47 protein-coding genes (1 of these 47 running past the window's edge) are annotated in these 45,754 nt (G+C 52.4%); 13 read left to right on the forward strand and 34 right to left on the reverse strand.

The window, feature by feature from the left end:
* The 7 genes from K4305_RS10685 to ffh form a co-directional block, all read right to left on the reverse strand.
* Positions 1-529, reverse strand: the 5' portion of a protein-coding gene (locus K4305_RS10685; protein WP_331562425.1) for a Fe-S cluster assembly protein HesB. 305 nt of this gene lie to the left of the window's left edge; 529 of the gene's 834 nt are visible here — the first part of the coding sequence; the start codon lies at positions 527-529; its stop codon lies beyond the left edge, outside the window.
* 14 nt (positions 530-543) lie between these two features.
* On the reverse strand, positions 544-1,383 hold the full coding sequence (locus K4305_RS10690; RefSeq protein ID WP_331562426.1) for an MBL fold metallo-hydrolase: 840 nt from the start codon (positions 1,381-1,383) through the stop codon (positions 544-546).
* 271 nt (positions 1,384-1,654) lie between these two features.
* The gene (gene rplS, locus K4305_RS10695) at positions 1,655-2,017 is read right to left on the reverse strand and encodes a 50S ribosomal protein L19 (RefSeq protein ID WP_331562427.1); all 363 of its coding nucleotides are present in this window, start codon (positions 2,015-2,017) and stop codon (positions 1,655-1,657) included.
* Positions 2,018-2,045: 28 nt separating this feature from the next.
* Positions 2,046-2,747: a tRNA (guanosine(37)-N1)-methyltransferase TrmD gene (gene trmD, locus K4305_RS10700; RefSeq protein WP_331562428.1), complete on the reverse strand. Its 702-nt coding sequence runs from the start codon at positions 2,745-2,747 to the stop codon at positions 2,046-2,048.
* A gap of 37 nt (positions 2,748-2,784) precedes the next feature.
* The gene (gene rimM / locus K4305_RS10705) at positions 2,785-3,291 is read right to left on the reverse strand and encodes a ribosome maturation factor RimM (RefSeq protein ID WP_331562429.1); all 507 of its coding nucleotides are present in this window, start codon (positions 3,289-3,291) and stop codon (positions 2,785-2,787) included.
* Positions 3,292-3,317: 26 nt separating this feature from the next.
* Positions 3,318-3,725: a 30S ribosomal protein S16 gene (gene rpsP / locus K4305_RS10710; RefSeq protein WP_331562430.1), complete on the reverse strand. Its 408-nt coding sequence runs from the start codon at positions 3,723-3,725 to the stop codon at positions 3,318-3,320.
* 39 nt (positions 3,726-3,764) lie between these two features.
* Positions 3,765-5,114, reverse strand: coding sequence for a signal recognition particle protein (ffh, locus tag K4305_RS10715; protein WP_331562431.1), 1,350 nt, complete (start codon positions 5,112-5,114; stop codon positions 3,765-3,767).
* A gap of 169 nt (positions 5,115-5,283) precedes the next feature.
* On the opposite strand from ffh, the gene rfaE1 reads away from it, so the two are divergent.
* Positions 5,284-6,267: a D-glycero-beta-D-manno-heptose-7-phosphate kinase gene (rfaE1, locus tag K4305_RS10720; protein WP_331562433.1), complete on the forward strand. Its 984-nt coding sequence runs from the start codon at positions 5,284-5,286 to the stop codon at positions 6,265-6,267.
* Here the strand turns inward: rfaE1 and K4305_RS10725 are convergent.
* The 4 genes from K4305_RS10725 to K4305_RS10740 all read right to left on the reverse strand — a co-directional run bounded on the left by K4305_RS10725 (position 6,260) and on the right by K4305_RS10740 (position 10,643).
* The gene (locus K4305_RS10725) at positions 6,260-6,877 is read right to left on the reverse strand and encodes an START domain-containing protein (RefSeq protein WP_331562434.1); all 618 of its coding nucleotides are present in this window, start codon (positions 6,875-6,877) and stop codon (positions 6,260-6,262) included. The two genes, rfaE1 and K4305_RS10725, sit on opposite strands and share 8 nt — an antisense overlap.
* Positions 6,878-6,942: 65 nt before the next feature.
* The gene (locus tag K4305_RS10730) at positions 6,943-7,602 is read right to left on the reverse strand and encodes an START domain-containing protein (protein ID WP_331562435.1); all 660 of its coding nucleotides are present in this window, start codon (positions 7,600-7,602) and stop codon (positions 6,943-6,945) included.
* 19 nt (positions 7,603-7,621) lie between these two features.
* Positions 7,622-9,289, reverse strand: a complete 1,668-nt coding sequence (locus K4305_RS10735; RefSeq protein ID WP_331562436.1) for a S41 family peptidase — start codon at positions 9,287-9,289, stop codon at positions 7,622-7,624.
* Positions 9,290-10,157: 868 nt separating this feature from the next.
* A complete protein-coding gene (locus tag K4305_RS10740; protein WP_331562437.1) occupies positions 10,158-10,643 on the reverse strand; it encodes a RidA family protein in 486 nt (161 codons plus the stop codon).
* 123 nt (positions 10,644-10,766) lie between these two features.
* Here K4305_RS10740 and K4305_RS10745 point away from each other — a divergent pair, with 123 nt between their 5' ends.
* Genes K4305_RS10745 through thiD form a run of 3 tightly spaced genes read left to right on the forward strand, consistent with a single transcriptional unit; the run spans position 10,767 to position 12,875 of the window.
* Complete coding sequence (locus K4305_RS10745) at positions 10,767-11,450, forward strand: thiamine phosphate synthase (RefSeq protein WP_331562438.1); 684 nt, start codon at positions 10,767-10,769, stop codon at positions 11,448-11,450.
* Positions 11,447-12,073, forward strand: coding sequence for a thiamine phosphate synthase (gene thiE, locus K4305_RS10750; protein ID WP_331562439.1), 627 nt, complete (start codon positions 11,447-11,449; stop codon positions 12,071-12,073). Before K4305_RS10745 ends, thiE begins: the two co-directional genes overlap by 4 nt.
* Complete coding sequence (gene thiD / locus K4305_RS10755; RefSeq protein WP_331562440.1) at positions 12,051-12,875, forward strand: bifunctional hydroxymethylpyrimidine kinase/phosphomethylpyrimidine kinase; 825 nt, start codon at positions 12,051-12,053, stop codon at positions 12,873-12,875. Before thiE ends, thiD begins: the two co-directional genes overlap by 23 nt.
* Position 12,876: 1 nt before the next feature.
* On the opposite strand, the gene K4305_RS10760 is transcribed toward thiD, so the two are convergent.
* The 6 genes from K4305_RS10760 to K4305_RS10785 form a co-directional block, all read right to left on the reverse strand.
* Positions 12,877-14,214 carry a UDP-glucose dehydrogenase family protein gene (locus K4305_RS10760; protein ID WP_331562441.1) on the reverse strand — a complete coding sequence of 446 codons (1,338 nt, stop codon included), beginning with the start codon at positions 14,212-14,214 and terminating at the stop codon, positions 12,877-12,879.
* Between the two features lie 60 nt (positions 14,215-14,274).
* Entirely contained in the window at positions 14,275-15,132 is an 858-nt protein-coding gene (locus K4305_RS10765) for a BLOC-1 subunit 2 family protein (RefSeq protein WP_442880472.1), read from the reverse strand.
* Positions 15,114-15,818: an esterase/lipase family protein gene (locus K4305_RS10770; protein WP_331562443.1), complete on the reverse strand. Its 705-nt coding sequence runs from the start codon at positions 15,816-15,818 to the stop codon at positions 15,114-15,116. Before K4305_RS10770 ends, K4305_RS10765 begins: the two co-directional genes overlap by 19 nt.
* Before the next feature lie 47 nt (positions 15,819-15,865).
* Positions 15,866-17,380, reverse strand: coding sequence for a leucyl aminopeptidase (locus K4305_RS10775; RefSeq protein ID WP_331562444.1), 1,515 nt, complete (start codon positions 17,378-17,380; stop codon positions 15,866-15,868).
* A gap of 37 nt (positions 17,381-17,417) precedes the next feature.
* Positions 17,418-18,476, reverse strand: a complete 1,059-nt coding sequence (locus K4305_RS10780; RefSeq protein ID WP_331562445.1) for a DHH family phosphoesterase — start codon at positions 18,474-18,476, stop codon at positions 17,418-17,420.
* A 92-nt stretch (positions 18,477-18,568) separates the two neighbouring features.
* Positions 18,569-18,907: a winged helix-turn-helix domain-containing protein gene (locus K4305_RS10785; protein WP_331562446.1), complete on the reverse strand. Its 339-nt coding sequence runs from the start codon at positions 18,905-18,907 to the stop codon at positions 18,569-18,571.
* 321 nt (positions 18,908-19,228) lie between these two features.
* Here K4305_RS10785 and rlmN point away from each other — a divergent pair, with 321 nt between their 5' ends.
* From rlmN to K4305_RS10810, 5 genes are all read left to right on the forward strand, one after another.
* Positions 19,229-20,308 (forward strand): 23S rRNA (adenine(2503)-C(2))-methyltransferase RlmN, encoded by a 1,080-nt coding sequence (gene rlmN / locus K4305_RS10790; RefSeq protein WP_331562447.1) that lies wholly within the window; start codon positions 19,229-19,231, stop codon positions 20,306-20,308.
* Positions 20,309-20,341: 33 nt separating this feature from the next.
* Positions 20,342-21,124 (forward strand): hypothetical protein, encoded by a 783-nt coding sequence (locus tag K4305_RS10795; protein ID WP_331562448.1) that lies wholly within the window; start codon positions 20,342-20,344, stop codon positions 21,122-21,124.
* Positions 21,125-21,134: 10 nt separating this feature from the next.
* Positions 21,135-21,794 carry an adenylate kinase gene (adk, locus tag K4305_RS10800; RefSeq protein WP_331562449.1) on the forward strand — a complete coding sequence of 220 codons (660 nt, stop codon included), beginning with the start codon at positions 21,135-21,137 and terminating at the stop codon, positions 21,792-21,794.
* 65 nt (positions 21,795-21,859) lie between these two features.
* On the forward strand, positions 21,860-24,298 hold the full coding sequence (gene priA / locus K4305_RS10805; protein ID WP_331562450.1) for a replication restart helicase PriA: 2,439 nt from the start codon (positions 21,860-21,862) through the stop codon (positions 24,296-24,298).
* A gap of 208 nt (positions 24,299-24,506) precedes the next feature.
* Positions 24,507-25,010: a DoxX family membrane protein gene (locus K4305_RS10810; protein WP_331562451.1), complete on the forward strand. Its 504-nt coding sequence runs from the start codon at positions 24,507-24,509 to the stop codon at positions 25,008-25,010.
* 5 nt (positions 25,011-25,015) lie between these two features.
* Here K4305_RS10810 and K4305_RS10815 read toward each other — a convergent pair whose 3' ends face one another.
* The 4 genes from K4305_RS10815 to K4305_RS10830 are packed head-to-tail and all read right to left on the reverse strand — an operon-like array spanning position 25,016 to position 29,704.
* The gene (locus K4305_RS10815; RefSeq protein WP_331562452.1) at positions 25,016-26,182 is read right to left on the reverse strand and encodes an efflux RND transporter periplasmic adaptor subunit; all 1,167 of its coding nucleotides are present in this window, start codon (positions 26,180-26,182) and stop codon (positions 25,016-25,018) included.
* 2 nt (positions 26,183-26,184) lie between these two features.
* A complete protein-coding gene (locus K4305_RS10820; protein WP_331562454.1) occupies positions 26,185-28,551 on the reverse strand; it encodes an ABC transporter permease in 2,367 nt (788 codons plus the stop codon).
* 7 nt (positions 28,552-28,558) lie between these two features.
* On the reverse strand, positions 28,559-29,281 hold the full coding sequence (locus K4305_RS10825) for an ABC transporter ATP-binding protein (RefSeq protein WP_331562455.1): 723 nt from the start codon (positions 29,279-29,281) through the stop codon (positions 28,559-28,561).
* Between the two features lie 18 nt (positions 29,282-29,299).
* A complete protein-coding gene (locus K4305_RS10830) occupies positions 29,300-29,704 on the reverse strand; it encodes a hypothetical protein (RefSeq protein ID WP_331562457.1) in 405 nt (134 codons plus the stop codon).
* A gap of 187 nt (positions 29,705-29,891) precedes the next feature.
* Here K4305_RS10830 and K4305_RS10835 point away from each other — a divergent pair, with 187 nt between their 5' ends.
* The gene (locus K4305_RS10835; RefSeq protein WP_331562459.1) at positions 29,892-30,347 is read left to right on the forward strand and encodes an SET domain-containing protein; all 456 of its coding nucleotides are present in this window, start codon (positions 29,892-29,894) and stop codon (positions 30,345-30,347) included.
* 82 nt (positions 30,348-30,429) lie between these two features.
* Positions 30,430-30,843 (forward strand): hypothetical protein, encoded by a 414-nt coding sequence (locus K4305_RS10840; protein ID WP_331562460.1) that lies wholly within the window; start codon positions 30,430-30,432, stop codon positions 30,841-30,843.
* Positions 30,844-30,855: 12 nt separating this feature from the next.
* Here the strand turns inward: K4305_RS10840 and K4305_RS10845 are convergent, their stop codons facing one another.
* The 11 genes from K4305_RS10845 to K4305_RS10895 form a co-directional block, all read right to left on the reverse strand.
* Positions 30,856-32,046 (reverse strand): iron-containing alcohol dehydrogenase, encoded by a 1,191-nt coding sequence (locus tag K4305_RS10845; RefSeq protein WP_331562461.1) that lies wholly within the window; start codon positions 32,044-32,046, stop codon positions 30,856-30,858.
* Positions 32,036-32,497: a DUF134 domain-containing protein gene (locus K4305_RS10850; RefSeq protein WP_331562462.1), complete on the reverse strand. Its 462-nt coding sequence runs from the start codon at positions 32,495-32,497 to the stop codon at positions 32,036-32,038. The genes K4305_RS10845 and K4305_RS10850 overlap by 11 nt, the downstream gene beginning before the upstream one ends.
* A 26-nt stretch (positions 32,498-32,523) precedes the next feature.
* Positions 32,524-33,507 carry an SLAC1 anion channel family protein gene (locus K4305_RS10855; protein WP_331562463.1) on the reverse strand — a complete coding sequence of 328 codons (984 nt, stop codon included), beginning with the start codon at positions 33,505-33,507 and terminating at the stop codon, positions 32,524-32,526.
* 50 nt (positions 33,508-33,557) lie between these two features.
* Positions 33,558-33,965: an OsmC family protein gene (locus tag K4305_RS10860; protein WP_331562464.1), complete on the reverse strand. Its 408-nt coding sequence runs from the start codon at positions 33,963-33,965 to the stop codon at positions 33,558-33,560.
* A 210-nt stretch (positions 33,966-34,175) separates the two neighbouring features.
* Positions 34,176-35,504, reverse strand: a complete 1,329-nt coding sequence (locus tag K4305_RS10865; protein ID WP_331562466.1) for an aminoacetone oxidase family FAD-binding enzyme — start codon at positions 35,502-35,504, stop codon at positions 34,176-34,178.
* Between the two features lie 19 nt (positions 35,505-35,523).
* Positions 35,524-36,939, reverse strand: a complete 1,416-nt coding sequence (locus K4305_RS10870; protein ID WP_331562467.1) for an efflux transporter outer membrane subunit — start codon at positions 36,937-36,939, stop codon at positions 35,524-35,526.
* A gap of 50 nt (positions 36,940-36,989) precedes the next feature.
* The gene (locus tag K4305_RS10875) at positions 36,990-40,178 is read right to left on the reverse strand and encodes an efflux RND transporter permease subunit (RefSeq protein ID WP_331562468.1); all 3,189 of its coding nucleotides are present in this window, start codon (positions 40,176-40,178) and stop codon (positions 36,990-36,992) included.
* Between the two features lie 42 nt (positions 40,179-40,220).
* On the reverse strand, positions 40,221-41,345 hold the full coding sequence (locus K4305_RS10880) for an efflux RND transporter periplasmic adaptor subunit (RefSeq protein ID WP_331562469.1): 1,125 nt from the start codon (positions 41,343-41,345) through the stop codon (positions 40,221-40,223).
* 50 nt (positions 41,346-41,395) lie between these two features.
* Positions 41,396-42,259 (reverse strand): helix-turn-helix domain-containing protein, encoded by an 864-nt coding sequence (locus K4305_RS10885; RefSeq protein WP_331562470.1) that lies wholly within the window; start codon positions 42,257-42,259, stop codon positions 41,396-41,398.
* Positions 42,260-42,645: 386 nt separating this feature from the next.
* Entirely contained in the window at positions 42,646-43,146 is a 501-nt protein-coding gene (locus K4305_RS10890; protein WP_331562471.1) for a methylated-DNA--[protein]-cysteine S-methyltransferase, read from the reverse strand.
* A 3-nt stretch (positions 43,147-43,149) separates the two neighbouring features.
* Positions 43,150-43,452, reverse strand: coding sequence for a cation:proton antiporter domain-containing protein (locus K4305_RS10895; RefSeq protein ID WP_331562473.1), 303 nt, complete (start codon positions 43,450-43,452; stop codon positions 43,150-43,152).
* 140 nt (positions 43,453-43,592) lie between these two features.
* On the opposite strand from K4305_RS10895, the gene K4305_RS10900 reads away from it, so the two are divergent.
* Complete coding sequence (locus K4305_RS10900; RefSeq protein ID WP_331562474.1) at positions 43,593-43,715, forward strand: hypothetical protein; 123 nt, start codon at positions 43,593-43,595, stop codon at positions 43,713-43,715.
* A 198-nt stretch (positions 43,716-43,913) separates the two neighbouring features.
* Here the strand turns inward: K4305_RS10900 and K4305_RS10905 are convergent, their stop codons facing one another.
* The gene (locus K4305_RS10905) at positions 43,914-44,594 is read right to left on the reverse strand and encodes a DUF1847 domain-containing protein (RefSeq protein ID WP_331562475.1); all 681 of its coding nucleotides are present in this window, start codon (positions 44,592-44,594) and stop codon (positions 43,914-43,916) included.
* Positions 44,595-44,861: 267 nt separating this feature from the next.
* On the opposite strand from K4305_RS10905, the gene K4305_RS10910 reads away from it, so the two are divergent.
* Positions 44,862-45,065 carry a DUF2934 domain-containing protein gene (locus K4305_RS10910; protein WP_331562476.1) on the forward strand — a complete coding sequence of 68 codons (204 nt, stop codon included), beginning with the start codon at positions 44,862-44,864 and terminating at the stop codon, positions 45,063-45,065.
* 4 nt (positions 45,066-45,069) lie between these two features.
* Here K4305_RS10910 and K4305_RS10915 read toward each other — a convergent pair whose 3' ends face one another.
* Complete coding sequence (locus tag K4305_RS10915; RefSeq protein ID WP_331562477.1) at positions 45,070-45,585, reverse strand: YbaY family lipoprotein; 516 nt, start codon at positions 45,583-45,585, stop codon at positions 45,070-45,072.
* Between the last annotated feature and the right edge of the window lie 169 nt (positions 45,586-45,754).

Genomic DNA, 45,754 nt, shown 5'->3' on the forward strand with positions numbered 1-45,754 from the left:
CCTTCGGTACAACCTCCTCTGCAACAGCCTGTATCAGATGTTTCGATGCATCTTCAGGCAGTGCCAATTCATGAACGATGATGCGGCGGATGTTGGTATCGACTGCAGCCGCATCGAGATTATCGGCAAAAACAGGAATGGATCTACAGGTGTAGTCACCGATACCTGGCAGGGTTTTCAGTTCTGAAGGTGTTGCGGGAACAATCCCGTCAAAGCGCTCGACGATCGAGCGTGCGCATAGCTGCAGACGCTGGCCACGCGAATTGTAACCGAGACCGCTCCAGAGCGATAGCACATCCCTGAGCGGAGCATATGAAAGTGTGGCGATATCCGGAAAACGATCCAGCCATGCCATATATTTCGGAATGACCCTCTCGGCCTGCGTCTGCTGGAGCATGATCTCGCTCACCATGACCGCATAACGGTCAGTGGTCTCGCGCCAGGGAAATGAACGTCGATTCTCTCTGAAGAAAGCGAATACTTTTTCCCGGAAAGGGCCAATCACTTCGGGTGGCACTATCGAAGACATCTTCGTGCGTAAAATTACAGGGTAATGAAGGAATCGACCGTGATGCCTTTTTCGCCCCGCTTGAGAACAGCCGCTTCGTTGAAGGGGTCATGCCCGAAATAAAGAATCCCGTCAGCCTCGACAATACTTTCGAGCAATGCGGTCTTTTCGTCGATGACCGTAAGCGGTTCGATATCGAAGCCCATGACCCAGGGAAGCGGCAAATGAGCCGATGACGGTACAAGGTCGGCTCCATGCACCAGCGAACGGCTTACGTCGCTCACGCGAACGAGCTGCTGCCCTCTGGTGTGGCCGTTGCTTGTGAATACTTCGATACCCGCAAAGAGTTCTGCCGAGCCGTCGATCAGCTCGACTGACGGAAGCCTGCCGAAAGCCTCGATAAACACAGGCGAATAACTCACCTTCTCTTTCTGGTTCGGAGCGGTAGCGGAAAGATAGTTCTCACGCTGAACATAGTGCCGAGCGGCAGGAAATACCGGAACCAATCCGTCCCCGTCAGGGCGGAATGCACCTCCGACGTGATCGAAGTGGAGATGCGTATAGATGATATCGGTGATATCGGCAGGCGATAAACCATGTTTCTGAAGTTCTTCTTCTATCCGGAAGTCAGAGAGCAGATGAATGGCTCGAAGCTTTTCACTCCACGCGGAACCCATGCCGGTATCGACCAGAATGTTTCGGCCGTTTCCGCAAATCAGGAGCAGTCGGGTCTTGAGCATGACCCGGTTCAGATGGTCGGCAGGCGCAAGCTTTTCCCACAGAACCTTCGGCACCACCCCGAACATTGCGCCTCCGTCAAGCGCGAAATCCTGCACATCGAGAGAGTACAGACGGTAATCGCCAATCTGCATCATACGAAAGTCCCTGTCAATTATTTCTGAAATATCCCGAAGGCTTATGCCTTGCGGAAATCCCCTGATGGCTGTGCGATTTTTACTGCCTGGCCGCACTGTATGTACAGACAAGAAATGAAAGAACCGCAAGAAGTGCAATAAGGAAGGCATAAAACAGGCAATACGCCCGCCGGGGACGGCATGGTAAAGGAGACAGCGCCCCTGTTGCAGGATGTTCCTGATTGAACAAACCGGCAGGCCGTTAACGGCCTCTGCCGGTTTGTTGCGTCTGTCAGGCTTTGATGGCGGCCTTGCGCTCCTTGACCTTGAGTGCGGCTTTACCTGTACGTTTGCGGAGGTAGAAGAGTTTGGCTCTTCTTGCCTTGCCGTGTTTCAGAACGGTAATGCTTTCGATATTCGGAGAATTGACCGGTATGATCCTTTCGACTCCCACGCCATGCGAAATTTTCCGAACTGTGATGGTTTTTGAACCACCTGCGCCGCGATCGCTGATAACGACGCCTTCGAAAGCCTGCAGCCTCTCTTTTTCGCCTTCGATAACCTTCAACTGAATCCTCACGGTATCACCGGGATTGATCTCCGGAAAATCGGCTCTGTTCTGCGTGGCTTCAACTAACTGAATTAACTGATCCATTTTCGACAACTATTTACGTTAATTTTTCTTACTCTTCAAAAACCGTTTTATCGAGCAGGTCCGGTCGCCGCTGGCGCGTCCGCTGCAGGGCGTTTTCGTGACGCCATTGCTCAATTTTCATGTGATGCCCCGACAACAGGACATCCGGCACCTTCATCCCCCGAAACTCAGCCGGTCGGGTATAGTATGCGCAATCCAGCAAACCGGTCTGGAATGAGTCGGTTAGTGCCGATTCTCCGTCGCCGATCACTCCCGGAATGAGCCGTAAAACCGCGTCCATAATCAGAACCGACGGAATTTCGCCTCCGGAAACCACAACATCCCCGACAGAAACATCCATGGTCACAAGCGTTTCGCGTATCCGCTCATCTACCGCCTTGTAATGTCCACAGAGCAGCATGAGGTTCTTCATACGAGACAGCCGGTTTGCAAGCGGCTGATCGAACGGCTTTCCGTCAGGAGTCGGAAAAATGACCGCGTCATACTCTCTTTCGGCAAGCAGCATTTCGACGCATGCGAAAACCGGTTCAGGACGTATCACCATTCCGGCTCCCCCGCCAAACGGGGTATCGTCAACCTGCTTGTAGCGTCCGAGCCCATAGTCGTGCAGGTTATGCACGTGGATCTCCGCATACAGTTTTTTCCGGGCTATTGCGATCAGGCCGTTCTGCATCGGCGAGTCGAAAAAACCGGGAATTACGGAAATCACATCGATGCGTAGTGGCCCCATCCCTCAGGTCTCTTGCATATTTTCCTGTAACAGGTATTCACAAAAACTCTCCGAATCGGGGAACCGACATCCGACGCGCAGCTGTATCGATCGCTTCGATGAACTCTTCGATGGCAGGAATCAGTACAATTCCCCTGCCGCTCGTCGTCACCTCGTACACCTCATGAGCCGGCATCTGCACGATGCCGGTCACGACTCCGGCCTCACATCCGTTGCCGTCGATGACCGCAAGTCCGACCAGCTCGTGGACATAGGCCCTGTCGTCCGGCATAGGCTGCAGCTCCCGCTCTTCGATATAAAGATGCATGCCGCAAATGGCTTGCGCATCGTCACGGGTTTCAATGCCTTCAAAAAACAGCCACGCAAATCCTTTGGCAAGCGAAGCGCGGACAACGTTGCGGAGCATCGCATCGCCATCCGTTTTACCGACATAATATGCTTTCCGTGAAAGAAAGCGTTCGGGATAATCGGTAACCGGCAACACCTTCACTTCCCCCTTCAAGCCTTTCGGCTTGAGTACGGTGCCTGTCAGATAACGATCCATTCCGCGAACTGTATCGAACCGTTCGTTCAGGCTTCGCCGCCTTCAGCTTTTCCCTCGGCCGCTTTCTTTGCCTGACGGCGACGGGTCTTAACGGCAAGACGCTTCTGACGGCGTTCCGACTGCCTCTGCTGCCATTTTTCCATCTCGGCTGTGATATCGGCTTCACTGCGGCCGAGGCTGCGGAGCCTCAGTTCGTGGAGAAGACCGGTGGAGCGGATAAGGCTGCGAACGGTATCGGTCGGCTGTGCACCGGTCTGCATCCAGTAGGATACCCTGTCCTTCTTGAGGGTTACGGCATGCGGCTTTGCGGTCGGCTGATAGTGTCCGACGACTTCAAGGAATTTACCATCTCTTGGTGCGCGCGAGTCGGCGGCTACGATCTGGTAGAACGGCATCTTCTTTCTTCCGGCTCTTTTAAGTCTGATCTTTACCAATGCTTCAGTATTTTAGTTAATGGTAACTACAAAAATAGGTTATCTCTTTAAAAACTTGTCAAGCGCAAGATTCTGCGAGGTGATCTTCCTGCCTGACTGCGACAGTTTCGATACCGAGCGCATCATCTTTTTCATCTCGCCGAACTGTTTGAGGAGCAGATTCACATCCTGAACCCTCGTACCGCTGCCTTTGGCGATGCGCTGGCGGCGACTTCCGTTGATGATTTCGGGATTTTCTTTCTCCTGCTTCGTCATCGAGTTGATCATCGCTTCGATGGGTCTGAAATCGAGATTTTCAAGCTCCTGCTTCGGAACCATCTTGTTCAGACCGGGAACCATTTCAATAAGACCCTGGATCGATCCCATCTTCTTGAGCTGCTGCAGCTGATCGAAAAAGTCGTTCAGATCGAACTCATTCTTCATGAGCTTCTTCTGCATCTGCATGGTTTTTTCGAGATCGAGCGTCTCCTGTGCCTTTTCGACAAAACTCACGATATCGCCCATGCCGAGAATCCTCTGGGCCATGCGGTCCGGATAGAAAAGATCGAGATCGTCGACCTTCTCTCCGATACTGATAAACTTGATCGGTTTTTCGACGACCTGCCTGATGGAAAGCGCGGCTCCGCCGCGGGCATCGCCGTCGAGCTTGGTAAGCACGACGCCGTCGAAATCGAGTCTTTCGTTGAATTCGCGAGCCGTATTGACGGCTTCCTGTCCCATCATCGAATCGACAACGAAAAGCAGTTCGTCGGGTTTGAGCGCGTGCTTGAGCGCCTCGGCCTCGGCCATCATTTTCTCGTCGATCTGCAGTCGTCCCGCAGTATCGACTATCAGTACGTCATTGGAGCCGGAGCGTGCGGCCTCGAGACCCTGCATAGCCACCTTCATGGCATCGGGCTCGACTATGGAAAACACCGGAACCTCAACCTGTTCGCCGAGGGTTTTCAACTGGTCAACCGCAGCCGGACGGTAGACGTCGGCAGCGACAAGCAGTGGATTTTTCCCGCTTTTTTTCAGCCTCCTAGCCAGCTTGGCACAAAAAGTGGTTTTACCGGAACCCTGAAGACCCGCCACCATGATAATGGCCGGAAGTTTTTTCGGCGAGAGATTCAGAGGCCTGTTCTCGCCGCCCATAAGATCGGTAAGTTCGTCGCTGACGATTTTCACGATCATCTGGGCAGGAGAAACGCTCTTGATGACCTGTTCGCCGAGAGACTTCTCCCTGATATCCTCGACGAGCTTTTTTGCAACCTTGTAGTTGACATCCGCACCGAGCAGAGCCCTCTTGATATCGCGCATCGCGATACCGATGTTGATTTCGTTTATGGTTGCCTGACCGGCAAGCTTTTTAAAAGCAAGCTCTAATTTATCACTCAGACTGTCGAACATGCGCGTATTTCCTTTTCAGGATAAAGCTTAAAAATGATTAGCTTTAATTATAACAAAAAATCGCAAAAAATAAAATCGCAGTCACTCACCTTTCCCCCTGATTCCGGAATTAACGCAATTTTGTTATCTATAGCCTTTCGGACATCTCTCATTAACCATAAAAAGGCCCATGTACCCCTTTCCGATCAAGAAGATCATCGAGTCCTTCGGACAACTGAAAATTGCCGTAATCGGGGACATCATGCTCGATAAGTATATATTCGGCCACGTTTCGCGTATTTCGCCGGAATATCCCGTTCCCGTAGTAGACGTCACGCACGAAGACCGTCGCCTCGGCGGTGCGGCAAACGTCGCGCGCAACACGCTCTCGCTCGGAGCGGAAACATTCCTGATCGGTGTTACCGGCGAAGACAGCGACAGGGATTCCCTTTCGGAGCTGTTTGCGATCCAGGGACTTTCGGCAGATTATCTGGTAAGCGACGCATCGCGCCCGACAACCTGCAAGACAAGAATTCTTTCACAGAATCATCACATCACGCGGGTGGACTTCGAAAGCCGGAAACCGGTAAGCGAAACCATTGAAAGGAACATAGCCGGAAAACTCCGCGACCTCGCCCCGTCCCTCAATGCGGTCATTATCGAAGATTACAACAAAGGACTTCTGACGTCGACGCTCATAAGGAAAATCATCGGCATCGCAGAAGACAACGACCTGCCGGTGCTTGTCGATCCGAAACAGAAAGAATTCTTTTCTTACTGCGGCTGCACGGTATTCAAGCCGAATCTTTCCGAAATGGCCTCATCGCTCGGCATTGTTGCGCACAATACCGATAGTGAGGTTGAAGCTGCATGCCTGCAACTCCAGGAGAAAATCGCAGCGGAGTCTCTTGTGGTAACGAGAAGCGAAAAAGGGATAACCGTTCTCAGCGACGGCTTTACTCATATTCCGGCAGCATCGCTCGATGTTGCCGACGTATCAGGCGCAGGAGATACCGTAATAGGAGTTCTGGCTCTCGGCACCGCGGCGGGACTCGATATCGTTACCAGCGCAAAAATCGCCAATCTTGCCGCCGGAACCGTCTGTCAGGAGGTCGGCGCCGTACCGGTCAGGACAGAACGGCTTGTCAGGGCATGCCTTGAACAGCTTACATGATGCAGAGATGGTTTTCGATCTCTTCGGGGTATGGCGGATTGTACGATGGAGCGGCAAGAAGGTTTCTCATGTTCTGCAGCGAATAGAAAGGCACTTCGAACATAGCCGTGTTACTGACCGGCGAGGGCACATCGCTGCCCGGATTGATATGCATCAGGAAAGATATATGCACATTACCGTTATCCGACGGAGTGAATACCCATAACCCCATACAGTGACGAACACGATGGAATTGAGGATTGGCAGGCAGATAATCAGGCTCTCCGGTCATCGTGACGGCAACGGCGTTCTCCCCTGCCTGTGCAAGGCCCGTACGGACGATCATTTCCCTCTTCTGCAGCGGCCACGGGGCGTTTATGACCTGGCGAACGACATATTCGAGACAATCGTTTTTTTCAAGAACCTCCATGGCTGCCAACTGGTGCACCCAGCGCATGTAGTTTTCCGTATCGTAGAAAAGACTTATCAGCTTCCTGAAAGTAACCGGAAACTCTGCTTCGCCCTTGAAACCCAGAACATCCGAATTTCTTACTTTCGAAGAGAATATGCGGATTCCCTTGTGTTCGACGCGAAAATCCCAGTTCGCCTGCAGGGCCGACTCAACATCCATAGAAAAACGAGCGTTTAGTGAAAAGAAAAGGGTAAGCTGTCACGCCTTGCACTGCCGGCAGAGCTTCACTCGGTAATAAAATCCTCGTAATTCCCAATAATATCGGCTGGCGACTTCTTGAACGGAGCGTCTACGGGTTTCTGATATTTCTCTTTTTTCACCATCTGCCGCATATTGTTCATGGTATGGTAGGGGGTATCGATAACCGCAATATTGGCCAGCCACGCAGGAATCTCACCACCCGGTTCGATATGCAGCCTGAACACAACCCTGCATGTGTTTTCAGTAAGAGGCAGAATATTCCATGCGCCTTCAACCTGTGGTACCCGGACATACTTATCGTTACGGGGAAGGAAATCCGGAACGGACTCGAGCCTGATAAACACTTCGGATGTTTCGGGATTGATATAACCCTGTGAACGGGTGATGATCTCCCGATCGGATAGCGGCCACGGCGCGCTGACCAGCTGGTAGACGATTCTGCCGTCATCATCCCCTGAAAGCTCCTTGAGCAGGCGCATCTCCCTGGTTTTCCATACCCACTCCGTCGCGGCATCGATGTCATAGAGCAGACTCAGCACCGCATGCTGAGGAGCGTCAATTTCCGCAACGCCTACAAATGAAAGAAAGTCGGAAGTTGGAACAGGACAGGTAAAAATCTTCAGCCAGTCGTTTTTCAGGCGAAGCGTACAGGTATTGCTGTTGATTTTTTCAAGCAGGGACATAAACTGTAGTATTTAGTCGTTAACGCACTGAGGAATTTCCGGAACCCAACACCTTCAGCGCAACGCCAATGAGAGGATCGGACTGCATGACATATACCATAATCTGACCTTCGGTGCCGTATATGCGGTGTGCGAGCCTTGCCTTCACGGCCAGGGCTATATGCTTCTGTTCCTGAAGAAAAGCCTTTTTATTGAATGTAATCTTTTTTTCTGCACACACCCTGGCAACAAGCTCCTCAATTCGGGGTTCCTTTTCATACCCGCTCATAAAACGATCGAGAGATTTCCTGTACTGCTGAACAGCACTGCCCGGGTCGTCAAGAATTCTCTGGGCGAGGTGTTCGAATAAACCGGTGCGGTAGAGCTCCTGATAAAATTCCGCATAAGGCCTTCCGCTGACCCAGTAATCCGGAATAATTCCTCCGGAATCTTTAAGCAGCGAATACTGGCCTTCCCTGAACGTGCCGGATGTTTCGGGACGGGAAAGAAGATCCGCAAGCGTTCCTGTCCTGTATACCGAAATATCTGTATTTTTAAGATAGGCAAAACGCCCCGGATCCGTAAACAGTTTCTCGGGCCTGACATCGACCATCGCATCTTTATAATACACCTCACGGCCGTCATCACCTTTGCGATAGGTTCTCTGTATCTGTCGACCGGAAGGAGTATAATAACGGGAAACCGTCAGACGGAGGGCGGAACCGTCATTGAACTCGAACTGGCGCTGTACGAGCCCCTTTCCGAATGTCAGTTCGCCGATGATCTCTGCCCGCCTGTTGTCCTGCAGGGCACCGGCAAGAATTTCCGAAGCCGATGCGCTTCCCTTGTCAACAAGCACGACAATCCGACCTGTTTCGAACCCATTGCCGCTTTTAGCCAGATAACGGGCATCTTCAACCGCATTCTTCGCGCTTTTGGTGTAGACGACCAACTGATCTTTTCCAAGAAATTCATCGGCCACTTCGACGGCCTCCTCAAGAAATCCCCCGGGATTTCCTCGAATATCGATAACAAGGCGCTTCATGCCTTTACTGGCGAGCGATGAAAGAGCCTTGCGGAACTCCTCTGCCGTAGTGGCGACAAAACGACTTAACCGTATGTACCCGATCCCGTCACCGATCATGAATGCGGCCTCGACGCTCGATGTGGAAATACGCCCTCTGGTAACGAGGAAATCCATAACCTTGCCGCTGAGCGGACGGAATACCCTGAGCTTGACATTCGTACCCCTTTTGCCCCTGAGCTTGCGCAACACATCCTGATGGGTTATGCCAATTGCCGACACAGCATCGATTGCAATAATACGATCACCGGCAGCGATGCCCACTGCGGCGCTCGGACCTCCAGAAAGCGGCGTCACAACAAGCAGTGTGTCATTGATAATATCGAACTCGATCCCTATGCCGTCGAAATTCCCATCGAACTCCGCCTGCGAAAATGTAACCTCTTCAGGCTCGAGATAAACCGAATGAGGATCAAGAGACTGAACCATACCTTTGATACCCGCACCTGCGAGGCTGTCGGGTTGAACATCGTCGACATAAAGATCCCTTATGAGGTTGTATGCATCTAGCATTTTCCTCTCGGTACCCGAACTCTCCTGACCGCTCCTGTTCAGCCTGGTGCCGAGAAAGACACCGAAAACAAGTACGGCGACCATGACAAAGGCGGTTAAAATTCGGGACATGACGGCATGGATTGACTTAAGCGGTAAACATCTTTCGTTACTTACGATACGCATTTTACCGATCACGGAACAAAAACACAAAAAAACAATCCCTAACCATCCTTATCGAAAGGAATATGTTGACAACTATTCCTGCACTGAAAGAGCATTCAGATAACGCTAAATCACTTTCTTTACCCGACAACATCCATCATAATAAAACACCATGCTTCAGAATAAATATTTGATAATAAAAACACTACAGCGCCATCTGATAACACACAGAAACACACTACATTTTCATTATAATCCATCGATTTAAATAATACAAGAAACCTTTAGAAAACCAGCAAACACACATCTAATAATGATTGTTATGCATTTTTTCAGCCACGCAATCTTAAGTTAACAAACAACAACAAAAAAAATATAAGCATCAATGCAAGACAAACAACAAAACAAAAACAGACGATTATTAAAAGATATAAATATATAAATATATATTTAACCAAATAGATTTATTTTATTTAAATAAAATCACTTAGAGATTATTGCCTCACATATATTTTAATACTTTATATAATCATTAAACCTGTCACAAGAAAAATATTAAAGACGCATCAATTCCGAGTTGATAGACGTATTTTTATTTGTTTTTATAACCCTAACAACACGCATAATAATCATTACAATATGATTATGAGTGTGTTATTGTATCAATATTAACAATAACGCACTCAAGAATAATACGACAGAAAACAATCTGCTATTATTGCATTTATTATAGCAACTATAATATGGCTTATATAAGTAAAACGGTATTCTTATCTATTGCTCAGCGCAACTATAATCGCTCCAACAACAGAATAATGGCGGGGTTTTTTTTAACTTAAATAATCGCCTGAGGAGGATTACAGGAGACGATAAGTTCAAGCTCCACGCTAGCATCGAGAGGTAGTTCGGCGACGCCGACAGCGCTTCGAACATGTCTTCCCTGTTCTCCGAAAAACTCGGCAAGCAGTGACGACGCTCCGTTGGCGACAAGATGCTGGTTGGTAAAATACGATTCGCTTGCCACGTAAACGGTCAGCCTTACAATGTGCTCAATCACATCGAGAGTGCCGGTAAGGCTTTTTACCGCTGCGAGTGCGTTAAGAAGGGCCGTACCTGCGGCGGCGGCGGCATCTGTCTGAGTGAGTTCGTTTACCTTTCCCTTACCTCCGGGCTCGACAAGTTTTCCGTCTCTGAGCGGAAGTTGACCCGAAGTGAAGACCAGATTGCCGGTACGTATGGCCGGCTGATACAAACCTGCAGGTACCGAATGAGCCGGAAGCTGAAAACCTGCATTGACAATGCGCTCTTCGATATGGGACATGGTACGGGATCGTTATATTAAAGGAAAGAGCCGGAAACTTTGCCTGGGGCTCCTTTAATAGGTACGGGAATTTCCGCTTTTTAACAAAAGTGATACAATGGCAGCCTTCGATGCCGAATGACCATGAAAACAATACAGATTGCGGCGGAGAGCCATACGGATGCCGCCGTTGAGCCATCACGAGCTTCTCTTCCGCGCCTCTGCATCGTCAGCAGCGGAAGGGAACCTGACAGCTCGGGGACAATGCTCCTCGCACTTATGGAAAGACTGCCCGCTACCCTGTCCTGCATCGTTCAGATACGGGAAAAACAACTCGCTGCGGCAAGCCTTTTAAACCTGAGCCGCAGGGTGAAAGCGATGGGTGAAGCCAGTCGGGCCCTGATCGTCCTGAACGAGCGTATCGATATTGCCGCGGCAGCAGGACTCGCAGGCGTTCACCTACCGGAATCCGGATGTCCTCCGGATAAACTCACGCCACTGAGACATAACATGCTCATCGGAAAAAGCTCCCACTCCCTCGAATCGGCCCTTGATGCCGATATGCGCGGAGCAGATTATCTGATTTTCGGGCCGGTTTTCGATACACCCTCGAAACGACGCTATGGATCGCCACAGGGACTCGATAAGCTTGAAGCAGTCTGTCATGCAGTCGGCGTTCCGGTGTTTGCCATAGGAGGCATTACAACCGAAAACGCGCAGCGCTGCCTGTCTGCAGGAGCCCATGGCGTTGCCGCTCTCTCTCTTTTCAATGATAACGTCAATGTATCCGGTATTTTAAGCAATTTAGAACAAGTGCTTTACAGATGATTCCCAATCACCCGTTTCTCTGTTTTGTTACCGATGAAATCCTGCACCCTGTCGAACAGGTGCACCGGGCTCTTGGTGGAGGAGCCGCAATGATTCAGCTCAGGCATAAATCGGCATCCGGAGAACAATTGTATCGATGGTCGATAGAAATAAGGGATATCTGCCGCGAACGCCATGCCATATTTATGGTCAATGACAGGGTGGATATTGCAATCGCTGCCGATGCTGACGGCGTACATCTCGGCCAGCAGGATCTCCCGGCTGCGGAGGCAAGAAAGCTTCTCGGTTCGTCGAAAATCCTCGGAGTTTCAGTTTCCTCGCCTCAGGAAGCTGTCGATGCAGAAAATGAGAGTGCGGATTATGTCGGCTTCGGCCATATTTTTCCAACTTCTTCGAAAGAAAAACATACTGTGCCGACCGGACCCGAGGCCATAGGGAGCATAATACAAGCCGTGAGGATCCCTGTTATTGCAATAGGCGGCATCAATCCGGAAAACGCACATCTGCCGATTGCTGCGGGAGCTTCGGGAATTGCCGTCATTACCGCCATAAGCCGCGCAGAGGATCCTGAAGCTGCTGCCGGCAAGCTGGTCTCGCTGCTTGAACTCAATCGTTTACGATAAAGTGCGCTACAGAACCGTTCTCACCATTGCCGGCTCCGACGGTAGCGGAGGAGCCGGGATACAGGCCGACCTGAAAACAATAGCAGCGCTTGCCTGCTACGGCACATCTGTCATTACCTCGGTTACGGCACAAAACACCGTTGAAGTTGTGAACAGCTATTCCCTTCCGGCTTCGAGCATCAGGGAACAGCTCAAGGCGATTCTCGATGACATAACGGTCGATGCCGTAAAAATCGGTATGCTCGGAAGTGTCGGAGCAATTCGTGAAGTAGCGGGCCTGCTGCAGAAAATCGAGGCTCCGGTCGTACTCGATACGGTTCTCCGATCTTCAAGCGGCCGGGATCTTCTTGATCCGGAGGCCCTGCCTGTAATGATAGGGGAACTCTTTCCGATTGCGGCTCTCATTACCCCCAACATCATGGAAAGTGCCATGCTTGCAGGAAAGCAGAATTGCCCGGTAACCAGGGAGGAAATCGAATCCGCAGCGCTCATGCTTCGCAGGCTCGGGGCGCGCTCCGTACTGCTGAAAGGCGGACATATGGAAGGAAACGAGTGCAGCGACTGCCTGCTGCATCTGGAAAGGTTCCAATGGTTCAGTACGAAAAAAATTGGCTCTGTAAACACGCACGGCACGGGATGCACGCTCTCTTCGGCAATAGCGGCATTTCTGGCTCTCGGAATGAGTATGGAATCAGCGGTGGAAAAGGCCAAAAACTACACGTTCGAAGCAATAAAAGCAGGAGCCGCCTACCGTCTCGGAACGGGACACGGCCCGCTGCACCACTTTTATCGCTGCTGGTAGTTCAGTTCACGCCTCGAGGACGTCTGCCAATGGAATAATAGGTAAAGCCAGACTGCTCCATGAAATCGGGATTGTAGATGTTCCGGCCATCGAAAATCACCGGTTCTCTCAGCTCCCGCTTGATCATATCGAAATCGGGGCTGCGGAACATCAGCCATTCCGTTACGATAGCCAGAGCATCTGCTCCCATGACGGCTTCATCGGCGTCTTGCGCATAATGCAGATCTTCCCGCTGACCGTAGATGCGCATGGCTTCATCCATGGCCACGGGATCGTAGACCCGCACCGACGCACCTTCCTGCCAGAGCTCTTCCATCACGCGGCGGCTCGGAGCTTCGCGCATGTCGTCGGTATTCGGCTTGAACGCCAACCCCCACAGCCCGATCACCTTTTCCTTCAGGTTTCCGCCGAAATGCTCCTTCATCTTGCTTACGAGCGAGCTTTTCTGATCGTGATTGACCGCTTCGACTGCCTGAAGTATCCTCGAATCATACCCGTATTTGCGGGCGGTACGCTCAAGAGCCTGAACATCCTTCGGAAAACATGAACCGCCGTATCCTACGCCCGGATAGATGAACGAAAAACCGATCCGGGAATCGGAACCGATTCCTCTTCGGACCTCCTCGACGTCGGCACCTACCCGTTCGGCGATATTGGCGATCTCGTTCATGAAACTGATCTTGGTGGCAAGCATTGAATTGGCCGCATACTTCGTAAGCTCGGCCGAGCGGACGTCCATGGCGATGAATCGCTCGTGGCTGCGGTTGAATGGCGAATAAAGAAATCGAAGCAGCTCTTTCGTGCGTGGGTTGTCGACGCCGACCACGATCCGCTCTGGCTTCATGAAATCGTTTACCGCGTCGCCCTCCTTGAGAAATTCAGGGTTCGAAACCACATCGAAATCTATTCCGGCATTGCGTGCGTTCAGAACCGAAAGGACCTTTTCCCTTACCAGATCGGCCGTGCCTACCGGAACCGTCGACTTGTTGATGATGATCCGGTATTCCTGCATATGGGTGCCGATGCTTTCAGCGACGCTGAGCACATGTCGCAGATCGGCTGATCCGTCCTCATCCGGCGGCGTCCCGACCGCAATGAACTGGTACAGACCGAAATCGACCCCTTCCCGGATATCCGAAGTGAACTTCAGGCGCCCTTTACGGCTGTTCTCATGCACGATAGTGTCGAGACCGGGTTCGTAAATCGGTATTTCGCCATTGTTAAGCCTGTCGATCTTGTTCTGATCGATGTCAACGCACAAAACGTCATTGCCGACTTCGGCAAAACAGGCACCGGTTACCAGACCGACATAACCGGAACCGAATATCGTTATTTTCATCAGAGATGTTTTTTTTCGTTTGATTGAGAGCCTGATGAACTTCAGGGGGATTAAGCTTTCTCACTCATAGACAATGACAAGGCAACGCGATTTCTTCCAGAACTCGTTCTCGTCGCGAATCAGGAGCAGCGACGACGTACTCCCTCCTGCAAGCTCGTACGAACCGGTGGTATGGGGAGTGATGATCCTCAAGCTTTTCAGCGGCTTACTGAAATAGATATCACGGGTTTCCGTAATATCGAGCTTTCTGAAAAGCTGAACATCGAAATCCGGCGAAATACGATACTGGTTGCCGAAAAACTTTTCAATAGGATTGATTGTAACAAGAATCCCTTTTGCGACCAGCTCTTCGAAGGTCCCTCCGATATAGTAGGCAGTATAAAGCTGGTCGCCCTGCTCCTGAATAAATTCGTCAAGCACATCGACGGTTTTCATCAGCGAAGATACTTCGCCGCTGAGCTGCTGAACCTGACCTTTCAGTTTCCTTACCTCCGAATCCTTGTCGTTCAGCGCCGTTTTCAGCTCCGTTGTAAGCTTGTCGAGCGACTCAACACGATACAGGGACTTCCTGTTCTCGGACTCGAGTGTTGCGATGAGCGCCTTGCTTGCCGTAAGCGTGGAGTCGATGAACCGGATGCTCGAATAAATGTCCCTGCCGATCTGCTCGGCATCACGGCTGTCCTTTTTTTCAATATCGGACGACAGGCGCTCTACGACAGCTTCCTTCTGCTGTATTCTTGCAAGGTTCTTCTGAACCTGCGCAAGAATCGCCATCATTGATTCCATGTGCTGCTGCCGGGGGTCTGTCCGGGCCTTTTCAGTGTCCTTGCACCCTACAAACAGCAAAAGCAATACCATGAAAACCGCCAATACCGCGGCAGATGAGCCTTTACGGCCGTTTACAGCCATTGAATCCATTGATCAACCCCTTCTTTTGTGCCATACCACCTGGTATGCGGTGTAGGAAGATGCTCCACATGAGAAATAGTCACGTTACGGGCACCTTCGAGATAACAGCTTTGAGCAGGCACAATGCCGTCTCCGGCAACCTGCCCGTCTTCGGCAACGCTACGGTAGAACATGTAACACATCTTTTCAATCAGACTTCCCTGCAGATCGCCGCGATACTGATCGCTGACGATCGACACGACCTCCTTGCGCGAAAAGAAGTCGCTGTCGAGATTCCTGAAGATAAAATCCGTTTTGATCTTCGCATAATGCTCGTGCGTATGAAAGGGCGTGCCGAGCGTCAAAAGTTTCCCGACGGAATCACCGGGATGGTACTCGTCTCCCTGAAAACGTTTTTCGAGAAGGTAGATCATGGCAACGGTGCCTCCGCCGCTGTGAGCGACAATCGTTACCTGTTCTTCAGGAAATTTTTTCCGTAACGACCGCACAGAACGGTCTATAGCGGTCATCACCCTGTTCGTGGAACGTTCGGGTGAGGGAGGAAATCCCACCCAGTCAATAAAACTGACCGGAGCTATTTCGATTTTACGTGCAGGCAGGTACCGGGAGAGCGTATCACGCATCACCTCATAGAGGCCATCCCAGAAAAGCACTCCCGGTACAATGACAACAGGATTCTGGCTGGTCACACTCATTTGCGAATACCGGTTATATTATCGGTTCTTTTTGCTGGAAGATCGGTTCAGGACCATTTTTTCAGAAGATCGACGAGCAACCGGACGCCGAAACCGGTAGCACCGCTCGCTTTTGCGCCGCCTTTGCCAGGCGCGTAAGAAGGTCCTGCAATATCGATATGCGCCCATTTTTTATGACCGTCCAGGAACTTCTCGAGAAATTTGGCCGCGGTCACCGAACCCGCACCTCTTGCCCCGAGATTGCTCACATCGGCGACATCGGATTTGATCATCTCGTCATACTCTTCCCAGAGCGGCATCCGCCACACTTTCTCCTCAGTCCGGAGGCCGGAATCGAAAATATCGTCCGCAAGTTTGTCGTTATTGCTGAAAAGTCCCGCGACAGAATACCCCAGAGCGACGATACATGCGCCTGTCAGGGTCGCAAGATCGACGATAGCGTCAGGATTGTAGTGTTTTTTTGCATACGTCAGAGCATCGGCAAGAATCAGGCGCCCTTCGGCATCGGTATTGCCGACTTCGACAGTAATTCCCGAGTAGGTAGTGATGACGTCTCCCGGCTTCATTGCCGAGCCGTCAGGCATGTTGTCCGTAGAGGGAATCAGACCCACTACGCGGACGGGAAGCCTGAGGCGGGCAGCGGCTTCGACCGCGCCAATAACGGCAGCTGCTCCGGCCATATCGGATTTCATTTCGCCCATCCCCTCGGAAGGTTTGATGGAAATGCCTCCGGAATCGAAGGTAATCCCTTTTCCGACAAGCGCTATGGTTTTCTCGGCCTTGCCTGCTGGTCGATAGTCGAGTACGGAAAATGTCGGAGGATGAACACTCCCTTTATTAACGGAAAGAAGCCCCCCCATTCCAAGCTCCTCTATTTCCGCCTTGCCGAACACCCTGACATCATAACCGCCGCGCTCGCCGGACTCAGTCGCAGCTTTTGCAAGATCAACGGCCTGAAGATGATTTCCCGGAAGATTGACAAGATCTCTTGCGAGGCTCTGGCAGGATCCGGTCACGACTCCTTCGGCAATGCCTGCTTCAAGTGCGCCAAGCTGAGCCGGCTCAGAGCGGAAAATCATTTCCGCTATCTTCCCCGGATTGTCGTCTTCAGCTTTCTTTTTCAGCTTTCCGCTTTTCAGACGGTCGAAACGATAAGATCCTGCGAAACATCCCTCCACAAAAGCTGTGCAGACGGAAGTCGCAGACGATTTGGAAGATGCAGCAAAACCCTTGATGCCCGACATGTCGATCACGACTGAACCAGTCTTCATTTCGATCGCCCTGCCTACAATAGCAGCTCCGGCTTTGCGGAAATCGCCGGCTTTCTTGCCTTCGCCAAGCCCAAGCAATGCTACCCTGCCGGAAAAGGCTTTCCCTGCCGATCCGTAAAGAACAAGCAATTCCCCCGCCTCAGCCTTGAAATCATCCAGTACATTTCCCGGAAATCCATGCTCTTTAAGCAGCGCAGTTCCATTTTTTTTCAGTAACGAACAGGTAAAAGGAAGCGCCAGAAATCCTGCATCTATCTTTCTGACCGGATCGGTTGTAGCGATGATATTCATGTACATGCACTATTCGATTATAACGTTCTGCTATGGCTTATAGACCCTGTGCAGCAAGAAATGCCCGTACATCCTCAGGAATCGCCCTCCGGGCTTTTTCCTCGGAATAGTTCAGCAGGCAACCCGCAGCATTCATATGGCCGCCGCCTCCATACTGCCTGGCAAGATGGTTTACGAAAATATCGCCTCTCGACCTGAAACTGGCCTTGATCCGTCCATCCTGCATCTCCGTCATAAGCACGGAAATCCTGACCGAAGGGACGCTCAGGAGGTATCTGATGATAAGATCGGTATCGAACAGCCTGCTGCCGGTCGTTTTCATCATCTCCTGAGAAATGAACAGCGATGCAATCAGTCCGTCATCGGAAATATTGATGGCGGTGAGCGACAGTCCAAGCAGTTTCAACGCCTGCGGGGTAAGGGAATTATAGACAAAATCGTAAATCTTCGACGGATCCGCCCCTTTATCCACAAGATCACCTGCAAGCCGGTAGACATAGGGCGAGCTTTTTGGAAACCTGAACGAGCCCGTATCGGTCATAACTGCGGTATAAAGCGCTTCGGCGACCTGAGGTGTAATAAGCTGCATTCCGGTTTTCTCCTCGAGCGCAAGGATGAGATCATAGACCAGTTCTCCGGTTGACGACGCATATTGCTCGCAAACCATGATGTCTGCGAAATCTTCCGGATCGAGATGATGATCGATGCAGACCATTTTCATACTGCCGACCTCGTTGGCAAACAGAACATGCGGACGCAGAGCACCCATTCGTTCGCTCAGGTTGGCATCCAGCAGAACCAGAACATCGCAGAGGGATAAATCCTGGATGACATCCTCGTCGCGATCGTCGAAATGCACGATATTTCCGGCCTGTTTAAGAAACGTATAATTGGGAGGAACTTCAGTGGGGTTAACGATCATGACATGACGCCCAAGACGCTTCAGCACCAGAGCAAGCGCAACCTGGCTGCCAAGACCGTCACCATCGGAATTTTCATGTGTCGTCAGCAGAAACTGCTGACCTTCAAGCAGGATATCGATAACAGGAGACCATCCCATCAGATCGAGCTTACGTCCGTAAACCGGTAGTATCATCCATTTCAGATAACTTTAGCAAAAGTACCTAATTTATTATTTTTTCCTGTCAATGAAAAAAGAAACAGATACTTGCTTCTGCCCCGGAAAGTTCATGCCGTCTCAAGCAGGATATCTCCGCCAAGAAAAGAACCGATATGGCTTCTGTACTGCTGAAGCGCCTCGCGTCCAAGCGAAGTTATACGGTAGTTCGTCTGCGGTTTCCGCGACTGAAACTCCTTGTCGCAACTTATGTATCCAGCCGATTCAAGCTTGCGCATATGCACGCTCAGGTTCCCATCCGTAGCCCTGATCTGGTCCCTGATTTCAACAAATGAAGCCTGATTGACAGCATGGAGATATGCCAATGCAGCAAACCGGATCCTCGCATGAATCACCTTGTCAAGCAACTGATGGTCGTAAAGGATATTTTCCTGTTTTTTCTCGCTCATGGTTTTGTGGGGGATTTTTTAAATCTGATCCGGATAAATTAAATAATCCGATTGCATGTTTTACTGACAGAATCAAACCGACGACTGCATTGGCACGATTGTTCGTATTGAGGCAACTTCGTACCTTCACATCGAAGGCATCTTTTAATATGATAACTATACATATTTAGTCTTTTTTCTCAAAATTACTTTACAATCTTTATCAGATAAAAAAGCCACTTTTTATTGCATAGAAATAACAGAAGTGCTCCCATGGTCAATTGTCAGCGAACATGACCGCCTGTGTCAAAGAGCACAATAATCCGACATCCTGCAACGTCAATGCTCCATTCGCCACCTAACATAAAGGATCTCACCGCCGCCGAGTTGCGATCGGCCCTCACGGCTCTCGGCGAACCGGCATATCGTGCATCCCAGATCCATCAATGGCTTTTCAGTCATCATTCACACTCCTTTGACGACATGACCATACTGAGCCTTGCGCTCAGAAAAAAACTCTCAGCGATATATGCCATCGACATCGCTTCGGTACAAGAGTGCCGGAAAGAGGCTCCCGACGCAGCAGAAATGCCGACGGAAAAATTCCTGATCAGGATGCCGGATGGGCAGGCAGTGGAATCGGTAATCATACCTGGTGAGAGCAGGATCACGGCATGCATATCCTCTCAGATCGGATGCCCGCTCGGATGCGGTTTCTGCGCTACCGGCATGATGGGCTTTATAAGAAATCTTTCTCCAGGCGAAATAATCGACCAGGTAACATTGCTCAATGCATGGCTCAGGAATGATTATGGCAAAAGCAGGTCTATAACAAACATCGTCTTTATGGGCATGGGGGAACCTCTGCTCAATACCGCCAATGTGCTTGACGCTATCGAAACGCTCAGCAACCAGACCTACAGCTTCAGTCTGCCGCGGAGAAAAATCACCATATCCACAGTCGGCGTCATACCGGAAATAGACCTGCTTGCATCCTTGAAGCCCGGAACCAGGCTGGCTGTATCGTTGCATGCCGCGATACAGGAAAAAAGAGAATCGATGATGCCAGTCGCCCGAAACTACCCGCTGCAAGATCTCAGACGCGCACTTGCCTCTTACATCCGCCTGACCGGTCAGCCCGTCACACTCGTCTATATGCTTATTGACGGGGTAAACGACTCACCTGAAGACGCAAAAGCTCTCGAAAAATTCGCAAAGGGCCTTTTCTGTAAAATTAATTTGATTGATTATAATGCAATCGTTAATATTAAGTTCAAGCCCGTTTTCACAGAAAAAAGGGAGTTTTTCATCCGATCTCTCGTCGATTCGGGACTGCGGGTTACGGTCAGAAAAAGTCACGGAGCGTCCATCAATGCCGCATGCGGGCAGCTTGCAACAGAGAGAAAAAGGCAGATCCCGTAAGAACCGCATTAATTCCAAACTGGCTCAACAATCATGGATTTGACAGATTTCATCCCGTTCAAAACAGAATTCAACAAAGCCTATCACGGCTTGACCGGCAACGCGACCCACACATCCGAAACGCCTGTTTTCAGCGAGCTTAAAGTTCGCAGGTACGATACTCCCGCAGCTGAAATCTCCGATTTTATTGTAGAAAAAATAGAACGCTGGGTAGGTTGGGGTTTCAAGAATGAGAAAACCGCTGTAGGAGGCATGACGGTTATCCGTGCGGAAGTTTTTTCTTTTGCCCTGCTCGGCATGAAAATCGATGTCACATTCGGACTGCACGAAGAAAAAGACGTCAACGGACGACCTGTCACGACTGTCAACGCAAAAGCACTGACCAATATTGAATCGAAGGGCGATCTCGGAGAAAGCCGCAGAGTCATCCGGATGATGCTGGGCGCGCTCGACTTCGAATTCCGCAAGAAAATCATTTCCGAAGAAGACTACGCTTACCGCTCTGTCGATCCTAAAGGATCCACGGCCGCTTTCCAGCATATTTTCGACGAAGCGAAACTGCAGAACCAGAAAAAACCGGACGGGGCGCCAAAAGCAAAAACCATAGAATTCAAAAAGAAAAGTCCTGTTCAGACAATCCCGCTGAAAATTGCCGGAAAAAACACGAATGAAGCGCCCGCGCAACAGAAAGACAACTCCTCTGCCGAACAGTTGAAAAACGGCTCCGCTCCTGAATCCGCACAACAGGATGTATCGGAATCGCCATCCGATTCGAAGCCGTCAAGGCCCAAATTCACGATTATCACCAAAAAATAAGTAACGTTTGATGAGAATAATTTTATTGGGCGCACCAGGTGCCGGAAAAGGAACTCAGGCCAGCTATATATCCAAAACACTTAATATTCCCCAGATCTCGACCGGCGATATGCTCCGTGCAGCCGTAACAGCCGGAACACCGGTCGGGCTCGAAGCAAAAAAAGTGATGGATGCAGGGCAACTCGTTTCGGACGATATCATCCTTGCGCTCGTCAAGGAAAGGCTGCAGCAGGAGGACTGCCGTAACGGGTGCCTTTTCGATGGTTTTCCCAGAACGCTGGCACAGGCCGAAGCCCTGAAAAAAGATGGAGTCAGCATCGATAATGTCGTCGAAATCGATGTCGCGGACGATGAGATCATCACAAGAATGAGCGGCAGAAGGGTGCATCTCTCATCCGGCAGAACCTATCACGTCGTGTTCAATCCGCCGCAAAAGGAAGGCCTCGACGACGAAACTGGCGAACCCCTTATACAGAGGGAAGATGATAAGGAAGAAACCGTCAGAGAACGTCTGAAAATATACCACGAACAGACGGCACCGCTTATAGAATACTACAGCGGATGGGCTTCCGATGGTGCACCGGAAGCTCCGAAATACCGCAAGGTAAAAGGCACGGGAAGCGTCGAAGAGATCAGGGACAGAATTCTCGGCGCCCTCAGCTCCTGCTGAAAAGGAAACCGTAACATTTTTTCTGAAAAGTCAGTGAGATGCACTGACTTTTCAGTTCCAGCGCAATGCATGCACTGCTCGTAATCGACAGACTCTTCAGAGGCGAACCGCTACTGCTTCAGGTTCCGGAACTCTTCGAACGTGACATCCACCCCGGAAGCATGGTACTGGTTACCCTTCCTCACAGAAAGGATGCACTCTACCCCGGCTATGTGCTGCAGCTCTCCGCAAACGATGACTATCCCGAAAATTCTGCGCTGCCGCTCATCACTGACCTTATGTATGGCGGATCGCCTGTTCTTTCGAACAACATTCTCAGACTCGCCCTGTGGATGGCCGACTACTATCTTTCTTCGCCTCTCGATGCGATACTCGCTGCCCTTCCTGCATCCGTCAGAACAACCGTGCACGATATTGTAGAGCTCAACGCTTTTCTCCTGAAACCCGCTGAACGGAAAACCCACAGCACACCCCTCAGACGTGAAATTCTGCAATTGCTTGCCGCAGCAAAAAAACTCACCGTGCGGCAGATTCAGAAGCGTCTCGGCCGAAAGCAGCTCTATCGGACACTCACGGAACTCGAAAAAGGCGGCTTCATCACGTTGCAGAAAAAATTCTCCGCAACACGTCCGAAACAAAAAAACGCTTACCGTATAATCCGAGGCTTCGAAGGAAACCCCGAAGAACTGCTCCGTCATGCTCCGAAACAGCTCGAAGCGTTCAGATCACTGCTCGAACTGGAAGGAGAACCCGGATTTCCCGATGTCCTCGGATTTCAACCGTCGATCTTCAACGAACTGACGAAAAAAGGATTCACTGAAAAATTTACTGTAGATATCCGGAGCAATTTCAAAAACGCCTATTCGGAAACAAAGAAACACCCTGAAAATCCTACCCGTGCACAGAAAGAAGCGCTCTCCGTTCTGCACGAGGCCGTCGATACCGGAGAATTTCGTCCCTTCCTGCTTCATGGGGTAACAGGAAGCGGTAAAACCCTTATTTATATCGAACTGCTCAAACAGGTGCTCGCCTGCGGCAAAACAGCGATAGTGCTGGTTCCGGAAATATCGCTCACTCCCCAGACCGCAGGACGGTTCAGGCAGCATTTTCATGACGATATAACCATTCTGCACAGTGCCATGAGTGATCAGGAAAAATACGACGCATGGCACCGCCTCAGAGAAGGAAGCTCAAAAATCGCCCTCGGCCCGCGTTCTACCATATTCGCTCCGCTGGAAAACGTAGGTGCAATAATTGTGGACGAAGAACATGACGGCGCCTACAAACAGGATCGCAATCCCCGTTATCACGCAAGAGACACCGCGGTCATGCGCGCCGTGCTTGAAAATGCCGTCTGCGTGCTCGGCTCGGCAACACCCTCATTCGAATCATACCAGAATGCGAAAAGCGGCAAGTACCGGCTCATCAACCTGCCTGAACGCATCGATGGGGCGAGCATGCCCCGCATAACCCTCATTTCAATGCGTGAAGCGCCCAAAGCCTCGCCATCGATTTCCGACCTTCTCTACCGCGAAATAGGCAAACGGATAGAAAAAAACCAGCAGGTGATCCTGCTGCAGAACCGACGGGGCTTTGCCGGCAGCGTATTCTGCCTTGACTGCGGCCATATCCCCACATGCCGCCACTGCAACATCCCGCTGGTTTACCATGCCGCCGGCATGCAGCTTCGCTGCCACTATTGCGGCCACACCCATCTATTTACCGAACAATGCAGCCAGTGCAATTCGACGAACCTTTTTTACAAGAGCAGCGGAACCGAAAGAATCGAAGACGAATTGAAATCGCTCTTTCCGGAAGAAACGATCCTCCGCATGGACATCGATACCACTACATCTAAAGGGGCCCATGGCAGAATTCTCAAACAGTTTCATGAAAAAAAATCAAGAATACTGCTTGGCACGCAAATGGTCGCAAAAGGGCTCGATTTCCCGGACGTGACACTCGTCGGCGTTATGATGGCAGATATCGGAATGAACATCCCGGATTTCCGGGCAGCCGAACGCATGTATTCGCTGCTGACACAGGTGGCGGGGCGGGCGGGACGGGCATCGATTCCCGGCGAAGTCTATCTTCAGGTTTACAACCTTGAAAACGAGGTGTTCCGATCGCTGCTCGAAGGCAGCTATGAGAAATTTTTTGATCGCGAAATGGGCCTGAGAACCGCTCTTCGATATCCTCCTGTCGCCAGACTGGTCAAATTCGAGTTTTCTGCAGCCGAAGAAAAAAAAGCCGAAGAAGCCGCAATATCCTTCAAAACGGAACTCGCCACACATCTGCCGCCTGAAAACGTCATCCTGCTCGGACCTGCACCTGCAGGAATCGCAAAACTGCGAGGCAGGTACCGTTACCAGTTGCTCCTCAAAATACTTTCCGGCAAGCTCTCCCCCACATTCATACGCCAGCAGCTTGACGCAGGCATGTCCCGTTACAGGTCTGCAGGCCTCTCTATCACGATCGACGTCGATCCCCAGAACCTGATGTAAAGAAGAAAAAAGGAAACTCTGGAGCGCGGGGCGCTCTCTGTGATAATAGGACTTATGGGACGAATGAGACGTATGGGACACATGTACAGCATTCAGGCCGCCCACCGCCTGTCTTCCCATTACCCATTATCAATTATCCATCATCCCTCCTCACTCCCATATTTTTGTTATATTCCCTCATGATGATAACCGATTTAAAAACAGCAATATGAGTACTTTTTCATGGAGCAGGGAATATGTGCGGACACACCCGTGGAATACCTTAGGCATCGTGCTTTTTATTGTCGGCCGTTACATTTTCGCAATTTTTTTTCTTTACGGATTCTGGCACAAATTCGTGAGAGAATGGCTTTGGACGGACAAGATGTATGGTTTTTTCGTGCAGCGCCTTACCGATCCGCCTCAACTGAACGACTTTCAGATCCTTTACCTCGAGCATTTCGCCATACCGCTCGCCTTACCTATTGCCTGGATAGTAACAATCGGTGAGCTTATTATAGGCATCGGTCTTGCTCTCGGCCTTGGAGTAAGGGCCAATGCGGCTTTCGCGCTTTTTCTCGTAGTGAATTTCGCAGCCGGAGGCTTCTATAACCTCACGCTGCCGCCTTTCATGATCTACTCGGTACTTATGATGCTGCTCCCTTCAGGCCACTGGCTCGGTCTCGAACGGAAGCTGCACGAACGGCACCCCGACTCGATATGGTTCAAATAACCTGGTCAGTTTTCGAAGGTAACCCGCATACCGTCGCGAAGTTCGTTGGTCGGATGCACGACCACCCTGTCGCCCTCGTCGAGTCCATCAAGCACCTCTGCATAAAAAGCGCTGCGCAGGCCTATTCGTACCGGCCTGGCAGCGGCCTTGCCGTTTTCGATAATGAATACCTTCCATCCGGCGGTCGTCCTGAAAAGGCTGCTGACCGGAACAAGAAGCACGCGGCTCTTTTCATCAAGCACGATTTTCGCCTGAATTCTGAAGTTATCTCCAAGGCGGGATTCTTTACGACTGAGCGACGCGATTATATTGACCCTTTTTTCCTCGATGCCAAGCGCGGATATTTTGGTAAATCCGGACGGCTCGATGCGCTTCACTGACGCCTCCAGAACCTTGCCTCCCCCCCATTCCTCGATGAGCACCCGGTCTGCGGGCTTAACCCGAACTGCATCCGTCGAGAGAAGATCAATAACGATCTCGATAGCAGAAGGGTCACCGATATCGAAAAGCGGAGCGCCGGCAGGTACCACCCGTTCGCTCTGTTCATGCAGTCGAAGAACCGTTCCGGAAACGGGAGAGACAATCCGTACCGGCGTTCCTGCCGTCTGGCGATCGATGACTGCCTGCTGCGCTTCGAACGAAAAACGGGCAGAACTCGCCGCCGAACGCGCGGCTTCAGCTTCCTTGAGATGCATATCGGCTTCGTTCCGCGCCAGTTCAAAAGATTCTTTCGATACGGCGCCCTCGCTATAGAGATTACCATAACGAACGGAGCGACGTCCGGCCTGCTCGAAGCCGATCGTTGCCTGACGCTCTCTTGCAAGAGCTTCGTCATATGCTGCCCTGGCTGCCGCTGCTCGTGCGGAAGCCTGGCGGAACTCCCTTGCATCGAGTTCCGCCGGAAGCAGCTCGGAAACCGTATCGCCTTTAGCCACACTATCGCCCTCTCTGAACGCCACTCTGGCCAGCCGGCCCGAAACCGGAGCGCCGATCACGAAACGATCGCGTACACGACTGTATCCTTCGGCATCGAGCACGACCTGCAGGGTGCCTTTTGTCACCGTTCCGGAATCGACATGAAGCGGAGAAGGCCTGAAAACAACAAACAGAATCAGTGCCGCGCCCGCGAGGGAAAAAGCCGCGATACGCTGGGTTTTTGACAAGGCTGTCATGATTATTCCCTGGTTTTTAAAACCTCTACAAGATCGAGTCCAACAAGGCGCCGCCTGACTGCCGCCGCAGAGACCGCAGAAACAAGAACAACAACCGCGAAAGCGAACAGAAAGTTAGAGGCACTGAACACCAGCGGCAGCCGGTAAAGTTCCGAACTGAGTCCTGTTGCGAGCAGCGCAGAAAGCCCGGTGCCGAAAAGAAATCCGAGCGGAACGGCAAGGAGGGTCAGCAGGGCCTGTTCGCCAAGCAGTATGAAGGATATTTCACCCCTCGTCATGCCGAGCACCCTCAGACTTACCAGCTCTCTCGACCGCTCCGAAAGAGAGATACGCGCACCGTTATAGACGACGGCAAATGCCAGCACACAGGCAAACGATGTAAGAATGAAGGTAGATGTCATCATGCTTTCGGCAATCAGCTCGTCGAAGCTCTCCTTCAGCGCCTTGAGCATCATGATGCTGCCGACTCCCGGCATATTCTTGAACTCCGAATACAGCTCCATTGCCATTGTCTGGTCGATCCGCAGATATGCGGCATTGAACGCGCCTCCGTCTCCTGCAAGGCTGTCGAGTTCCCGGATATGCATATAGGCGGATAGCCCGAGAATCTCGTCGATGGTTCCAGCGACTCTTGCGTCGCGACGCAACTGACGCCCCTGCAGAAATTCGATCCCGAGGGTATCCCCCCGCCGCACTCCGAGAATGGCTGCAAGATCCGAAGTAAGCAGTATCCCCGACGTCGGCAGATCGACCTGGCGGTTGCGTTTATCGACAAGCCGCTGCAGACCGTCTGCAGATTGCAGACCCTTGACCGACTGGCGGCGTATGCGGTGGGCAAAGCGCATACTGACCGGCTCTTCGCGGTAATACTCATGTTCGAGCACCCCGGGAAGCGATGCGACGCTATAGGCTACCGACGGCGGCATGGGATCGTTGAAAACGACGGTAACATCTTCGCGATGCTTTTCGTTAAACTCCACCTGTACCATCCGCTCAACAGCGTCATAGGTATAACGCCCGGCAATAAGAATTGCCACGGCAAGCGATATCATAACAACCGAGAGAGCGGCTTTCCACGGCCTCCGTTCGAGATTTCGAAGGATGATCCTTGCCGGTACGGAAATTTTTTTCTGCAGTGAAGGGCGGTCAAGCACGCCCTTCCTGTAGACAACGGGAGAATCCGGCCTCATGGCTTCAGCCGGAGGCAGCCGGACGGCGCTCCGCACGGCACCGAGCGCGCCTATAAGCGCGGCGGCGAAGCTCAGCAGCACCGACAGCACCAGATCCTCCGCCCTGAACAGATAAACCAGTTCGGCAAAATTGTAGAAGTCGGCGTAGATGTTCATCAGTTCCCTTCCAAGCCACGCACCCAGGAGCGTGCCGGCAACAGCACCTGCAGCGGTGGGAATCATGGCGAAACCAAGATAGTGCAGCCCGACCTCTTCATTCGAAAACCCCATGGCTTTCAGTACGGCTATCTGGTCGCGCTGAGTAGCGACGATCCTGCGAAGCACCATGTTGAGCAGAAAGATCGCGACGGCAAGAAATACTGCCGGCAGAAACGTGATCTGAATACCGACCTGCTTGATTTCATCGACGATGAACCGGTCTGAAAGCTGCTCGCTGCGGCCATAGGCCCCGAGAGAACCGTACCGCCGGAACATGTGATCGAGGCGCATGATGATATCTTTTTCGGATGCCCCGTGAGCGAGCGTCAGGGAAAGATCGTTGAATGCACCGCTCATGTCGAGCGCCGCTTCGAGCGCCCTGCGGCTCATCCAGAAAACGCCGAACCGCCTCTTGTCCGGAAAAAACGATCCCGGCTGCACCTCGTAGATATATTCGGGAGAGAGCCCCATGCCCACGATGACGAGCTGCTTCCTGCGCCCGTTGATCACTGCGGAAATCCTGTCGCCGGGAGAAAGGCCGTTGGCCTGGAGAAAAGGTTTGCTGGCGATCACCTCCTCAGGATGACCTGGCACGATGTACCGGCCCCTTTCGATAAACAGGTCGTTAAGCGCCGTTTCCGTCCTATGCTCCGGAACGGAGATCAGCCTTCCGGTAGCCGGTTCGTCAAGGCCAGGCACATCGAGCGTCACATCGGTAACAATTCGCGAACTGACCGAAGCCACGCCCGGAATACGGCTGACGACTTCGCGATAGAGTTCGGGCGCACGCTTTACCTGCAGAAACACCTCGGAAAACCGGTATTTACTGTAATACAACTCCCGAGAGGCTTCGAGCGAGTACTTCACGCTGCTCATGGAAACGAATACAGAAATCCCGCAGGCCACGACAGCGGCAACGGCCACCATCTGCCCCTTCAGATGCAGCAGTTCCCGAAACATTTTTTTTGCAAGCAGCGTCATTACAGTCTCACCAGATGAGTTCCGACGGGGTCTTTCTCGCGGGATTACGGCGGTCTTCGGTAACCTCGCCGCTGCCGAGTCGAACCACCCGGTCGGCCATGCCGGCAATCGATGCGTTATGTGTGATGACGAGGGTTGTCGTACCGAGTTCCCTGTTGACCTTTTCAATAACCTCGAGAACCAGTTTTCCGGTCTGATAGTCCAGAGCGCCTGTCGGCTCGTCGCACAACAGCAGCTCGGGGCGCTTTGCCACGGCCCTGGCAATAGCGACACGCTGCTGCTCCCCGCCGGAAAGCTGAGCGGGAAAATGGTTCAGACGGCTTCCGAGACCTACAAGTCCGAGCGCCTCTTCGGCGGGCATTGGATTATCGGCGATTTCTGTGACGAGCTGCACATTCTCCAGCGCTGAAAGACTTGATATCAGATTGTAGAACTGAAAGACGAATCCGATGGAACGGCGCCGGTATGCGGTCAGCTCAGCCTCGGTAGCAGCGGTAATCTCGCGATCATGAAAAAACAGCTTGCCCACCGAAGGCACGTCAAGACCTCCGATGATGTTCAGAAGAGTCGATTTGCCGCTGCCGGATGCGCCGAGCAGCACGACCAGCTCTCCCGCATAAAAATCGATGGAAACATGTTTCAGAGCCTCGACCGTAACTTCTCCCATAAGATAGGTTTTCGAAAGGCCGCTGATCTTCAGCACCTCCGGGCCATGCGGATTACTCTCCATAGGGATACTGCCTCCTCATCATGTGACACGCCTTTCATGTCCGAAGGCCTCGGCCTCGAAACGGTTTCCGTAATATCCGTCCTCTCCCCGCAATCTTGCTGCAAAATAACATGCGAGGTATGCCGGAATGAAAAGCGGACCCCACTGTTCATACTGTCTTACGTGCATGCGCTCGTGCTCTCTCCACCGCTCATGAACCGCTTCATCGACAGCAAACACGACATGCCCGAGCGTCATGGCCGATACCGGAGCGACAAATGGAATCCGATGAAGCATCCAGGCGGCAGACCTGCCAGAAATCTCAAGCACTCCATCTATTCGCCTGATTCTTCCTCCCGTCATACATACCGGAAACGTCAGGATAAGGCCGAGCACGGTATTGGGAGATGCCCAGATATAACGAAGCAAAACAACTGGTTTCATAGCGCTGCAGCCTGAAGGTTCAATCAGGAATGTACAACCCGAAAAAACAGCAGATGATTCCGTTACAGGGGAACCCTGATCGGTCTGATCATACCGAACGAATACTCAAAAAAAAACGAAGCATCGCATTACCGGAAAAACGGTTAATTTTCAGTAACATAGCGTTCTTTCCAGAACCAGTGAACATATGCAGGAAAACCTCTACACCATCGGTCTTGCCCTCTTTGCCACAGCGCTCCTTGCTGGCATTGCAATCGGACTGTACCTGAAAAAACGAACCGGGGCAGGCAGAAAAAGCATTGTCAGCATCGGTCCTTCAACCGTAAGCGGACGGGGAGCATTCGCGGCCGAAGCTATCCGGGAAGGCGACATCGTAGAACGATGTCCGGCTCTGGAAGTAACCGACAAGGATGTCGGTGGCGAGTTGGTGAACTATGTTTTCTACGGCAGCGACGAAAACAAAAGGCTGATCGCCATGGGAAACGGCATGCTCTTCAACCACTCCTCGACGCCCAATGTAGCCTACTATCGGGAAGATACAGGCCTTGGCGCCGAACTGGTAATCTACGCTTTGCGCGATATCGAGCGAGGTGAAGAGCTTTTTTACAACTACGGAGACGATTGGTGGACGACAAGACAATGAATATTGCCGTATATTGCCTTTATGAGATAAAGCTCTTTCCGGATATCCGATAAAGAAGAAAACCATCATAATGGAGGCCGACATGAAAAATAACACCGCTGTCTGGATCGACCACAGGGAAGCAGTCGTCGTTTCCCTCGCAGGAGGCACCGCAACCGTACGGCATCTTGAATCAGACGCCGAAAGCCATTTCAAGCCATCCGGAGGCTGGAAATCGGGAGGAACCATTGTGGCCCAGTCGGTCGTAAAGGAAAAAAGCGCCGAAGAGAGCAGGATGCACCAGTACCATGCCTTTTACCGCCAGCTCGTCTCTCTGCTTGAGAATGCGGATGCCATTGCGATTTTCGGTCCCGGAGAAGCAAAAACGGAATTTGCCGGAGAGATCGGAAAAATCCACAATCTACGCGATAAAATCAGCGCCGTGGAAACCTGCGAGCGAATGACGGAAAACCAGTTCGTCGCAAAAGCGAAGGAGTTTTTCACTTCGGAAAAGTAACACGACTGAAAGCTATAACCTTGCAAACAGGATTTTCCGAAGACTATCGGGATCAAGCTCGACGGGGTTGCTTTTACTTCGAGTAACGGCAGCAAGATGCGTTATGTGCTCCATACCGATACCGTAGTTGCCGAGCCTCGGCACATTGAGATCTTGCTGCCAGTGCGCCAGCGTTTCCACCAGCATATCACATGCACAGACATCGGAAAGCTCCGGTTGCTGCGAAAGAAGCCTGCCGACTGCCGCATATTTTGAAAGCGCTCTCTGTCCGCTGCCGGAAAGCCGCAGCTGCAGAATATTCTCCTTTGTAGCGTCGGCAAGCAGGGTCGCGCAAAGCACGCCATGCGGAATATCGAAAGCCCCGCCGATCGACGAAGCGAATCCATGCACGATGCCAAGCCCGGCATTGCAGAGCGCAACGCCTGAAAGAAAAGCGGCATAAGCGACATCGCCCCGCACCGCATGATCGTCGGCTCCGTCCCTGCAGGCTCGCAGAAACGAACGAATAAAATATTCCATGCCGCTGAACGCCAGAAGATCGGTAAAGGGTGATGCAAATGGCGAAACCCATGCTTCGATCAACTGGGTGAACGCATCCATTCCGGAAGCAACAGTAAGAGCCCTCGGCGCCGTGCAGAGCAGTTCAGGATCGATAACGGCTACATCGGGGACGAAGGCCGGATGACGAAGCGAACGCTTGAATCCGTCAGAACCGACACGGCTGATAACCGAGTTGTTCGTTGCCTCGCTTCCGGTACCGGATGTCGTCGGCACGGCAATAAAAGGTACCTTCCGTCCGTCGTGCTCAAGAAAATCGTCACGACCCTCTATATAACGTTCCACCGGATGCTTCTGCAGAAGCATTGCCGACACGGCCTTGCCCGCATCGATCACGCTGCCGCCGCCGACAGCTATCACCGAATCGCATCCGGCACTTCTTCCTGCGGCAACCGCCTCGTCGATCATTTCCGGAGAAGGTTCGCCTTCGACACGTCTGTGAAGATAGGCGAAAGTAACGCGTCCCAACGAGTGCAACAGCCATGACAACCGCCCTGAAGCCTCAAACGAACGGCTTCCGGTCACAACCATCGGACACCTGCCTGACAAGCGTACATGTTCAGGTAAATGAGAAAAGCTGCCGGCGCCGAAATGGAGCGCAGGCAGCTTGAGAAGAGAAAAAGAAGATAAGCATTCAGGCGACACTGCTGCACCTCCCTTTGCGAATGAGCGGCTTTCCGCAATCGGGGCACTGTTCCATCCTGCAGGGCAATCCGTCGAGATGCGGTTTTTCGAAACCGCAATGAAGACAGACGCAGGTATTCTCACCGGCGATTTCGGCATGTCCGCAGACCTGTTCGATATTGCCGCCCTCGACACAGATGGATTTGCCGTCGATGATGGCTTCAGCAACCTTCCGGTGAGCCGATTCGATGATTCGCCCGAAAGTCTGACGCGATACCTTCATCCTCGATGCAGCCTCCGTCTGGTAGAGCCCCAGCTTGTCGGCAAGCCGGAGTGCCTCGACCTCGTCGACGGTCAGCACGACACTCTGGAGCCTTGAGGGTGAAATGCCTTCCGGCTTGAAACAGGTGAATTTCGGTATATCCTCTATACATCGGCAACTCACCGGCCTGCCGACCCTGTTCTGCTTCATTTACTTATACGTTACGTTACCGCAAATCAGTCCTCGACGCAGATTTCCCCTTTGGATATCGCCATCGTCGTACGCACGATCAATACCGCGATAATAAGAAAAAGAAAAGCCAGTTCGAAAAGCGCAAGATATTTATAGAACGGATCTTCCGTCAGGCTAAGCATAAGCAGGGTCGCCAGCACTTTGGCTGCAACCGGAAACGAATAGGCCCACCATGAAAGATAGTAATTGATTTTGGCAAGCATCGGCAGCCTGAAAAGCACCAGGACGAACATAAAGAGCGAGAAGAAATAGAGGATACGGGCAAACGCATCGAGTTCTCCTCCGGCCAGCTTATTGTAAGCGATAAAGCCGATTGCGGGCGGTGCAAAAAGGATGAAAAGAGTCGGAAGAAGACGTTCGGCAATAGGTGCATGAAAAATCATGCGGTTCATCACTATGGTGAACAGTACCATCCAGAAAATCAGACCCACCGAGAAAAAGAACCATGATATCTCGACAAAACCATGCTTCACACCGGCAATCGGTACGATAATCGAACCGACAATCGGAATGAACCAACCCGGTGTCATATGCTCGATCTTGAAGTGTGTCTGTGAAATCCAGCTTGAAATAATGAATACAGAAGCAAGGAACTGAAGGATCGTGCCGGAAACCCATAGGTAATATGAGACCTGCTGTGTCCGTTCAAGATAGACGACGCTCAGTACAAGAAGAATCTTGGCGAGAAGAGGAAAGAAATTGATCTTTATCGGATGATTCCACTCCCTGGCGATAGTATCCGGATAAGACACCGCTTTGAAAATATAGAGTACGCTGACGAAGGCAAAAAGCCCCAGCGTGATGTAGAGGAGTACATCACTTACCGGAGCAAGAGATTTGATGAGCCCGCCGCCGGCCTTCTGCACGGCGAGCGTAAAGCCTGCCATGCCAAGCACGATGGCAAAAAACGTTATATGAAAATGCTTCAGCCTCAACGGCTGACCTCCGTGTTCTGCTTCAGATGTCATGATCTGTATATTGTAGTGTTTGAGTTAATGATGAAAAAAATCTGCCTCGCTCAATTTCCGACCGTAGCGGTCACGACCTCGAAAACCGGAGGATCCTGAATGTGCTTTTTCACAGCGCACAGATTTGCGGCATTGACAACAGCATCCCTGTACTTTTCCGGAAAACCGGGAGGCACCTCGATGGTCAGTACGATCCTGCCGATACCCCTGCCGCCTTCCCTGGGAAAATGCGACTGCACGATACGAATCCCTTCGGTAGGAATTTCGCGGCTCTGGCAGAAAGAAAAAACATAGATTCCCGCACAGGTTCCGATAGAAGCAAGAAACAGCATGAAAGGCTCGGGAGCCGAACCCTCACCTCCGGCATACTCCGACTGATCTGTCTCTATGGTAAACCCTTTGTATTCGGCATTAACTTTCTTGCCGCCTTCAAAAGTGATGATCATATCCCTGCTCATTGTTCCTGTAATTAAAACGTTGATAGTTCAATATCTTGCAGACCGGCAGCACAAATACTTCCGATGTCCGCAAACTTATCAATTATAAGCATATGCTCATATTTTAACAAGGAAATAGTTAAAAAAAGAAGACGGCAGACCGGGGACTGATTGCACAGTAAGAATGGGACAGATGGGACGAATGGGACTTATGGGATACTTGAAAAACCTTCAGAATTCATTTCTCCTATCTCCCGACTCCCGTCTCCTGTCTCCTCCCTCCCCGCTCGCCTCCCTCCCCGCCAGCCAGCCGGTCGAAAAGGCCGCCTGGAGGTTGAAGCCGCCTATCTCTCCGGCGTAATCGAGAAGTTCGCCGGCAAAGAAAAGACCGGGCACGATGCGGGACTGCATGGTTTTCGGGTTCACCTCACCGAGCGATACCCCGCCCGCCGACACCTCTCCCTTTTCAAGCGGAACGGATTTGACGCTGCCGAGGGGAAACCGCTTCAATGTCTGCAGGAGCGAAATACGCTTGCCGCGTTCGAGCCCGCTCAGCTGCACATCCGCGGGAATTCCCGCATGGCGCATGATAAATGGAATAAGCGCTGCTGGAGGGCCATCCGGACAGTGCTGCAGGAATTTCCGTACCATTTTCGCACCGCTTCGTCTTGTCTCTGCAAGCAGCGTTTCCTGAAGCGCATCCTGATCGAGGTCGGCAAACAGATCCGCGAAAAGCAGGCAGTTGCCCTGTGTTCCGAACAGTTCTGCAACCTCCCTTGAAAGAGAAAGCACCGCAGGCCCTGAGAGCCCCCGATGAGTGAACAGCACGTCCCCTCTCCGGCTTGTCTGTTTTCCTCCGGACGAAGCGATAAACGCAGCCGAATGGAGCGACACCCCTGCAAGTTCAGAAGGAGGTGTATCCATCGTCAGCACCGGAGCGAGCGCGGGCGAGGCTCTGACGACAGAGTGGCCGAGTCGGCGCGCAAAAAAAAGGCCGTCTCCCCTGCTGCCAGTCGAGGGATATGAAACTCCTCCGGTAGCGAGAATGAGCACAGACGCCCTGAAGGTACGGTCATCTGCCCTAACGGCAAACGCGTTCTCAGTCCGTTCAACCGAACTGACCATGCAACCATATTCCAAGCGGACGGAGCACTCCTCCAAAATGCGTTCGAACGCACGCACCACGTCCGATGCGGAAAGCCCGGCAACAGGAAACACCTTGCCATCCGGCCTCGCTTCGCACCGGACGCCCTGCCGTTCGAGCATGGCAAGAAGATCATCGCTCCCGAATGCATGGAGCGCATGGCGCAGAAAACGCTGTTCCCCCTTCCTAAGAAACCCCTTTGCAAGTAGTTCATCCGGTTCCGCAGCATGCGTGACGTTGCACCGCCCCCCGCCCGATATTCTTATTTTTTCGCCCGGTAGCCGGTTACGCTCGAGAATGACGATTGAAAAATCCTTATCCGGAATGCGGAGTTTACGAGCTCTGTCCCGTGCCGCAACAGCTGCAAGCATGCCGGCAGCCCCGCCGCCGACGATAAGGATATCGATAATCCGCATGGCACTCCTGAAGGTTCGTTTACCTCCACCCTCCGCCAAGGGCGCGATAAAGTTCCGCCATGGCCGTCAGATGCTGGCGGCGAACATCGGCCAGAGCGAGTTCCGCCTGAAGATAACCGGTCTGCACGGAAATAACCTCAAGATAGGTTGCCATGCCGCTTCTGAAAAGCAGATTCGAATTGGCGACGGCGCTTGCGAGCGTTTTCGTCCTTGCCGCCGCGGCCCGCTCCTGCTCGCGAAGCTTGTCGAGTCGAACAAGAGCGTCGGAGACCTCTGCGACGGCCCTCAGAAGCGCCTGCTTGAAACCGATTTCAGCCTGTTCTTTTCTGATTCCCGATTTTTCATAGTCTGCTTTCAGCTCGCCCCGCTGAAAAATCGGCTGAAGCAGAGCGCCCTGAACCAGACCGAAAAGCGAACCGGGTGTGGCAAACCAGTTGCTGGTGCGAAAGGAGTTGAGACCTCCCTGGGCGGTAATTGCAAGCGACGGGTACATGGCCGCCTTTGCCGCAGCCATATCTGCATGAGCCTCCATCACGGCAAGCTCTGCCTCGCGCACGTCCGGCCGGTTCTGCAGCAGCGCGACCGGTACGCCCGCAGGAAAGTTATCGACTACAGGAATGGAGGCAAGACTCTTTCCCCTCTCTACCGGACCGGGAAAGCGCCCGCAGAGGATACCGAGAGCATGCTCCTGCACGGCGATCCCCTGCTCGATAAGAGGCACCGTCTGCAGCACTGCCTGCCGGGCGGCTTCCTGATGCCCGACGGCAAGCATGGTCACCTGGCCAGCGTCGTACTGCAGCCTCATCATATGAAGCGTTGTATCGGCCAGCGCAAGGTTTTTTCTGGCAATATCGAGCTGCGCGTCGAGCATCCGCAGATTGTAATAGCCGGACGCAACGTCTGAGGCAAGTTTCGTACGCACGGCTTTCGCTCCTTCGAGGGTTTTCAGATACCCGGCAAGAGCGCCTTTCTTTTTACTGCGGATTCTGCTCCATATATCGATCTCCCACGAGGAGCCCAGAGAGAGCGTATAATCCTCGGAGTAGCTCTTTCCGTCAGCCTCCTGTAAACTCGAACTGCCAAGGCTGTTGTCTGATGGACGACTGACCGCTCCCGATGCACCGAGCCGGAGCGTTGGTAGAAACCCGAGTTTCGCCTGCTTCAGTCCAGCTTCGGCATAATCGATATTTTTCAGGGCGATCTGCAGGTCATGGTTCCGCACCATCGCAGTATCGATAAGCGCAACCAGCACCTGATCGGCAAAAAAACTGCGATAGGGAATTTCCGATACCGAAACCTGCTGGCTGGTCGATACCGCTGCTCCCCGGTAGGATTCGGGCATCGGTACCTCTGTGCGTTTATAGGGCGCCGTTGCGCTGCATGCCGTTACCGAAACAGCGATAATCAGCACGATACCTGACGCGCAAATACTCATGCATACTCTCTTGACCCTCTTCTGCATATAGCTTCTTATTATTGAAATCGTTAATAATCGGGAGCGTCGTCCGTATCGTCAAGCACCGGAGCATGGACCACCTCGATAGGATGGGCCGGGCCGGTGAGGCGCTCCTGAAAAGCCTGAAATATCACGAAGAGCACGGGAATAATGAAAATGCCGAGCAGCACGCCGCTGAGCATGCCGCCGACGGCAGCCCACCCGATGGAATGGTTGCCGAGCGCCGAAGGGCCGGAAGCCCAAAGCAGCGGCAGCAGACCTACCACGAATGCGAAGGAGGTCATGAGGATAGGACGGAGTCTTGCCCTCGATCCTTCGAGCGCCGACATAACGAGATCCTTTCCCGCCCTTCGGCGCTGAATGGAGTATTCGACGATCAGAATGGCGTTCTTGGCCAGAAGACCGATCAGCATGACGATCGCCACCTGAACATAGATATTGTTGTCGATTCCTGCCAGCCTGATGCCCATGAACACGCCGAGCAGACCGGTAGGAATGGAAAGCATCACCGCAAGCGGCAGAATGTAGCTTTCGTACTGAGCGGCAAGCAGGAAATAGACGAATACGAGGCAGAGCACGAAAATGGCCGCGGCCTTGCCGCCAGATCCGGTCTCTTCGCGGCTCATGCCTTTCCAGTCGTAACTGTAACCCGCCGGAAGAGTCCGGGCTGCCACCTCCTCGATGGCATCGATCGCCTGACCCGTGCTGTAACCCGGATTGACGTTGGCGGTAATGCCGATAGCATTGAACAGGTTGAAATGATCGACGGTTTCAGGACCGTAGACCCGTTTGAGCGAGGCCACCGAGGTCAGGGGTACCATCGAGCCCGACCGGTTTTTCACCGAAACACCTTGCAGCGAGGCAGGATCCGACCTGTCGGCAGCTTCGGACTGCATGATCACCCGATAGTACCTGCCGAAACGGTTGAAATCCGACGCCTGCATGCCCCCGTACAACCCCTGCATGACGGTCATGACATCCGCAGTACTGACTCCGAGCTGTTCGGCACGGCCTGGATCGACTACAAGTTCATACTGCGGATAGCCGGTATTGAACGGAGTAAAGGCAAAAGCGAATTCAGGCCTTTGCATGAGCGCCCCGATAAACCCGCCGGCGATATCGCCGAACTTCTGCAGACTGCCTGCCGTGCGATCCTGCAGCACGAACTCCACGCCGCTCACATTCCCGAAACCCGGCACGGTTGGAAGAGTCAGTACATAGAACGACGCATCGGACAGCATGCCGAGCTTCCGGTTCATTATTCCGGTAATGGCCTGAATATTCTTCACAGCTCCCCGATCGGCGATATCGCGGAGCTGAACGAACATGATGCCTGCCGAAGGGGAATTCGCCCCCGATATGATATTCACGCCCGACACCGATATCACCCGCTCGACGCTCTCTTCACCCTGCAGCAGCGCATCGGCACCCTTAAGCACCTCGTTGGTGCGTTCGAGTGAAGCGCCGGGAGGAAGCGTCACGGTAATCATGGCAAAACCGTTGTCCTCGTCGGGAATGAAGCCGGTCGGCGTCGTACGGAAAAAGAAAAACGTCAGTAACGTCACCGCGCCGAGAGCGCCCAGGCTCAGCCACTTATGGTCGATGAGAAAGCGCAAACTTTTAATATACTTTTCAGTAAGCGTTCTGAACGCCGCGTTGAACCCGCTGAAGAACCGCTCGCCGAAGCCCTTGAACATAACATGCTTCTTTTTGCTTCCATCTGCCGGAGCGGCAAGAAAAAGAGCGCAGAGCGCCGGACTCAAAGTCAGCGCGTTCACCGCCGAAATCAGGATCGCCGTAGCGAGGGTAAAAGCGAACTGCCGATAGAACACCCCCGTTGGCCCCTCCATGAACCCTACAGGAAGAAACACCGACGACATCACCAGCGTAATTGAGATGATCGCCCCGGTGATCTCGCTCATGGCCGAAGCGGTCGCCGGCGTTGCGGCAAGTCCCCGGTGTTCCATCTTTGCGTGCACCGCCTCGACCACCACGATGGCGTCGTCCACCACAATCCCGATTGCGAGCACAAGCGCGAAGAGCGTCAGCAGATTGATGGAAAAGCCGAACAGGTTCATGAAGAAAAAGGTGCCGATAATGGCTACAGGCACGGCAATGGCCGGAATGAGCGTCGAACGGAAATCCTGCAGAAAAATGAAAACCACGAGAAACACGAGCGCAAAGGCTTCGAGCAGGGTATGCACCACCTGTTCGATCGACTCGTCGAGAGATTTTTTCGTACTGTAAGGCACTGCATGGCTTATACCCTCCGGAAAGGATGCCGCTGCCTTGTCGAGCACCTGCTGCAGCTCGGTCTGGATAGCGTTGGCATTGGAACCCGCCGCCTGGTAGATCGCCATCGTTACCGAAGGTCGGCCGTCCACCTTCGAATTTACCGTGTAGTCGTAGGAACCAAGCTCGATGCGGGCCACATCACTGAGCCGGAGTTGCATGCCGTCCTGGCCCGAACGAATGATGATATTACCGAAATCCTCCGACGTATTGAACTTGCCGCGGTACTTGATGATGAACTCCATGGCTTCCCGGCTCCCCTCGCCGAACTTGCCCGGCGCGGCCTCGATATTCTGCGACTGAATGGCCGCCGCCACCTCCGCCGGAGTCAGGTTGTAGGCTGCAAGCTGCTGCGGCCTGAGCCATATGCGCATGGAGTAGTCCTTGTTGCCGAACACTGTTGCCTGGCCGACGCCCGGCACCCTCTTGATATCCGGAATCAGGTTGATCTTGGCATAGTTCTGCAGAAAGGTCTCATCGTAATTCGGGCTATCGCTGATGAGACTGATCACCATGATCATGCTGTTCTGCTGCTTCACCGTTGTGATGCCGCGCTCGATGACCGCAGAAGGGAGCTGGCTCTGCGCCTGTGAGACGCGATTCTGCACGTTTACCGCAGCCTGGTCGGCATCAGTGCCGAGCTTGAAGTAAACCGTAATGGTGAGCATGCCATCGTTACCCGAGGTCGAGGTCATGTAGGTCATATTCTCGACGCCGTTGATTGCCTCCTCGAGCGAAGGAGCAACCGAACGGGCAATGGTTTCGGCGCTCGCACCGGGATACATGGCCGTAACGACAACACTCGGAGGAGCGATATCGGGGAACTGCGTAACCGGAAGTCTCGTCATGCCCACAATACCGAGAATAACCAGCACTATGGAGATGACGGTAGCAAGTACGGGACGCGTTATGAATTTTTCAAACATTGACTCGGAATGTTAAACCATCGATTAATCTCATCCTCCTCATTACTTCCCTGCTTCCGCATCGAAAACAGGCTTAACCGGCATGCCGTCCTGGAGCCTGCCGAGACCGCTCGTCACAATCACGTCGCCTGGCCTCAGCTCCGGTCCGGCTATATAGCTGTTACCGCTTTTGCCAGTTACCGTGAAAGCAGTGCGGCGCACCTGGCCCTTTTGGTCGAGCCTGAAAACAAAAACCTTGTCCTGCATTTCTACGGTAGCTGCCTGAGGAACAAGTATAATCCCCTCGAAACGGCTTTCAAGCCGAATCCGACCAGTATTGCCTGTACGAAGCAGGCCGTTTTCGTTTTGAAACACCGCCCTGAGAACAATAGCCGCCGTCGATTCGTCGAACTGACCGCCAACCATTTCAAGCACGCCTTTTTTCCCGTAAGCGCTCCCATCGGCAAGAAGCAGCGTCACCGGAGGAACGCTGCGGATCTTCTCTTCGATAGTCGCGCCGGCATACTGGCGGCGGAACTGCATGAAATCGGCCTCGCTCATGCTGAAATAACCATACACTTCACGCACGTCAGAGAGCAAGGTAAGAGGTTTGCTGGCGCTCCGTCCGACCAGGCTTCCGGTGCGGAACGGAATGGTACCGATATAGCCGCCCGTCGGCGCGCTGATAACCGTATAACCGAGATTGATGCGGGCAGAATGCGCTGCGGCCCTCGCCTGCTCCACGTTGGCCTGTGCCGCCTGAAACGACGCCTTCGCTGCCTTTAGCTGGATATCGGAAACCACCTTGTTCTGCACCAGAGGAGCGAGCTTGTCCACATCGAGCTTTGCTATTGCAGCCGCGGCTTCAGCAGAATGCTGCGCGGCAACCGCCTGATTGTACTGTTCGCGATAGAGACTGCCGTCTATACGGAAAAGCGGCTGCCCTGCTTTAACCAGCGAACCCTCATCCACGTATATCTTCTCAAGAATGCCGTCCACCTGAGGCCGGATTTCGACATTCGCCTTCCCCTCGATCCTGGCCGGATATTCCTGCATCACCACTGCCGATCCGGTACGCAGCTTTAAAGCGGCGAGTTCCATGGCCTGAGGACCCCCGTCTGTCCCGTCGCTACCGCCGCAACCGGCAGATGCGAACGGCAGCGCGTAAAACGCCGCAAGAATCGTCATACGCCGAAAAGATCTGCAGAGCATCGTCATCGTCATCGTCATTTTCTCATTTATTTAATGGGCATCAATCCATTGCCGGTACTTGAAAGGGATACGATATGCTTGCGGAAGTCAGCCGGCATGAAGCCGGTCTGAGTCTTGAAAAACCTGCTGAAATAAGATTGGTCGCTGAACCCCAGATCGAACGATATCTCCTTGAAACTCTTTCGTCCATAAGCGATTTCGCGTTTCGCTTCCAGAATGAGCCGCGAATGCAGAATGCGCGTAAGCGTCACATCGAACTTCTCGTGAAGAATCTCGTTCAGCCGTTTCGGGGTGATGCCGAGAGCCGACGCGTAAAACTCCGCATGGCGTTCGAAGCGGAAATGCTTCTCTATCAGTTCGAACAACAGGCTCATTCGCTTGCCGTTCTTGTCGAACGAAAAATTCTCCTCCTGATGAAGACGGGCAACATGCAAAAGGAAAGCCTTGAGATAGACCTGCTGAATGCAGAAATTATTTTTCCCTCTGTATTCAAGAAACATCAGATCGACAAGCATCTGCATGGCCGTAACTGACTCGTCGGGTATTCTGATGGCGCGGTTGACGAAAGGATTGAACAGAATGGTCAACTCCGGTTCCATGATGCTGCTGAAAAAATCGACCGAGAAGGCGATAAAGCATCCGGAAGGCGATGGCCCTGTGTAGGCATGCACCTGACCGGGAGCCATCAGATACATGAGGCCAGCCTCGACAGGATGCGGTTCGAAATCGATGTAATGAACGCTTTGGGTCGAAGAGGTTGCCCAGAGAATTTCAAAAAAATCGTGCCGATGATGCTCACGTACGATTTCAGGCCCTAAATCCCTGAACTCGGCTATTTCAAAAAAGCTGTTCTCAAGGCGGGCGAGCGGAATATCATGCTTGGGATCCACGTCTCTTTCATCAATTGTTAACTATAACCTGCAAAATCTTTTCTTGCACAATCCAGATATGAACATAAAACGAACCGGCAGCAAATACGATAGACGATTCTCCCTTAACATTGCACTTTCTGAACACTATCGTAAAGAGATCTCTCGCGAAAGCCACGCATATTGACGGCAAAGCCTCGTATTAATGGACTATTCTTACTCGAATGTACTTTTATTAAGATGTAATAGCCAGCAATACCTTTTCTCATTTTTTTTAACCTTGCAGCGAAACAGAAAGACCCGGGAAAATTGTCGGAAGGACAAGACGATCTTCAACTTCTTCAAAAGCAACCGGTTCCAAAGAAGATGAATGAGGCGGAGGGAGAACAGCCTGGCACCGACCGCCCCTAAGGGATCGGCAGAAAACTGTCCGGGAATTCCGGACCATATCGGCAGCGCTCCAGGTCAATCAGGGCCTGCTTCAGCATGATTCCGCCGCGGTAACCGGTCGGCTTTCCGTCGCTGCCGACGATTCGGTGACAGGGAATGAAAAGCGGAATGGGGTTTCGGCGGTTAGCCATACCCACGGCGCGCCAGGCCTTCGGTCTACAGGCAGCCATGGCGATATCGCGGTACGAAGCCGTGCAGCCATATGGCACAGCGGCGACATGGCGCCAGACTTTCCGCATAAACGGCGTACCTGCCGGATCGAGAGGCAGATCGAAAACCCTGATATCTCCCTGAAGATAGGCATGAAGCTGCCCGAAGGCGTCACGAAGCAGTTCCGTATCGCCGCACTCCGCTCCAACCGGCACGGCGTCACAAGGAAAACAGAGGTTCGCGATCGCCCCATCCTTCTCTGCGATACCGATGCGGCCGATTTCGCTTTGTTGAAACAAGATTATCATGAGTCAACCCAGAAGAGATTCCTCAGCCTGATCGAGTGCCAGCGGAGATCCGAACAGAACCTGTGCATGGATCTGCGGAAGGGAAAAGTTGAGGCCGATGGTAAAAAGAAGAAAAACGATACCGAATTCCGCAAGCTCCCTGATTGGCTGCACATCGAGCACCGAAACGGCCGTATAAGGTCCAAGCAATACCCCGACAAGAAGATAGCCGATACTTGAGGGAATATGCATCTTCTGAAAAAAGATCACCACAGCAACCGCTATACCAAGCAGCAAAAGAATCTGGGGAAAAAACTGATCGATCATGTCTGTTGATTACAGCTTGCATCTATTTAATGTACCGCCAATTGCCCCGTCGCGTTTCGCCGGAAAACAAGCTCGGCCCGGTTCCTCAGCCATGATGCCCCGACCTGAACACATGCCCGGTAGCACGAGCATTCAGACGAATGATGAAGCGAGACGACGCAATACCGGAATGGATAAGCAGGCGATGGTCGATATCGGCCGACAGCTATGAAATCAGCACCGATATTTTCGCCGCAGCATCGACAAATCAGAACGAAACATGATTACTGAATAACCGCTGTATAAAGTAGTCATTTACGACAGGGAGGAATTGACAATTAATAAAAGCAAAATACGGCAATTACAAAACACTATTCCCTTTATCTGACCTCAGAACCGGTAACGTTGCATCGACGAATTCGGAATATGGGGTTGCACGACGATAGCGCAGCCATACGTGCTCGTTTTATTAAAATTCCATCCTACAGGTTTCTCCCCGTCTCCATCACCCGCTTGTAGTAAGAGCGGCTGGTATAGAGGGCGGCAGCCGGGTTGTGAGCGAGCACCCTGTCCTTGACTATGAGCGTCGTAACCAGTGCTTCGGAATGTCGGCAGAAAAGGGCATCATGTCCTACGCAGAGGCCGATAACCACGTTCAGGTCCGACTTCCACTCGTTGAGCATTTTCGCCTGCAGCAGCGGATTGCAAAGAGCTTCGAAGCTCTCCGGACGAAGCTTAAGCTCCTCGTCGATACCGATTTCCGTCTTGTCGACCGATCCGATTTTGCAAAGCACCGCATACGGCTCGAAGCCGTTCTGCCTGAGCATTTTCGAAAACAGACGGGTCTCTTCGACGAGCCCGACGCAGGTGGCAAGTCCTATTTTACGGGCGCCGATACGGCGGGCAAACGCAAGAACCTCTTCGACGCGAGTCAGCTTGCCGTAATAGAGCCCCTCGACCTCTGCAGCGGCTTTCGCTGCGCGGGCATCCTCATCCTCGGCACAGTAGCGCCCGGTAATTCCTTCAAGAGCCTGCTTCCCTATACTCTCGCCCGGGCAGAAATCAGGAAACCGGCTCTCCTGCCGGTAACAGTTCAGAAGCCCGCAATCCGAACAGCTCGCCTCACGCGAAGCGCGCCCGATTTTTTTATGCTCACTATCCATCCGGATTCTGTAATTCAATGTTATCAGGTCTGCATCGTGTTTCTTCCGTCATTTTCCCGGCATCTTCGGGGTCATATCCGCTTCCGGATTCAGCCTCGGCAATACTGGCAGATCCCATCCCGAATCGATTCCGGGAAGATCTCCTGTTTCGAAAAAATAACGGTAATCAGCTTCTTTTACGAATGAAAACGGCTATCTTATTCTGCATTGGAACGCCATTTGAGCACCATAACCACCCAATCGCCTATAACTCAAGGAAACCCGACCATGCCGAATTTCACCGAGCACGATATTCGCACGCTTGCCTATAAATTCTGGCAGGAGCGGGGCTGCCCATCCAATAACCTGCCGGAAGAAGACTGGAAAAAGGCCGAACGGATATTGATGTCGGATACAGACGAAATGGAGATCGCTGAAAGTGCGGCGCCCGATCTTTTTAATCCGTCCGCTGACGATACGAGTAACAGTTGACGGATCAACTCCCTTCCCCTAAAACGACGGCCGGTTTCTCTCCGCCCTGCACCCTTACCACCGTCGCCTTCGCCCCCGCAGAAACAAGCAGAAGCTTCAGCGGCTTGCCGCTGCCGTCAAGCACGCGATAGATTCTGTCCGTAGTGAACAATAGACGCCCCTCATGCCTTACGGCCGCGCGAACGCTGTAGCGGCCAAATGGATGAACAGCCGCATCGTCATAGGCGATTTCGAAGCGGAAAGGCGGATGGCCGGCAGGATCGCGCGTATAGCGGCCAAGAACGACAGCGGGCGCACCAGCACGAGAGATATCCTGCAGCTCGACCTCGAAAACCGCGCCGGGAGGAAGCAGAATACGCTCCCGGTAAACCGCCGTACCCTTCAGGGTTCCTGCCCTGGAAGAACCGAAGCATAACAACCCTGCCAAAACAAGCATCGAGGCCACGATTGCCTGGTGTATGCCGATGCCGATACACCTCTTCCCTCTGCCTGAAGTATCGATCGATCCGATAATATTCATCTCTGCGACTTTAAACTGAAAAAACGTTTCATGAGCATACCTGAAAATACTAAAATCCCTTATGTTCAGAAGGTCATCAGGCTTGAACCGATTCCGGCGCCATCTGCCCCTTGGCAGAAGAACCCGCTCAACGGGAAGGTGATTGTCGATCAACTACACAGAACACCAC

The organism is Chlorobium sp. (assembly GCF_036528655.1).
Classification (GTDB): Bacteria; Bacteroidota; Chlorobiia; order Chlorobiales; family Chlorobiaceae; genus Chlorobium.

What these genes read in the sequence shown, in the direction of transcription:
- K4305_RS10855 (WP_331562463.1), bottom strand. Translation starts at nt 33,507, where the DNA reads ATGACATCTGAAGCAGAACACGGAGGTCAGCCGTTGAGGCTGAAGCAT.
- K4305_RS10765 (WP_442880472.1), bottom strand. Translation starts at nt 15,132, where the DNA reads ATGGATTCAATGGCTGTAAACGGCCGTAAAGGCTCATCTGCCGCGGTA.
- K4305_RS10905 (WP_331562475.1), bottom strand. Translation starts at nt 44,594, where the DNA reads ATGGATAGTGAGCATAAAAAAATCGGGCGCGCTTCGCGTGAGGCGAGC.
- K4305_RS10815 (WP_331562452.1), bottom strand. Translation starts at nt 26,182, where the DNA reads ATGACAGCCTTGTCAAAAACCCAGCGTATCGCGGCTTTTTCCCTCGCG.
- K4305_RS10795 (WP_331562448.1), top strand. Translation starts at nt 20,342, where the DNA reads ATGGATTTGACAGATTTCATCCCGTTCAAAACAGAATTCAACAAAGCC.
- K4305_RS10865 (WP_331562466.1), bottom strand. Translation starts at nt 35,504, where the DNA reads ATGCGGATTATCGATATCCTTATCGTCGGCGGCGGGGCTGCCGGCATG.
- K4305_RS10875 (WP_331562468.1), bottom strand. Translation starts at nt 40,178, where the DNA reads ATGTTTGAAAAATTCATAACGCGTCCCGTACTTGCTACCGTCATCTCC.
- K4305_RS10895 (WP_331562473.1), bottom strand. Translation starts at nt 43,452, where the DNA reads ATGATCGATCAGTTTTTTCCCCAGATTCTTTTGCTGCTTGGTATAGCG.
- K4305_RS10915 (WP_331562477.1), bottom strand. Translation starts at nt 45,585, where the DNA reads ATGAATATTATCGGATCGATCGATACTTCAGGCAGAGGGAAGAGGTGT.
- K4305_RS10810 (WP_331562451.1), top strand. Translation starts at nt 24,507, where the DNA reads ATGAGTACTTTTTCATGGAGCAGGGAATATGTGCGGACACACCCGTGG.
- K4305_RS10840 (WP_331562460.1), top strand. Translation starts at nt 30,430, where the DNA reads ATGAAAAATAACACCGCTGTCTGGATCGACCACAGGGAAGCAGTCGTC.
- K4305_RS10775 (WP_331562444.1), bottom strand. Translation starts at nt 17,380, where the DNA reads ATGAATATCATCGCTACAACCGATCCGGTCAGAAAGATAGATGCAGGA.
- K4305_RS10900 (WP_331562474.1), top strand. Translation starts at nt 43,593, where the DNA reads ATGATGAAGCGAGACGACGCAATACCGGAATGGATAAGCAGGCGATGG.
- K4305_RS10870 (WP_331562467.1), bottom strand. Translation starts at nt 36,939, where the DNA reads ATGAGTATTTGCGCGTCAGGTATCGTGCTGATTATCGCTGTTTCGGTA.
- K4305_RS10835 (WP_331562459.1), top strand. Translation starts at nt 29,892, where the DNA reads ATGCAGGAAAACCTCTACACCATCGGTCTTGCCCTCTTTGCCACAGCG.
- K4305_RS10735 (WP_331562436.1), bottom strand. Translation starts at nt 9,289, where the DNA reads ATGTCCCGAATTTTAACCGCCTTTGTCATGGTCGCCGTACTTGTTTTC.
- K4305_RS10820 (WP_331562454.1), bottom strand. Translation starts at nt 28,551, where the DNA reads ATGACGCTGCTTGCAAAAAAAATGTTTCGGGAACTGCTGCATCTGAAG.
- K4305_RS10825 (WP_331562455.1), bottom strand. Translation starts at nt 29,281, where the DNA reads ATGGAGAGTAATCCGCATGGCCCGGAGGTGCTGAAGATCAGCGGCCTT.
- K4305_RS10740 (WP_331562437.1), bottom strand. Translation starts at nt 10,643, where the DNA reads ATGTCCCATATCGAAGAGCGCATTGTCAATGCAGGTTTTCAGCTTCCG.
- K4305_RS10910 (WP_331562476.1), top strand. Translation starts at nt 44,862, where the DNA reads ATGCCGAATTTCACCGAGCACGATATTCGCACGCTTGCCTATAAATTC.
- K4305_RS10760 (WP_331562441.1), bottom strand. Translation starts at nt 14,214, where the DNA reads ATGAAAATAACGATATTCGGTTCCGGTTATGTCGGTCTGGTAACCGGT.
- K4305_RS10690 (WP_331562426.1), bottom strand. Translation starts at nt 1,383, where the DNA reads ATGATGCAGATTGGCGATTACCGTCTGTACTCTCTCGATGTGCAGGAT.
- K4305_RS10880 (WP_331562469.1), bottom strand. Translation starts at nt 41,345, where the DNA reads ATGACGATTCTTGCGGCGTTTTACGCGCTGCCGTTCGCATCTGCCGGT.
- ffh (WP_331562431.1), bottom strand. Translation starts at nt 5,114, where the DNA reads ATGTTCGACAGTCTGAGTGATAAATTAGAGCTTGCTTTTAAAAAGCTT.
- thiE (WP_331562439.1), top strand. Translation starts at nt 11,447, where the DNA reads ATGATTCCCAATCACCCGTTTCTCTGTTTTGTTACCGATGAAATCCTG.
- trmD (WP_331562428.1), bottom strand. Translation starts at nt 2,747, where the DNA reads ATGGGGCCACTACGCATCGATGTGATTTCCGTAATTCCCGGTTTTTTC.
- K4305_RS10850 (WP_331562462.1), bottom strand. Translation starts at nt 32,497, where the DNA reads ATGAAGCAGAACAGGGTCGGCAGGCCGGTGAGTTGCCGATGTATAGAG.
- rplS (WP_331562427.1), bottom strand. Translation starts at nt 2,017, where the DNA reads ATGGATCAGTTAATTCAGTTAGTTGAAGCCACGCAGAACAGAGCCGAT.
- K4305_RS10730 (WP_331562435.1), bottom strand. Translation starts at nt 7,602, where the DNA reads ATGTCCCTGCTTGAAAAAATCAACAGCAATACCTGTACGCTTCGCCTG.
- rimM (WP_331562429.1), bottom strand. Translation starts at nt 3,291, where the DNA reads ATGGATCGTTATCTGACAGGCACCGTACTCAAGCCGAAAGGCTTGAAG.
- K4305_RS10890 (WP_331562471.1), bottom strand. Translation starts at nt 43,146, where the DNA reads ATGATAATCTTGTTTCAACAAAGCGAAATCGGCCGCATCGGTATCGCA.
- K4305_RS10785 (WP_331562446.1), bottom strand. Translation starts at nt 18,907, where the DNA reads ATGAGCGAGAAAAAACAGGAAAATATCCTTTACGACCATCAGTTGCTT.
- adk (WP_331562449.1), top strand. Translation starts at nt 21,135, where the DNA reads ATGAGAATAATTTTATTGGGCGCACCAGGTGCCGGAAAAGGAACTCAG.
- K4305_RS10860 (WP_331562464.1), bottom strand. Translation starts at nt 33,965, where the DNA reads ATGAGCAGGGATATGATCATCACTTTTGAAGGCGGCAAGAAAGTTAAT.
- priA (WP_331562450.1), top strand. Translation starts at nt 21,860, where the DNA reads ATGCATGCACTGCTCGTAATCGACAGACTCTTCAGAGGCGAACCGCTA.
- K4305_RS10830 (WP_331562457.1), bottom strand. Translation starts at nt 29,704, where the DNA reads ATGAAACCAGTTGTTTTGCTTCGTTATATCTGGGCATCTCCCAATACC.
- K4305_RS10780 (WP_331562445.1), bottom strand. Translation starts at nt 18,476, where the DNA reads ATGATACTACCGGTTTACGGACGTAAGCTCGATCTGATGGGATGGTCT.
- rlmN (WP_331562447.1), top strand. Translation starts at nt 19,229, where the DNA reads ATGCTCCATTCGCCACCTAACATAAAGGATCTCACCGCCGCCGAGTTG.
- rfaE1 (WP_331562433.1), top strand. Translation starts at nt 5,284, where the DNA reads ATGTACCCCTTTCCGATCAAGAAGATCATCGAGTCCTTCGGACAACTG.
- K4305_RS10725 (WP_331562434.1), bottom strand. Translation starts at nt 6,877, where the DNA reads ATGGATGTTGAGTCGGCCCTGCAGGCGAACTGGGATTTTCGCGTCGAA.
- K4305_RS10770 (WP_331562443.1), bottom strand. Translation starts at nt 15,818, where the DNA reads ATGAGTGTGACCAGCCAGAATCCTGTTGTCATTGTACCGGGAGTGCTT.
- K4305_RS10745 (WP_331562438.1), top strand. Translation starts at nt 10,767, where the DNA reads ATGAAAACAATACAGATTGCGGCGGAGAGCCATACGGATGCCGCCGTT.